Origin of the sequence: Marinobacter sp. MA (assembly GCF_048298425.1) — a bacterium.
Taxonomy (GTDB): Bacteria; Pseudomonadota; Gammaproteobacteria; order Pseudomonadales; family Oleiphilaceae; genus Marinobacter; species Marinobacter salsuginis.
Genome location: NZ_CP103058.1, coordinates 571,107 through 628,189 on the forward strand (window position 1 = coordinate 571,107; position 57,083 = coordinate 628,189).

Genomic DNA, 57,083 nt, shown 5'->3' on the forward strand with positions numbered 1-57,083 from the left:
AGGCCGGTAAAGGTGGCAATGGCACCGGTGCCGGCACCGCTGTCACGGAGCGCGGCGTATTCGGCGGCTACATCAAAATCCTCAGACTGGACCGAAATCATCTCAACCTCCGGTTACCGGCGGGAAGAAGGCCAGTTCATCACCGGGTTTGACCTCAGAGCCCGGCTTCGCCATGGCCTGGTTGATCGCAATCATCACCGGCTGGTCGCCCTGTAACTGGCTCCAGGCCCCGCCCTGATTCGCCAGCGCTGCCAGCACATCGCCGGCTGTCAGGCCCGGCCTGGCTTCGATGGCCAACTGTTCAGTTTTCAGTTCCTCGCGCAGGCGGGCAAAAAAACGCACCGTAATCGTGTTATCACTCATGCTCAGCTCAACAGTTCCGCAAACGAATAGTAGGTTAGCAGGTCGCCGGGGTTCACCGTGGTGTTTTCGGGCACTACGGCCAGACCATCTGCCCAGCAGGTAGAGCTCAGGATACCGGAGCTCTGATTGGGGAAGGCGGCAACCACAGGCTCCGATCCCCGGATTTCTTTCCGGGCCCGGACAAACTCCCGGCGCACCGACGGCGACGAGACGGAAAAGTCTGCCGGTATCCGCTCGCCCGAGAGAGGTTTGGGGCTGCGGCCCTGGCGTTTCCGTATGTAGGGCATGCCCACCATCAGGAAAGTGACCAGCACAGATCCGGGATTGCCGGGCAACCCAAGTACGGGCGTGCCGCCGATCGCACCAAAAGCCACGGGTTTGCCGGGCTTGATCGCCATCTTCCAGAGTGACAGGCCGCCGGATTCCTCCAGCACCGCGCGCACATGGTCTTCTTCACCAACGGACACGCCCCCACTGGTGATGATCAGATCGGCCGACTCCGCCGCACGCAGCAGCGTTTCCCGGGTCGCCTCGCGTTTGTCTTTCAGGGTCTCGCACAACACCACCTCGCAGCCGGCCTCGGCAAGCAGTCCCATCAGGGTGAAGCGGTTACTGTTGTAGATCTGTCCCGGCCCGAGGGGCGTTCCGGGGTCTACAAGCTCGTCGCCGGTGGACAGAATGGCGACTCTCAGCCGCGCCAGAACATCGACCCGGCCAACGCCCATGGAGGCCAGCAGACCCATCTCATTGGGGCGCACCTTTGTACCTTTTGCCAGCGCAAGGTCTCCTCGTGCCAGATCCTGGCCTCGGCGACGTATATTCTGGCCCTCTTCCACCTCCGCCTGCACAACGATGCCGGCATCGGTCACCTCGACCCGTTCCTGCATCACCACCGAGTCTGCCCCTTCGGGAATCTCCGAACCGGTGAAAATTCGCGCGGCGGTGCCGGGTGCAAGGGCGGTTGGCGCTGCACCAGCCGGAATCCGTGCCGACACGGGTACGGGTTGGTCGCCACTCAGGTCCTGCTTGCGCAAGGCGTAGCCGTCCACGGCACTGTTGTCCGCCGGCGGAACGTCCGCTGGAACATAGTGGTTTTCTGCAAGTACCCGGCCCAGGGCATCGGCCAGGGCGACGGTTTCAGTTTGCGCAACCACCGGCGCTTTCGACAACAGGTGTTCCAGGGCATCTTCCAGGGGCGTGAGGTTTGGGTTGGCCATCAAATCTGAGCTCCGGTCGGTATGTCTTCTCGCCTCAGCGCTTGGCGCGCTGTCCAATCACTTCGTTGAGTCGCTCCATGGGCTTCTCGGGTTTGCGCGACACGAGCCCGGAAAAATTGCACGGTGTGTGACGGCTGTCCAGTTGACTGAGAAGAATGCCTTCCCAGCCGGTGCGGCAGGCACCGGTCGAGCCGGGCAGGCAGAAAATAACCGTATGATTAGCCATTCCCGCCATCGCCCGCGATTGCACGGTAGAAGATCCGATCTCGGCGGCAGAGAGACGACGGAATTCCTCGCCAAAGCCTTCGACGGTTTTGTCCAGCAATGGCCTGACGGCCTCCGGCGTACTGTCCCGTTCAAGCAGGCCGGTGCCACCGGTAATGATCACCACATGCACCTGGGAATCGGCGATCCAGTTCGATATCAATGCCCGCACCAGATACACATCGTCAGGCAGGATTCGGCGCGCCACCAGGTTGTGGCCGGTCTCGACCACGCTGTCCTCCAGAAACTGCCCGGAGGTGTCCTGTTCAGGCCCACGAGTATCGGACACGGTCAGCAGGGCAATGTTAAGGGGTTTCATCTCGGTGCTGGGTACACTGCTCATGGAAGGGCTCCAGATTCATTGAAAAGTGGTTATACGCCAGTATCGCCATCACAGCCTTTCAATGGAAGGGAGTAACCCATCAGGGGGAGGCGCCAAAGGCCTGTTGTGGCCGGTTTGGCGTGAAATTGCCGTTAATTTGTGCAGTGCACTTGACATTCGCCAGTCAGGTGGCCGATGATCGCTCTTGCCCGGCGAACGGTTGTTCCCACTCTCTGGCTAAAGTACCTTATTCCGGACTCCATCTACACCGGTTGCTCCAACTGGCCAGCACCAAGTTCAGCGTTTTACTACGATCAATACGTTCAGGGGCACCCCTGTCATTCCAATATTCGTTTACTTCCATTCCTGAAAATCCAACAAACTATGAATCTTACTGAACTCAAGCAGAAATCCGTGCCCGAATTGCTCGATATTGCGCAAGAGATGGGCCTCGATAACCTGGCTCGTTCGCGCAAACAGGATGTGATCTTCACCATTCTGAAGAAGCACGCAAAAAGCGGCGAAGACATCTACGGCGACGGCGTACTGGAAATTCTGCAGGACGGCTTCGGCTTCCTCCGTTCCGCCGATGCCTCCTACCTGGCAGGACCTGACGACATCTACGTGTCTCCGAGCCAGATCCGCCGTTTCAACCTGCGCACAGGCGATACGGTTGCCGGCAAGATTCGCCCGCCCAAAGACGGCGAGCGCTATTTTGCCTTGCTGAAGGTCAGCGAGATCAATTTCGACAAGCCGGACAACGCCCGCAGCAAGATTCTCTTCGAGAACCTCACGCCGCTGTTTCCGGACGAGCGCCTGAAGCTCGAGGCCGGTAATGGCAGCACCGAGGACCTCTCCTCCCGAGTACTGGATCTGGTGGCGCCGATCGGTAAAGGCCAGCGCGGCCTGATCGTGTCTCCGCCCAAGGCCGGTAAGACGCTGCTGATGCAGAGCATCGCCCAGTCCATCACACGCAACAACCCCGAGTGCCACGTGATGGTGCTGCTGATTGATGAGCGGCCCGAGGAAGTGACCGAGATGCAGCGCACCGTGCGCGGCGAAGTCATCGCCTCCACCTTCGACGAGCCGCCGGCCCGTCACGTTCAGGTGGCCGAAATGGTGATTGAAAAAGCCAAGCGTCTGGTCGAGCACAAGAAAGACGTGGTCATCCTGCTGGATTCCATCACCCGCCTGGCTCGTGCCTACAACACGGTAATCCCGTCATCTGGCAAGGTCCTGACCGGTGGTGTTGACGCCCACGCCCTGGAAAAGCCCAAGCGCTTCTTCGGTGCGGCCCGTAACGTAGAGGAAGGCGGAAGTCTGACTATTCTCGCCACGGCGCTGGTCAACACCGGTTCCAAGATGGACGAGGTGATCTACGAGGAGTTCAAGGGCACCGGCAACATGGAGATCCACCTGGATCGCAAGATTGCCGAGAAGCGGACTTATCCGGCTATCAACATCCGCAGCTCCGGCACCCGCCGCGAGGATTTGCTTATGAGCGAGGCGGATATCCAGCGGGTCTGGATCCTGCGCAAGCTCCTGCACTCCATGGACGACGACACCGCGGCCATCGAGTTCCTGCTGGACAAGCTCAAGGACACCAAGACCAACGACGAGTTCTTCCAGTCCATGAAGCGTCGTTGATGTCTCCCCTGTCAGAGCGCCTTGCGAATAACTGGTGATCTGCTGAACGAGATGGGGACCTGCTTTCCCAGACTGTGTCTTGCCATGGATGGCAAGACCAAGCCCCCAGGGATGGGTTCACGGCGTGTCTGGGAAAGCAGGTCCCCACCTTGTTCTAACTCCGAAAAAGCAGTCCAGCGAACAAAGACCTCCGTAGTACTGGCATATCTGAACGGAGTACCTGATGAAATACAACGACCTGCGAGACTTCATTGACCAGTTGGAGAAGCTGGGCGAGCTGAAACGGATCAGCGTTGAGGTCGATCCCCACCTGGAAATGACCGAAATCTGCGACCGCACCCTGCGGGCAGGTGGTCCTGCGTTGTTGTTTGAGAATCCCAAGGGCTATGACATGCCGGTGCTGGCCAACCTGTTCGGAACACCGAAACGGGTGGCGCTGGGCATGGGGCAGGATAACGTCACAGCACTTCGGGATATCGGTAAGCTGCTGGCGTTTCTCAAGGAACCGGATCCTCCCAAGGGTTTCCGCGATGCCATCGAAAAATTGCCGCTGTTCCGGCAGGTGATGCGCATGAGTCCGAAGGTGCTGCGGTCTGCGCCCTGTCAGGACGTGGTGATCGAGAAAGACCAGGTGGACCTGTACCAGATTCCGGTTCAGCACTGTTGGCCCGGCGATGCCGGCCCCCTTGTGACCTGGCCACTGGTGATTACCCGTGGGCCCCATAAAGAACGCCAGAATCTGGGCATCTATCGGCAGCAGGTCATCGGCCGCAACCGTCTGATCATGCGCTGGCTGAGCCATCGCGGCGGCGCCCTGGATTTCCAGGAATTCCAGAAGGCCAATCCGGGGCAGCCCTATCCGGTTGCCGTGGCCCTCGGGGCCGACCCGGCGACCATTCTGGGCGCGGTAACTCCGGTGCCCGATACTCTGTCAGAGTATGCGTTTGCCGGGCTGCTTCGCGGCAGCCGGACTGAACTGGTGAAGGCAGGACTGAGCGATCTGCAGGTGCCAGCCAGCGCGGAGATTGTGCTGGAAGGTTTCATCTATCCGGACGACATGGCGCCGGAAGGGCCGTTTGGCGATCACACCGGTTATTACAACGAAGTGGACCACTTCCCGGTATTCACCGTAGAACGGGTCACCCATCGCAGGGATCCGATCTATCACAGCACCTATACCGGTCGCCCGCCGGATGAGCCGGCAATTCTCGGGGTGGCTCTGAACGAGGTGTTTATTCCGATTCTGCAGAAGCAGTTCCCGGAAATCGTGGATTTTTACCTGCCACCGGAGGGCTGTTCCTACCGTCTTGCAGTGGTGACCATGAAGAAACAGTACCCCGGCCATGCCAAACGGGTGATGATGGGCGTATGGTCGTTCCTGAGGCAGTTCATGTACACCAAGTTTGTGATTGTCACAGATGACGATGTGGATGCCCGTAACTGGGAAGACGTGATTTGGGCGATTACCACCCGGATGGATCCCACCCGTGATACCACCCTGGTGGACAACACGCCCATCGATTACCTGGATTTTGCCTCGCCGGTCTCCGGCCTGGGTTCCAAGATGGGGATGGATGCCACCAACAAGTGGCCCGGTGAGACAACCCGTGAATGGGGTGAGCCCATCACCATGACGGATGACGTCAAAAAGCGCGTCGATGAGTTGTGGGATACCCTGGGCATTGAAAGTCCGGCATCCCGCCCCGACTGATATGGGCAGTGAACACAGGGCAGTGCGGATTTTGCCCTCTGGTATCGCTTTCACCGCAGCACCGGAGGCAGATTTGCTCAGCGCTGCCGCGCAGGCTGGCATTGCAGTGCCGGCGGCCTGCCGCAATGGGGTATGTGAAATCTGCGAGGCCCGATTGCTGGCCGGCAGCGTACTGAATACCCGAAACCAACAGATTATAGAGGTCGGCGAGCGCTTGATGATGTGCCGAAGCGTCGCGCTCACGGACCTGGAACTGGAGATATCCGCCGTTATGGCAGCTGGAAACAATCAGCCTGGCAAGTTTCAGGCAAAGGTCGTGGACGTACGTTCCATCAGTCACGATGTCTATCGCGTTGAGCTGCAGCTCCCGCGGCGTCGGGAACTGTCGTTTCACGCCGGGCAGTATCTGTCGGTCAATCTACCGGATGCCGACCCCTGCTACTTTTCCATCGCCAGCAGCCCATCGGCCCAGAACATCGAATTGCACATTCAGGCGACCCCGGAGTGGGTGTCGGCACAGAAAGTCATTGATGCCCTGACGTCAGGCGGTGAAGTGACGGTGGAACTCCCCCACGGCAAGGCATGCCTGGCTTCGGCGCCAACGAAACCTTTGCTGCTGGTGGCCGCGGGTACCGGTTTTGCCCAGATGAAAAGCCTGGTGGATTACCTGCGGGAAACGTCCTACGATCAGCCGGTCAAGCTCTACTGGGGAGTGCGCCGGCACGAGGATATGTACCTTCGCGCCCTGGCACAGCAGTGGCAGGAGGAGTGGCCCCGTTTCACGTTCCTGCCGGTGGTAGGGGACGATGAAGACAACGATTGGGCAGGCCATCACGACCAGCTGGTTCGGGCTGTTCTGGCTTCCGGAATGGACTGGAACAATGTGGAAGTGCATGCCAGCGGTTCGCCCACCATGGTGTACACCCTGATGGATGCGCTGGTGGAGGCGGGTCTGCCTGAAGAGGCGTTCTTCTCTGACGTGCTGGAATACGCGCCAAGGACCTGAATCAGGCCCTTGGCATCGGCAGTTCCGGCAATCCGTTATCCTTGGCCAGTCCCTGCATAAGCAGTTTGACGCTGGCCTCTTCCTCGCCCATGTGGGCATTCAGGCGGCTCAGCTCAGCCAGAGCCTCCCGGCTGCGCTTCAGCCGCAGGCTGGTTTCGAAATATTCCCGGGCCTTGCCCCAGAGTTCGTTGCGCAGGCTCAGCCGGCCCAGGGCCAGCAGAAGCTCGGGGTTGTTCGGCCGGTCTTTCAGCCATTGTTCCGCCAGCAACAGCTGTTCATCCGGCTTCTGGCCTTTCACCCGCCCGTACAGGTTGATCAGCTCGTCACTCCAGTGGTTGCGCAGCACCTTGCGCAACAGCGTTTCGGTCTGAACCTCGTCGCCAAGGCCGGCCAGCAGGCGGGCATAATCCCGAATAGTGTATTCGTCGCGGCGCAGGAAGCCCGGTAGTTCGTCCCAGAGGCGGGTTAGCGGTTCCAGCGACGCATCGGGGTCCTGTTGCTGCTGGCGCCGACAATCCTCGGCGGCACGCTCCAGCAGGTTGTGCCATACCTGACGTTCAAGGTCATTGAGTTCGGCTTCCGACAGCACGCTGCGTTTGCGCAGCTCGGGCAGTAGCCGGGACAGTTCGCGCCAGTCCTCCAGGCGCAAATAGGTGTTTTTCAGCAGCTTGAGCACAAACGGGTGATGGGGTGACTGTTTACGCAGGCGAACCAGCGTGGCCAGGGCCTGCTCCAGCCGGTTGCCGGCCAGCTGCAGTTGGGCCTGGGTAATGCCAACCGCCATGTCGGAGCCGGGGGTGCTGTCGAAGGCTTTGCGCAATAATTCATCCACCGCCTCGTGATCACCGGATTCGAACGATGCCTGGGCCGCGGCCAGATAATTGATCAGGGGCGTATCGGCATGGCTGGCGGAGGATGTCAGCAGTTTCCGGGCTCTGGGCCAGTTGCCTTCGGCCAATGCCAGAAGCCCCTGGGTGGTCCGCCGCCGGGCGCGGCGTTCGTTGCCTCGGGCAATCCAGCCAGCTACCAGACCGGTACTGGTTCTGAGTCGGCGGATAAGGTTGATCGTCAGCACGGTCAGCACGATGAGGGCCACGATCAGGCCCAACCCCACCCAGAAGTTGGTCTCAATCAGGTAATGGCCCAGGCTGATTCGGATGTAGCCCAGATCGTATTGCAACCCAAGGGACAGGCCGGTGCCGATCAACAGCGCCAGCAGGATGATGAGTAACAGGCGAATCATGAATCGTCGCCTCCATTGCCACCGCCGGTATTATCCTCGCCATCTCCGTTGTTGGCGTTCAGGCGTCCGGCCAGCCGTTCCTTGAGGAGGTCCAGGGACTGACTGATGTCGGGCAGCTCGGGGTCCACGTTTTTCTGGGCCAGCTCGGCCAGGGTGTCACTCAGGGCTGCTACCCGGGGATTGCTGGCGTTGTACCAGTCATCAATGGTGGTCCGGGCTTTGGTCAGCGCCCGCTCATACAGGGGCTGATTGCCCCGCAGGACCGCCATCTCGGCCTCTTCCAGCATCAGCTGCAGGTTGAGGCGGGCATAGGCGCTCTGGTCCGGCGACAACAGGGGTTTTACCGGCTCGTCCATGCGACGCACAACCACCACTTGCATCAGGGTGGCTTTCACCTTATTCCAGGCCTGGAGAAGAGCACCCGGCTCGCCGCCGGCGTCAGCTTCCTGTTCCGCGCCGGCGTTGACAATAAAGCCGGGGGCGTTTTCGCTGATCAGGGCCTGGTCGGTGAGCTGGTGAATGCTGTCGATGGCGGCTTCCAGTTTCAGGTAAAGACCGGTCCGATCCACGCCGGTAAGGCCCTTGAGCGCCAGGATTTCACGGGCGAGCTGCTGGCGCACCGGGTAAACACCGATGTCATCGGATTCCGCCAGTACTTCATCGGCCGCTTCCAGGGCCGACATGGCGCCGCGAATGTCTTTTTCGATCATCAACCGTTGATTGGCAATGCGCAGCAGGTATTCCGCCTCTGCCAGTAGCCAGTCTGTGCGTGTGCGGTTGCCGGCTTCCAGCAGTTCACGGGCGTTGTGGTCGATCTGGCGCTGCTGGGTGGCAATCAGCTCCCGCTGGCTTGCCAGTTTCTCTTCCAGGGACTGCAGACGCTGGCTCTGCTGGCTGCCGCGGTCGCCATATCGGTCTTCAAGCTGGGCGGTGTCCTGTTGCAGGCTCTGAAGTTTCTGCATCACGGCCTGGTGATTGTTCCACTGCTGCCAGCTCCAGAGGGCCAGGGCGACAGCGATAATCAGCGCAATGATGGCGACGAGCCCTATTGGCCACAGTTTCTGGCGGGCGGGTGGTTCCTTGGAAACGGTTGCGGGCAGTTGATTCGTAGTGTCTGTCACGGGCGTCCTTACTTGGCTTTTCCGGAGCCACCGTCCCGGCCGGCAAGTTGCGCTGCAACCGTGGCCACGATGTCGTTATCGGCAAGGCTTCCTGGTATACACGGATTTGTGAATCCCGCGGCCCGGGCCTGTTCGGCAACCCGATCTGCGGGAACAATCAATAACCTATCGTATAGATTATGGCTGCTATTCGCACATAGTGCGATGAGATTGTTCAAGGTTTCTCCGGACAGGGCGACGATGGCCTCCGGGGCAAAGGTGTCGAGAGTGGCCCGGATCTGCTCCGGCGAGTGATCCGGGTAAAAGCGGCGATACAAAGGCAGGAGGGTGACCCGGGCGCCCCGGGATTCGAGTGTTTCCCGGATCAGTTCCCGGCCGGTTTCACCGCGGGCGAGCAAAACCCGTTCGCCTTCGAGGTTTTGCAGTGACGGAAGTGCCAGGAGCGCCTCGCTGGTCCAGCCCTCTGGCGGTCTGCGCGGACTGAGGCCGTGCTCGGCAAGCACCGATGCGGTGCCAGCGCCAACGCCATACCAGCGGATGCCCATGGGCAGCTGGGGCCACCAGGTGTCAACCTCCTCAAGCAGAAGGCGGGCGGCAAACGGGCTCACGGCGATCACATGGGAGAATTCATCCAGACTCAGGATAAGCGTCCGCCGCTCGGGTGTTTCCGGCAGAGGTTCCCGGTCAATCAGGGGCAGAATCTGTACGTCGGCCCCGGCGGAACGAAATCGGCTGGCCAGGCGCGAGGCCTCGGGTTCAGGCCGGCAGATCAGTATCCGCCGGCCGATCAGGTCAGGCTCAGGTTGGTGTGTGGCCATAGATTTCAGCCAGCACCTTGTCCGCTCCGAGAGCCAGGAGGTCCTCGGCCAGTTCCCGGCCCAGGCGCTCGCCTTCGGCCCTTGGTGCGCGGCCCTCGACCCGGAAGATCTGGGTGCCATCAACGGCGCCCACCAGGCCCCGCAGCCAGATCGTGTCATCATCCTCAAGCAGCGCATAGGCGGCGATTGGAACCTGGCAGCCGCCCTCAAGGCGACGGTTCAGGGCCCGCTCGGCAGTGACACGATCCCAGGTGTCTTTGTGCTTCAGGGGTTCAAGCATGGCCAGGAGTTCCTGATCATCCACCCGGCATTCGATCCCGAGCGCCCCCTGGCCAACCGCCGGCAGCGAGACGGTGTCCGGCAGGCAATACCGGATGCGCTCGTGAAAGCCCAGACGCTTCAGGCCGGAGCTGGCCAGCACAATGGCTTCGTATTCGCCGGCATCAAGCTTGGCCAGCCGGGTATTGACGTTGCCGCGCAACACGCGGATTTTCAGATCCGGGCGATAGGCTCTGAGTTGGGCCTCACGACGCAGGCTCGCCGTACCGACCACGGCACCCTCGGGCAGGGCATCAACGTTGTCGTAGTGGTTGCTGACGAAAGCGTCGGTCGGGTCTTCGCGCTCACAGATCGCCACCAGTCCCAGGCCTTCCGGAAACTCCATGGGCACGTCTTTCATGGAGTGCACAGCCAGATCGGCGCGGCCGTCGAGCATGGCTTCTTCCAGTTCCTTGACGAACAGGCCCTTGCCGCCGATTTTGGCCAGTGGCACGTCCAGTATCTTGTCACCCTGGGTCTTGATCTTGACCAGTTCCACGGTGATGTTGTCGTGCAGCCTTTCCAGCTCGGCCTTGATGAATTCCGCCTGCCACAGCGCCAGTGCGCTGCTGCGGGTTGCAATGCGAAGGGTACGTTTGGACATGACACTCACTGTCGGTTCGAAAAAAATGTTCGCCAAGGTTACCTTGTGGCGGCAGAAAAGTCCCGTGGCGACTAACTCTGGGGAGCGCTACGGATTCAACCTGGCTGGTGCTCCTGAAGCCATTGGCGCACGTTGCTTGTATGGCGGCGGCTCACCGGCAGCTCGCCCTGACCATCCCTGAGCACGACCAGGTTATGGCCATCCGGTGTACGTTTCAGTGCCTGGATAAACCGGACACCCACCAGCGTGTTCCGATGGATTCGCAGCAGGATGCTCGGGTAACTGTTTTCCAGCTCCTTCAGGGTATAGTCGCATACGGTTTCACCCCGAGTATGGTGGATGGTGACGTACTTCTGATCCGCCTCGCAGTAGAGGATTTCCGACAGATCGATCAGCTCGGTGCCCCGGTGGGTGCGCACCGCCAGCTGCTCCTGGTTCAGTGCCGCCTGTCCGTTCAGGGCCTGCAGCTGTACCCGGTTGACCCTGCCGGCCCGGGCCAGGGCATCTGCCAAGGCCTCCTTGCGAACCGGTTTGAGCAGGTAGGCGATGGCCTGCACGTCAAACGCCTGGATGGCGTAATGGTCGTAGGCCGTGCAGAAAATCAGGGCAGGCGGATTGGCCAACTGGCTCAGGCGGCTGGCAGCCTCCATACCGTCCATGCCGGGCATTCGGATGTCCAGCAACAGTATATCCGGCTCAAGTTCCGCCACCTGTTTCAGAGAACTGTCACCGTCGGCAGCTTCGCCACAGACCCGATAACCCGGGAGCGCCTCCACCAACCGGCGGATGCGCTCCCGGGCCAGGGGTTCGTCATCGGCGATCAGGACACTGCGGGTATCAGGCATGACTGGTCTCAATTTCCTAGTTCATGAACTCATGTTTTTGGGGCTTTTTGTTCGCCGGCCTTTTGCCGGGGCAATCTCAGGGTAACGGTATACACGTCGTTCTGGTGGCTGTGTTTTAACACCGCCGGTTCGCCAAACAGCGCCCGGAGCCGGGACTGTATGTTGGCCAGCGCCATTCGGTTGCCCTCGTGTTGCCGGTTATTCTGGTCCGGCTTGGGATTCTGTACCAGCAAATAGACAAACTCGCCTTTGGCCTGGGCTTCAATTCGCACGGTGCCACCTTCCGGCCGGGGCTGGATGCCGTGGTAGATGGCGTTTTCCACCAGCGGCTGCAGCGTGAGCGGGGGAATGGCCTGTTGTTCGAGGCCCTTCTCAATCTGCCACTCCAGCCTCAGGCGGTCGCCCAGACGTAGCGCCTCAATGGCCAGGTAACGCTGGCACAGGGCCAGCTCCCTCGACAATGGAATCAGTTGGTCACCGGTGCGAAGGCTGGCGCGAAACAGTTCCGACAGATCCAGGACCGCCTCTTCCGCCCGTTCCGGGTTGGTGGCAATCAGGCTCGCAATGGTATTCATGCTGTTGAACAGGAAGTGGGGCTGAATGCGGGCCTGAAGCGATGCCAGATGCGCCTGCATTTCCGCTTCACGCTGCTGTTGCCACTGGTGCTGCAGGTAAAAATAACGCAGCACCATGAGCACGATCAGCAGTGCCAGCAGCATTTTTTTGGCCACTCCCTGCCACACGGCCACGCCATCCTGAGGGTGCAGTACGCTGTCGGCAAACAGGCTGAACGCCAGCACATCCAGCAAAACAATGGCAACAATGGTGGTTGTCGCCCCAGAGACGGACATCCGCGCAAGCCGTGCGCGCAGGAGGCAGATCAGGGCAGCACTGGTGAGGGTGGTCCACTGCACGAACAGCGACAACAGCCCGAAGTAATTCCAGTCAATCCAGCCCCGCTCCGCCTGCACGATGGCGAGCACCAGAACCAGCAGTTCACTGGTGACCAGCAACAGGAACACGGCCCTCACCCGGCACAGGTCCGGAACGAAGAACTCGCTCGCAGTCATGTCTTTGTCCCCGTTACGGGGTGTCTCCTTTACCCGGGTCAGAATGGTATACTCCCGCCACGTTCAATGTACCCAGTTCCCGCCAGATGATGCCGGGCTGTCAGCAGGAAAGATAGACCATGACGGATCAGAAAAAGTCTGACCAGACCACAAGCTCTGAAAAACCCTGGGGCGGACGCTTCAGTGAACCCACCGATGCCTTTGTTGAAAAATTTACCGCATCCGTGGGATTTGACCAGCGCCTGTACCATCACGACATCACCGGCTCCATTGCCCATGCCACCATGCTGGCCGAGGTTGGCGTGCTCACCAATGAGGAGCGGGACCAGATCATCGAGGGCCTGAACGGGGTCAAGGCAGATATCGAGGCCGGCAATTTCCAGTGGTCCGTGAGTCTGGAAGACGTGCACATGAACATCGAGGCACGCCTGACCGACCGTATTGGCATCACCGGCAAGAAACTCCACACCGGTCGCAGCCGTAACGACCAGGTGGCCACCGACATCCGTCTGTACCTGCGGGACGAAATCGATGTCATCGCCGAGGAACTGAAGCGCTTGCAAGCAGGCCTGCTGGACCTGGCCGAGCGCGAGGCGGATACCATCATGCCCGGCTTCACCCATCTGCAGACTGCCCAGCCGGTGACCTTCGGGCATCACCTGCTGGCCTGGTACGAGATGCTGGTGCGGGATGCCGAGCGCTTGCAGGACTGTCGCAAGCGGGTGAACGTAATGCCCCTGGGCGCGGCTGCGCTGGCTGGCACCACCTATCCCATTGATCGGGCAATGACTGCCCGGCTGCTTGGCTTTGACCGGCCCACCGAGAACAGCCTGGACTCCGTCAGCGACCGGGATTTCGCCATCGAGTTCTGTAGCTTTGCGGCGCTGCTGATGACGCATCTGTCACGGTTCAGCGAGGAATTGGTGCTTTGGACCTCTGCCCAGTTTGACTTCATTGACCTGCCGGACCGGTTCTGCACCGGCTCGTCCATCATGCCCCAGAAAAAGAACCCGGATGTGCCGGAACTGGTCCGGGGCAAGACCGGTCGGGTCAACGGCCATCTGATCAGTCTGTTGACGCTGATGAAGAGCCAGCCGCTTGCCTACAACAAGGACAATCAGGAAGACAAGGAACCGCTGTTCGACACCGTGGATACCGTGAAGGGCTGCCTGAAGGCCTATGCCGACATGATTCCGGCGATTCGCTCCAAGGCGGATAACATGCGGGTAGCGGCCAAGCGAGGCTTCTCCACCGCCACTGATCTGGCGGATTACCTGGTGAAGAAAGGCGTACCCTTCCGGGATGCCCACGAAATTGTTGGCAAGTCCGTGGCGTTCGGGGTGGCTGAAGGTCGCGACCTGTCCGATATGACCCTGGAAGAGCTGCAGCAGTTCTCCGATCATATTGGCGCTGATGTCTTTGATGTGCTCACCCTGGAAGGCTCGGTCCAGGCCCGTGACCATCTGGGTGGCACTGCCCCGGACCAGGTGCGCGCGGCGGTTGGCCGGGCACGCGCTCAACTGGGCTGAAGCATTTCCCCGGGGCGGAACGGCTAGCCGCCGATTCGCCCCGTTGTCAGGTCCACTGCCGCGGGTGTGAGTTCGTCCAGCGGTTGTGGGCGGAACAGCCGGTACCCCTGACCGTAATGTATGCCCAGGGTCCGGACCTTGCGCAGGGCGTCGTCGCTCTCGATAAAAGTGGCCACGGTGATCTTGCCGGCGGCCTCGGCAATCCGGTGCAGGGCTTCCAGCATCACCTGTTGCACCGGGTCCTCCTCCAGCTGCTGAACCATTCTCCGATCCAGTTTGATGATATCCACCGGCAATCTGGCGGCCAGGCTGTAGCTCTCGACGGAAGCCCCTGCGCCGTCCAGGGCGACACGGAAACCGGCCCGATGCAATGCGTCGCACAGGACGGCCACGTCATCGGGGTACTGGGTGGCGTGGGCTTCCCTGATTTCCAGGCAGAAACAGCCGGGGTCGAACGCTGAATCACTGAGCGCATCGGCCATAAAATCCGCGAAGGTATCGTCCAGAACGCTGGCCAGGGACAGGTTGAAGCCGCAGTACTTCAAGCGTGGTTCCAGCAACGGCTGATTGCCCAGCCAAGTCAGGGTTTGTCGGATCACCTGGCGATCCAGCCGTTTGGCCAGGTCAAAGCGTTCCGCGATCGGCAGGAAGTCGTCGGGCTTCAATGATGCTTCATTCTGTGCGGTCGTCGGAATCCGGCAAAGGATCTCAATATGGTCGCCCCAGGTGGGGCTGGCCACCGGCCGCATTGCCTGGTATTCGAGAATCAGGTTGTGATTATCAAGCGCGTCGCGGATCTGCTCGACCCGTTTGCTGGCGGTGGATTCGTCGGTCTGGTGGGCAATGGCCCTGGCGGCGTGCACCCGGTTTCGCCCGGATGTCTTGGCGGTATGGCACAGATCGGCGGCCTGGCTCAGAAGCTGCTCCGGGTCTCCGGGAAGGTCGCTGTCCAGAATCAGAAGACCGCCTGAAGCGGTGGTCTGGAGCTTGTGCCCCTGCCAGTCGAAAACAAAATCGCCGATCAGATTGAGGGTTTCCTGGGCAATCTTGCGGGCCCGGGCTTCCGGACAATTCTCGATCAGAAGTGCGAAGGTGTCGCCGGCAAGTCGAGCCAAGGCATCGCGCTGGCGCACCCGTACGCCCAGGTTTCCGGCCAGTTCCCGGAGATAGCGGTCACAGGTTCCGCTGCCGGCCAGATCGTTGAAACGCTCGAACTCGTCAAGATCCAGGTAGAGCAGACTGTCGCAGGATTCCCGATGGGTCTTCTGCTCCAGGGTTCTCAGCAATCGGGCGATGAATGCCTTGCGGTTCATCAGGCCGGTAACCGGATCGTGGCGTATCCGGTATTCCTCGCTGGAGGCATGATTCAGCTTCGGATCTATGCGACGGGCCACGTGCACGGCGCCGGTGACGTCGCCCTGGTCGTTGGTCAGGCGCTGGTAGTGGAATTCATGCACCGGCAACTCACGGGATTGCTGGGCCATGGGCATCTCAACCACAAAGCTGTCGCGTTCGAAGGCCCGGTGCCAGAGCCGCTCCATCAGCCTTCGTTCGTTCGGGAATTCGTTCAGAAGGTCGCTCAGATTATCGCCCACTTCGGGGTGCCGGCCGAAGGTCTCGTAAAACTGTCTGGCCCAGGGGCTATTGAAATGGAGCAGGTTGAACGAAGCATCGACGGCGACAACCAGATCCGGGGTGGCGCTGGTGGTGGCTGCAAGCATGGTGCTCGCATGCTGGCGGGCTTTGTCGAGCTGCATGTCGGCGGTCCGGTCCACCAGGGTGCCGCCGAGCCGTGGAATCCTGCCACCCTGCTTCAGTGCCCGACAACTGAGCGTCACCCGCCGCTGGTTCTGCCGCGAGGTGACGATATCAAGATCGAGGGAAAACGCCTCTCCCGTGCGGAGGCAGCGACGGAACATGGCTCGCACCCGGGGCTGTCCGGTCTGGCAGTAGAACAGCGCCTGCTCGGGGGTGATCTCGGCGCCAGGTCTCAGTTCCAGAAGCTGGAACATACCCTCGGTCCAGGTCATTTCATTGCTTCGTGTGTCCAGTTCCCAGATCCCGAAACCGGCACTGCTCTCGGCGGCCCGCAACAGCCGGGAATCCCTGTTGGAGCTGTCGCACAGGGTTATCGTGGCGCTGGCTGCCTTGTCGGAGTCTCGCATGTCCAGCCGCAGGGTCAGACTGGCGGTATAGAAAAAGCCCTCCTTGTGCCGGAAGGTCACCAGAACATTCTGGCCTCTCTCGATTCGATGACGGTTTGCAGGTGCGAAGGGGTCGTCCTGGCGTGACGCCAGTATGCGGTGCACCGGCTGCCCCTCCAGTTCGCTGGCGTCATAGCCGAGCACCGCCTCGGCCTGATGGTCGGCGGACAGCACTTTGCCTTCATCGTCGATGCGTAAAACAGTCTGGCGCTCAGACGCCGGGGACTGTTCCGATCGGTAGCGGCGGATGATGAATTCTTTCACAGCGGATGAGCCTCGCGCGTTCTCCAGCTTTTATTTTTCTAAAGGTTTTGCCACGATGCCGACATCATACTCATACTGATGCTGAAAAGAACCTCTCTGCGGAGCCGCCTTGACCGCCCACGTTGCCCCGATTTCCCTCGACTTTGAGGAGGGAATAGATCGCAAGACCCTCCGTCGTCTGAGGGACCGGTTTCTACTGGTCAATCAGCAGCGCTGGAATCGCGCCCATTCGGCGTTGTCCTATCGCCAGCAGATGGTGCTGGAAATTCTGCCCCTGGCGTTTCATCTCAACCATCCCGCGTTGCCCGGTTATCTGGACAGCGATTGCCCTTATGGTTTCAGTAATTACAAACCTTCGCCGGCCACGATCAATGCGGCGCGGCGGCTGGCCCGAACCTTTTCGCTGAAGGATGAGGGCAAGCGCAAGCCGGATCTGGACGCCGTATTCCTGATGGGTAGCCCGGGAACCCTGGGCCACTCCGTGGCCAGTGATCTCGATGTCTGGCTCTGCCACCGCAGCGATTTGCCTGAGCGGGGCATCCGCTGTCTCGAACGCAAGGCCACCCAACTGACCCGCTGGGCGGAATCGTTTGGTGTGGAGCTTCATGTTTTCGTTTTCTGTGCCTCGGACTGGCGGGCCGGCCGACAGCGGGCGGAAGTAACCGGCGAAAACTGTGGCAGTGCCCAGCATTTCCTGCTTCTGGATGAGTTCTACCGGACCAGCATCCATCTGGCCGGCGCGTGGCCCATGTGGTGGCTGATTCCCCCGGAACAGGAGCAAAACTACGACGACTGCATGCGCAAGCTGGTCGATTTCCGGTTTGTGCGCGCCGAGGATTACATCGATTTTGGCCCGGTACCGGGGATCCCCGAGGCAGAATTTCTTGGTGCCGGTGTCTGGCAGCTGTACAAGGGAATTGACGCGCCCTGGAAGTCGATCCTCAAGCTGCTTCTGATCGAATGCTATGCGCGCACCACCGGCGAGGTCTTGTTGTCCGCCGAGTTCAAGCGGGCCGTGTTCCGGGGAGAGACCGATGCCGACAGCCTCGACCCTTACGTCATGCTTTACAGCCGCCTGGAAGGCTGGCTTGCCGGGCCAGAAGTGGCCTCGAGACTGGACCTGATCCGTCGGAGCCTGTACCTGAAAGCCGGTTTGCCGCTGACCCGGTCGGAGGCTTCAGGGGAGCAGTGGCGCGCTCGCCTGTTGCGTCAGCTAGTGACAGATTGGGGCTGGTCCGAGAGTACGCTTTCAGAGCTGGACGAGCGTCAGCGCTGGCGGGCGGAGGATGTCACCACCTTGCGCCGAACCATTGTCAACGAATTGACTCATAGTTACCGATTGCTGTCGAAAATGGCCAGGGAACATGGCCAGCGGGCTGCTATCAGTGCTAACGATATCAACCTGCTGGGCCGCAAACTCTATGCGGCATTTCAGCGTAAAGCCGGCAAGATTGAGCAGATCAACCCCGGACTGGCTCCTTCACTGGCCGAGGAAAACCTGGCGTTCCATCATCAATCGGAGCAGGGTGGCGATTCCAATGGCTGGCTCCTGTATCGGGATCTGGAAGATCCGGCCGATGCGTTCTGGCAACCCGTCATTCGTCGCTCGGGTAATCTGGCGGAACTGATGGTCTGGTGCTACTGCAATGGTCTGCTGACAAGATCGACACGACTGAATGTACGTTCGGGCACCAGCATTGCCTCGGTCAGCGAATTGCGGGAAATGCTGGACGCGCTGTCCGCGTTCCTGCCCTTTCCGGTTCCGCCGGCCGAGCGGGAGGCGCTGTCCCGGGGTGTTCGCCCCCTTAGAAACCTGCTGCTGGTCAACGTGGGTGTCGATCCCCAGGCGCACCTCACGGAAAAGGGGCTCCACAAGCTCAGCTCACGGCATGATTCTCTTGGTTTCAGTGGCGGTCGGGAGAACCTGGTGATCAGCATCGACCAGATCACCTTCAACAGCTGGCACGAGGTGAGTCTGCAACACTACGCGGCCGGCGATACCCTGATCCAGTGCCTGAAGAATATCCTCGCCTCGGTGGCAGCAAATCCGGCTGAACTGCCCGGCGTTCAGGTGCACTGCCACAACCGGGGCCACGGTTCTGCAATTGCCCGCCGGGTTCAGGAACTGTTTGCCGATGTGCTCAGACCTTTCTTCGCCGGCGGTGCCGGCCCGCATCCGCTGCGCTATGTGATCGAGATGGATCGACGCTGCTTCCTGCTCCAGTTCAATGGCCTGGAGCCGGGATTCGTGGCCCTGGAGAGTTTTGAAGCGCTGATGGAGCACCTGGCAATGCCCCAGGAACGCTACCTGCCGGTGGTGTTCGATCGTTATGCGCTGCAGGAGGAGCCGGCCCTGCGGGCGGTTTGCCTGGCCAGCGAACCGGATAATATCCAGGTGTTCTACCGGATTATGGGCGAACGGGCGCGGCTCTGGGTGGTTGATGAGCTGGGTTCGGTGTTCAGCTGGGAGCAGGCGGTGACCAGCCGCCGGCACCTTCTGGTACCGGTTCTGCGGTTTCTGGATAACCTGATTGAGCGGAGGCTGCTGCGCCACACCGACTCGGCCGGAGTAGTTGCAGGCGTTCAGTGTTACGAAATTATCCGGCGTGACGGGACCTGGCGCGCCGAATACCGTCCCGAATCGGATTCGGGCGTACCCCTGCCCGGGTTTGAGGTTCAGGCCGTGGGTATCCATGAGGGGGACAGTCGGCTGCGATTCGACATCTTTTGCGGTGACCAGGAATTCAGCGTACAGGAGTATGGTGACCAACTGATTCCGGCGGTGGCCCACTACATCCGGTCCCTGCGCCAGAGTGACGAGGGTTACCCGGTGTACCTGACCGACGTCCATCTGCCCCACGACCTCGACCCGCGTGTCTATCAGCAGGACATCCAGACCAGTCAGTACCTCTATTACCGGTCTGTACTGGAGGACTCTTTGAACCGGCACCTTGCAAACGCGCGCTGACCTCGCGGCCCGGGGCGGGTGTCAGGTATACTGCGTCCATAGTGAACTCAGGGGTAGGTAGCCGATATGCGAGCGTGGACTCTGCCGATCATGGTGCTGATACTGGCTCTGACTGTGAGCGGTTGCGGCCAGAAAGGTCCGTTGTACCGTGACAGTCAGGCCGCATCTGCGAATTCCGCGGCGGATTCCGCCCAGGAGCCGTCAGACAGGGAAGAAAACCGCGAGTAGCGCGCCGGCCTCCCGACCCCGTACAACGAATCAGGAAACTCATGGATCATTTCAACTACCGCGACGGCGAGCTCTACGCCGAGGATGTCCCTGTCTCTGCCATTGCCGATCGTTTTGGCACTCCGGCCTATGTTTACTCCCGCGCGACGCTCGAGCGGCACTATCGGGCCTACGACGATGCCCTTCGGGATCATCCGCATCTGGTGTGCTACGCGGTAAAAGCCAACAGCAATCTGGCCGTGCTGAATGTTCTGGCCCGGCTCGGTGCCGGCTTCGATATTGTTTCGGCCGGTGAGCTGGAGCGGGTGTTGAAAGCCGGTGGCGACCCATCACGGGTGGTCTTCTCCGGCGTCGGCAAGCAGGAGTGGGAAATGAAGCGGGCGCTCGAGGTGGGCGTACGCTGTTTCAATGTCGAATCCGACACCGAACTGGACCGGCTCAATGCCGTGGCGGGCGAGCTCGGCGTGAAGGCACCGGTTTCTCTGAGGGTGAACCCGGATGTTGATGCCGGTACCCATCCCTACATTTCCACGGGCCTGAAAGAGAACAAGTTCGGCATCGACATTGCCGAAGCCCCACAGGTGTATGCCCGTGCCGCCGGTATGCCGAATCTCGAAGTGAAGGGTGTTGACTGCCACATTGGTTCCCAGTTGACCAGTGTGTCACCGTTCCTGGACGCCCTTGACCGTGTGCTGGCCCTGATTGATTCCCTGGCGGAGCAGGGCATTCACATCCATCATCTGGATATGGGCGGTGGCCTGGGTGTTACCTATAATCAGGAGCAGCCGCCGCAGCCATCGGACTATGTGAAAGCGCTGGCCGAGCGCATGGGTGACCGGAAGCTGGAGCTGATTCTCGAGCCGGGCCGTTCCATTGCCGCCAATGCCGGCATTCTGTTGACCAGGGTCGAGTTCCTGAAGTGCACCGAGCATCGGAACTTTGCCATCATTGATGCCGCGATGAATGATCTGATTCGTCCGGCCCTGTACAGCGCCTGGCAGGCGATCATTCCGGTCAGGCCGCATCAGGAAGGCGAGGAAAAGGCCTGGGATCTGGTCGGCCCGGTGTGTGAAACCGGCGACTTCCTGGGCAAGGATCGTCATCTGCGCCTCCAGGCGGGGGATCTGCTGGCAGTTCGCTCTGCCGGTGCCTACGGCTTCGTCATGAGTTCCAATTACAACACGCGGAACCGGCCGCCGGAACTGATGGTCGATGGCGACCAGGTGCATGTGGTTCGTCGCCGTGAAACTCTCGAAGACCAGCTCGCACCCGAGAGCTGCCTTCCTGAATGAGCGGGGGCGAGGAGATGACACAGCAACGCCGGAATCAGGGCCCCACGCTTCGGTTCACCAAGATGCATGGGCTGGGCAACGATTTCATGGTGGTGGATGCCATCAGCCAGCCGTTCCGTCTGCGGCCGGAGATGATCCGGGAACTGGCCAACCGGAATTTCGGGATTGGCTTCGACCAGCTGCTGGTGGTGGAGCCGCCCGGTCTGCCGGATGTCGATTTCCGTTATCGCATTTTCAATGCGGACGGATCCGAGGTGGAGCAGTGCGGCAACGGGGCCCGGTGTTTCGCGCGATTCGTTCGCGACCAGCGCCTGACCAATAAAAAAGTCATCCGGGTTCAGACCGCGAAAGGCGTGATTGAGCTTCGCGTGGGGCGCGAAGGCATGGTCATGGTTAACATGGGTGTGCCCGAGTTCAATCCGCCGGCGATTCCGTTTGCCGCCGACCGCCGCAAGGACGTCTACACCGTGGATGTCGATGGCCAGACAGTGGAACTGAGCGCCCTGTCCATGGGTAATCCCCATGGCGTATTGCTGGTTGAGGATGTGGAACAGGCGCCGGTGGAAACGCTGGGGCCCAAGCTCGAGCGCCATCCCCGATTCCCGGCCAGGGCCAATATCGGGTTCTTGCAGATCCTCGACCGCACTCATGTTCGCCTCCGGGTATTTGAGCGCGGTTCCGGCGAGACCCTGGCCTGTGGCAGCGGCGCCTGTGCCGCGGTTGTTGCCGGCTGCTTGCGTGGTCTGTTGGACTCCCGCGTGGAGGTGGAGTTGAGGGGTGGCAAACTGGTCATCGAATGGCAGGGTGAGGGGTCCCCTGTTATGATGGAAGGGCCTGCAACCAGTGTATTTGAGGGGCAGTTGAGGCTGCCGGGTGAATCTGGTGGTCGCCGCCGCAGGAGCGGTCGCCCCCATAAACAAAGATCCTGACAGCCAGGAGTACTCCATGACAGAACAAACGGCCCGACAGAAGGCCGGTGAGCTCACGCGGGAAGAGGTGGCGGACTACCTGCGAGCCAACCCCGATTTCTTTATCGATCAGGACGAACTGCTGCGCAGTCTTACCCTGCCACACGACAGTGGTCGGGCGATTTCCCTTGTGGAGCGCCAGGTGCATCTGTTTCGGGAGCAACGGGACACTCTGCGCAGGGAGCTGGTGGAGCTGGTGTCCATCGCCCGCCACAATGACCGGTTGTTCGAGAAGAGCAAGCGCTTACTGATGCAGGTGATTGAGGCGCGGACCCTCAACGACATGGCCTCGGCCATTGACGACAGCATCCGCGGCGATTTCGGCCTCGACGCTGCCTCCGTACTGTTGTTCACCGATGTCGAACTGCCCGAGGCCTCCCAGGGTGCATTGCATGTGGTGAGTCCCTCCGTGGCCCGTGAGCGACTGGGTAGCCTGCTGGAAGGCGAGAGGGCCGTATGCGGCCAGTTCCGTGAGAGCGAGCGGGAGTTTCTGTTCCCGGACCGGGAAGAACCGATTGCCTCCGTGGCGCTGGTACCGCTCAGACATGATGAGCTGGTAGGTGTGTTTGCGGTCGGCAGCTGCCAGCCGGGCTATTTTGACCAGAGCATGGGATCGCTGTTTCTGAGTTACATCAGTGATACCCTCAGCCGCCTCCTGCCCCCCATGGTGCAGCGGCACACCATGGCTGCGCCGGTCACCGATATGGCGACGGAGTCCCGCTAGGGTGTCAGCGGTTCCGGAGCGTCCTTCGGTGCCCCAGGAGCTTGTCGGGCCGCTGACGGAATTTATCCGGCATCTGGCTTCTGAAAAACGTCATTCCCCCAGAACCTGCGAAAGCTACCAGCGCGATCTGCAACGTCTGGCAAGCTGGCTGAGCCAGAGCGGGTTAACCGCCTGGCACCGGGTCACCAATCACGATCTGCGCCGCTATGTGGCAACGCTCAGCCGGGAGGGTCTGTCAGGCCGGAGCATTGCCCGGCACCTTTCCGCGACCCGACGTTTTTACCAGTTCCTGCTCAGGGAGAAACTTGCCTCGGATAATCCGGCGCTGGATATCCGTGCCCCCAAGAGTGGTCGGCGCTTGCCTCGAGTGGCAGACGTGGATCAACTGAATCATCTGCTTGACTGTCAACCGGACGACCCTCTGGAGGTCCGCGACCTGTGCATGTTCGAGCTGATGTACTCCTCTGGGCTGCGGTTGGCGGAGCTGGCAAGCCTGGACCTCGATACCGTCGATCTGCGCGGTGGAGAAGTCCGCGTGCTGGGTAAGGGCGGCAAGGAGCGGCTGCTGCCCGTGGGGCGCAAGGCAATTGCCGCCATTCAGGCCTGGCTGCAGCACAGAGCCGCGCTGGCCAGTGACGGTGAAGCCGCGTTGTTTGTCAGCCAGCGGGGCGAGAGGCTCAGCCACCGCAGTGTCCAGGCCCGCCTGAGCCGCTGGGGTATCAGCCGCGGCGCCGACCAGAAACTCCATCCCCACATGCTGCGACATTCCTTTGCCAGCCACATGCTTGAATCCAGTGGCGACCTGCGGGCCGTACAAGAGTTACTGGGGCACGCCGACATTGCCACAACCCAGGTCTATACTCATCTTGATTTTCAACATTTGGCACGGGTTTATGACCAGAGTCACCCCAGGGCGCGTCGCGATAAGTATCATGGCAAGACCAGTGACGAGAGTTCCTGAAACCGGCAACAGGCAGTTCAGGCGTTTTCAAACATCAACAGTACAGCAAGGATAGGCGGGAGCGCTTCATGGCATCGGATCAGTCCTGGAAGGATAAATACCTTCGGGAACTCGAGTCTGCAGAAAACCGGGAAAAGCAGTGGAAGGCCGAGCGTAATACCCTTGAGCGCATGTTGGTTCGAACCAGTCTGGCATCGGAAGGCCAAACGCCGGAATTGGACCGCCTGTTGGTGCGAATTCGCAAGGACCTGCGGAAGAACCGGGTGGATGTGGAAGCCTGGAAGGAATTGCAGGATCAGATTGACCGTCAGGTCGCCCTGCTCGATGAGCGTCAGACGGCCAACGACAGGAAGCCTTCCTTTTTCACCCGCAAGGCCCGGGAGCCAGAGCCACAGCAGCAACAACAACAGACGGTCCCCGAATCTCAGCCCGAGAGCCCTGAACAGGCTGAGTCAGTGCCGGGCAATGCCCGGGATATCGAGGACAATGCCCAGCGATTGCGCATTGCCCGCCGGGTAGGCCAGCTGTTGGGTCAGATGCTGACCCAGGTCTCTCTGGAGCCCGCAGCCGAGTCACGGGCTCGCGCTCTGCAGCAGTCTCTGCTGGCCAGTAATGATTGGGATGAGCTGCGGGAAGGCCTGAACCAGGTGGCAGAGCTGGTGATAGCTGCCGTCACCCGGAGCAAACGCGAATTCGAGGCCTTTCTCAAACGACTGGACGAGCGCCTGGAGGTGCTTCGGGAGCATTTTGCTGTCCAGTCCTCGGCCCAGTCCGGCCGCCTGGATGCCTCAGAACACCTGGATCGGGAAATCCGTGAGGAAATCGAGCGGGTAGGTCAGCGATTGCAGGAAAGTGATGATCTGCAGGATCTCAAACAGTCGGTCAGCCGTCACCTTGAATCCATCGGTCAGGCGGTCGGTCGCTTTCGAACCCAGGAGTCGGAGCGCGAGCGTGCTCTTTCCGAGCAGCTTGAGGCAATGCAAGAGAAAGTAGCCGCCATGGAAGCTCATTCCGAGCAGATGCAGGAGCAGGTCCGCAAGGAGCGAATGCGTGCCATGACCGATCTGCTTACCGAGTTGCCTAATCGTGAAGCCTGGCAGGAACGCCTCTCATTCGAATACAACCGCTGGCAACGTTACAGTCATCCTTTGACCGTGGGTGTGCTGGATATTGATCTGTTCAAGCGGATCAACGATTCCTATGGCCACAAGGCGGGGGACCGGGTACTGCAACTGGTTGCAAGGGAGTTCAGAGAGCGCCTGCGTACCACTGACTTTGTGGCCCGTTTTGGCGGCGAGGAATTCGTGGTGCTGTTTCCAGAGACCGAGCCGGCAGACGCCAGCGTAGTCGTCGATAAATTGCGGGAGCATGTCCGCAAGCTGCCGTTCCACTTCCGGGGCGAGCCGGTGAGCGTGACCTTCTCGGCGGGTCTGGCAGGGTTTATTGCCGGCGACACCGAAGAGTCGGTGTTTGACCGCGCTGACCGCGCCCTCTATCAGGCCAAGGACGCGGGCCGCGATCAGGTCATGATCGGCGATAGCACCGCCGGTCAGTGACGCATCATCGCGTCCAGTTCGTCGATCACCTCTGCCCAGTCGCTGTCCTCCTCGAGGCCTTCTTCCAGGAAGTGGGACTGGCTTTCGGACCAGATGGGCGCGTCCTGGATGGCAACTTCGCTGGGCAGGGGCGAGTATTTTGCAACGAAATCCTCGATGCTTTTGGCGTCAGACGCCAGGCCAAGTTGTTCGAACAGGGTGCTGAGGGTGTGTTTGCTGGTATCCATGGACATTCGTCTCCCGATGACCGTTTGGCTGAATGAAATCAATGGCGTTTGCAGGTATTGTTCCCTGAAATGTAGCGGAACCCCTAAGGATATCCAGTGAAGGTTACCCTTGCCTTTGTACTATGCTGCCTGTTGGCGCTGTTTCAATCCCCGGTACGGGCGGAACCGCCACAAGCATCGCCGGCCCCTGTGCTCGGCAAGCAGGAGCTGAACTGGCTGGAAGACCAGGAGCGTTTTCGGATCGGCCTGCGGAGTGACCAGGTGCCGCTGGTTTTCGATACCGGTAACGGTGTCCTGGCCGGGACCTACATTGATTACCTCGCCCGCCTGTCGGATAAGCTTGGCGTCACCATGGAGCCGGTTGTCCTGGAATCAGGGCGGGAAACCGGCCCTGTTCAGAGTGAGCTGGCAACCGATGCGGTTCTGACCACCCGGATGCCCGGAATGCCGGTGGTCCCCGGCCAACGCTTTACCGACCCGTTGATGTCCCTCACTTACGGCCTGTTCGTCAGTGCTGGCGATGCTGCCATTCGTACCCTGGCCGATCTGGAAGGCAGCCGGATTGCCGTGATCGCCGGTGACCCGAACCAGTACCCCATGCTCGACCCGGTTGAAGAGTTCACGCCGGTTCCGGTTGGCAATGTCAGCGAAGCCGTCGGGCGGATTCTTTCGGGGCAGGCTGACGCCTTTCTCGCGCCAGTGCCATTGGTTTCCGATTACTTGCAGTCGGCCATGGTGAACGGTATTGGTCTGTCGGTCCTGCTCGATAGCAGCCCGGTGGATGTGGTGTTGCAGGTGGATACTGATCGCGACCGACTTTATCAGGTGCTGAACAGGGCCATTGCTGCGATCAGTCACCATGAACACCGCACCATCCGCCAGTCATGGCTTCAGGCCGACCAGCCGGCGATGGAGCGAAGCGGGCTCGAGCTCTCTGAATCGGACATCGACTGGCTCAAGCGCCATCCTGATCTGAAAGTCGCTTTCCGCTCGGACTGGCCCCCGTTCGAATATACCCAGGATGGCCGGCCTACCGGCCTGGTTCCGGACCTGCTGACACGGCTCGAAAGCGAGCTGAATGTCCGGTTTACCCGTGCAGTGGCGGGGAGCCGCATGGAGGCTGAAGAACAGCTCCGATCAGGTGAAGTGGATATACTCCCGGGATTGTCCCGAACACCGCGGACGGAAGACGCCTTTTTGTTCACCCGGGCCTACCTCACAGTGCCCATCGCTCTGGCCATCCGCGATGACGGACGCTTTATCGGGGACCTTCGCGAACTCCGTAGCGAACGGGTGGGTGTGGTGAACCGGCATGCAGCCCATGACTATCTGCTGATTAACCATCCAAACCTGGACCTGTATCCGATGGATAGTGTGGAGGAAGGTCTTCTGGCGCTGTCCAATGGCGATCTGGACGTCATGGTTACTCACATTCCGGCGGTCAGTTACACCGTTGCAAGGCTGGGGTTGTCGAATCTCAGAATCACGAGTATCACGCCCTACCAGTACGATTTGAGGCTGGCCGTGCGCAAGGACAGTCCGGAACTCCACCGGGTGCTGAACAAGGCGCTGGGCAGTCTCGAGGCCAGCGAAACAGAGTCCATCTACAATCGCTGGATCCACCTGGATATCGAGCAGGAAACGGATTACACCGTGGTTCGGCGGGTGGTGCTGATTGCCATTCTGGTGGTGCTGATTTTCCTGTATTGGAACCGGAAACTTTCACGGGAGGTGGATGAGCGTATCCGTTCCGAGAATGCTCTGCGCCGAAGCGAGGACGAACTGCGCGCCGCCAAACTGGAAGCCGAACGACTGGCCCGGGAAGCGGAGGCGGCCAGCCTGGCAAAGAGTGAGTTCCTGGCCAACATGTCCCACGAAATCCGCACGCCGATGAACGCGGTGATTGGCTACAGCGATCTGCTCAGCAACAGTGTTACCGACCCGCAGCAACGGAACTACCTGGATGCTATCCGGGCGGGAAGCCGGAGCTTGCTGATGCTGATCAATGACATTCTGGACCTGTCCCGGATCGAAGCAGGAAAGATGAGGCTCGACTATTCCGCGGTGTCGGTGCGTCGTCTCCTGGACGATGTTCGCCATATCTTCGATCTGCGGGCCCGCGAGCAGGGCATCACTCTGGAAGTGAGTGTCGACTCACGTATGCCCGCTGCCATGATGCTGGACGAGACCCGTCTTCGGCAGGTCCTGTTCAACCTGGTCGGCAATGCCATCAAGTTTACCCATGATGGTGGTGTGACGGTTCGAGCCACCGCGAAGCCGCTCAAAAAACGATCCGACAGCGTGGAGCAGAGCACAGAGGCCTCGGAACGCCAGTTCTACAAACTGGTGGTCACGGTCAGCGATACCGGTATTGGCATTCCACCGGACCAGGTTGACCGGATCTTTGATGCCTTTGAGCAGCAGGAGGGGCAGAATACCCGGCGCTATGGTGGTACCGGTCTCGGATTGGCCATCAGCCGGAAACTGGCCCGGATGATGGGCGGGGAGCTGGAGGTGGAGAGCGAACCGGGCACAGGGTCGGTCTTTACGGTAACGCTGCCACGGGTAGAGGCGACGGTGGAACAGGCTGAAGACGAGGGAGCGCCGAAGGAATCGGAACGACTGCTGGCCCAGACCCTCAGCATGCAGGAACGGGGTTGGCTCAGGGAACAGCTGGCGGCTGACTTCGGTGATGAGTGGGAGTTCGTCAGGGAAAGTGGCGATCCGGAACAGATGAAAGACTTTGCCCGACGGGTACTGGCCTGGGGCCAGCGGTTCCGCTCAAGGTCGGTGACGCGCTACGGGGAAAAGCTGCTGGCGGACGTTGAAGCGTTCAACCTGGATGCGGTCAACAGCGCCCTGGAAGCCTTCCCGAAACTGCTCGGTCGGGAAGAGTGAGCTACCGGGCGCCTCAGAGGCAGTCGAACTGCGAACGACGATCGAAAGCGACAGAGACCATGTCATAGCCGGAATCCGACAGCTGTCGGATCAGCTCGCGGTCCTTGAGCAGGGTCATGCAGACCTTGTGTACACTGGCCTGAAGTTGTTCCGATTCCATCTCATTCGACGCCAGTCGGAAATCGACAATCAGGTACTTCCGGTCAACCGCGGCGCTAGCAGGGATGTCCTGTCGTTCAACGCTCTCGTAACCGATATAAGTCGCCTGGGCTTCCGGGAACACCCGGCTCATGAGCACGTCGAGGTTTTCACCATGAGCGAGAGGTGCCGACAGCAACAGGGCTGCGACGACGAGGCGAAGCGAATGTTTTATAGTCATTGGAGGCCACTCCCTGGTGACAATCCGGTCAGTCTGTAACCAAGTGTAAAGTTTGGTTACTGATGATTATTGCAGAGTCTGTCGCATTTTGCGTGATATGTGACATAAATTTTTCAATTGTTTGCACTCTCGATACAGTGATGGAGGGGGGCTCGGGCTCCCTGTGCGCGACACGATCAACTATGATGTAAAAAAGAAGGACGTTAAGAGGAAAACGCATGTTTCAGCTTGTCTTTAAAGGGGAATGCGTTCCCGGAACGGATCTGGAAACCGCGCGCAATAACGCCCGCACGCTGTTCAAGGCCTCGCTTGAGCAGGTCGACCGTATGTTCAGTGGTCAGCCGGTGGTTATTCGTAACAAGCTGGAAGAGGTTCAGGCCGAAAAGTACCGTGCGGTTCTGAGGAAGCACGGCATGGTTGCTTACGTCCAGCCGATGGCTGACGCCCGCCCTGCCTCCAATACTGCACCCCAGCCCAGACCTGCGGCGCCGGCGGACCAGCCCCATCAGCAGCAGGAGTCTATAGCTCCTCCGGCGGAAGCAAAGCGCGGTGGAGTCCCCGAAACCGAACCCGGTGATCGCCTGCCGGTGGCGGGCGAAAAGGTGGATACCATTCTCTCCGGCTCCGGCCTGAGCCTGGATCCGGTCGGAGTCACCCTGGCAGAGAAGACCGAAGTGGAACCTCCCATGTTCCAGCATCTGGACGAGTGGAGTCTGGCGCCGCCCGGCAGTGACCTGGGCGTGGACCGTGATCTGCCCCCGCCGGTGGTACCCGATGTGTCCCATCTCTCGCTGGCGGACGACGATTCCCCCGAGCGGAAATGAGCCAGCTGTGAATCGGCGCAACCGTTGGGCAACGATTGCGCCCTGGCTACTGACCGCGATCCTGCTTCTTCTGGCACCATTGGCGCCGGCTGAGGAACGCCCCCGGGTGGGGCTGGTGCTCAGCGGCGGTGGCGCCAAGGGGATGGCCCATGTGGGCGTGCTCAGGGTGCTGGAGGAAATGCGGATTCCCGTTGACCTTGTGGTAGGCACCAGTGCCGGTTCTGCGGTGGGCGCCCTTTATGCCAGTGGTATGCCGGTCAGTGACATCGAGCAGCGCTTTATCGAGATGGACTGGCTTTCCAGCTTTCGAGACGACCCTGGTCGAGTCTACAAACCGGTTCGGCGAAAGCAGGATGACTGGCGGTTTCCGGTGGTACCGGGAATTGGTGTTCGCGCCGATGGCCTGCATGTCGGTGGTGGGCTGATCGCCGGCCAGAACCTTGGGTTCATCCTCAACGAGTTGACGCGCAACGCTGCCCTGGTTGAGGATTTTGACCGGCTTCCCATTCCATTCCGGGCCGTTGCCACGGACCTGGAAACCGGCGAGCAGGTAGTTATCGGTGAGGGCAACCTGTCCGAGGCCATTCGGGCCAGCATGAGCATTCCAGGCGTTTATGCGCCAGTGGAGCGTAATGGCCAGCTGCTGGTGGACGGTGGCGTCGCCAATAACCTGCCAGTCAGCGTTGCACGGGAAATGGGCGCTGACGTCATCATCGCCATAGATATTACCGACAGCCTGATGCAGACCGACGAACTGCGGGGCGCCTTTTCCGTGGTCGGTCAGCTCACAACCATCATGACCCGACGAAACACCGATCAGCAGCTGGATTTGCTGGCTGAAGGTGATGTTCTGATACGACCGGACCTGGAAGGTTACACCTCTGCCGATTTCTACGATGCGCCGGTATTGTTTGAGCTGGGTGCCAGCACCGCCAGGGAGCATGGGGTCGAATTGCGGCCATTATCCGTCTCCCGCAAGGCGTGGGCAGCCTGGCGAGATAGCATAGCGGCGCAGGATGCCGGCGTAGAGATTATTTCACGCATCGACATCGAAGACAGTCGTCGGCTGGCCCGCGACTTTCTCAAAGAGCGAATCCGACAGAGAACCGGCGAGCCCCTGAATACCGCGCAGCTGGAGGCCGATCTCAAACGAATCTATGGCCTCGGCTACTACGAAATCGTGTCGTACTCCACGTCCTCGTCGCCCGACGGTACGGTTCTGACCATCCGTGTCCAGGAGAAGAGCTGGGGGCCAAACTATCTGTCTTTCGGACTTAACTATGAGGATAACTTTGACGGGGAAACCCGTTTCAATCTGGCCTCGTCCCTTCGCATGACCGAGTTGAACGAGCTGGGTGGGGAGTGGCAGACCGGTGTTCAGCTCGGCACCGAACCCTGGCTCCGCACCCAGTGGTATCAGCCCCTGGATTACGGCTATGAACGATTCCTGGTGCTCGGTGGCGAATATTCCCGGGATACCTTCAGCCAGTTCGACGCCTCGGGCACGCGAATAGCGGAGGTGGACGTGACCTTCCGAAAAGCGGATCTGGCTCTGGGTATGGAAATCGGCGGCAATGCCGAGATCCGGCTGATCTATGCCCGGGGCTATGCCACGGTGGATGAGCAGATCGGCCAGCCGGTGGCCCCTGAGGGGTCCGTGCATCAGGGTGGAATGGCCCTGCAACTGGTTCATGATTCGCTGGACGATACCTTTTTCCCGCGGGCTGGTGGCTTCGCCGGCCTTCGGGGGCGTTTTGAGCGAGAGGGTCTGGGATCCGACCGGGAATTCGATTCGGTAACCGGTCTGGCGTTGGGTACCGAGAGTTGGAAGGGGCTGACGTTGACCGGGCTGGTGTATGCCCATGCGGTAACCAAGGGTACGCCAGGCATTGAAAACGCGGTTCGCCTGGGAGGTTTTCGCCGCTTGTCGGCGTACGCGCCCGGCGAAATTACCGGAGACAATGCCCTGATGGTCTCCGCCTATGCCAGCCAGACGTTTGGTGGGCCACTTCTGCCCTGGTTTGTGGGTGCCGGATTCGAGGCGGGCAATGCCTGGTCTTCGCTGGATGCTGCCAGCTGGGACAGCTCGGTTAAATCCTCCAGTGTGTTTGCCGGTGTGGATACCTTCCTAGGTCCGGTACAACTGGCCGCCGCCTACAACAACGAGGACAATTGGACGGCCTACCTCAATATCGGTTTCTCGTTCACCCAGCTGTTTTACTGAGGCCCATCACGCGGTCTTGTTGCCGGTCTTTTCGATGGCGGTGAGAACCTGCTGACACTGTTGCAGAGCGAAGCGGTGCAGTATTTCCGCCAGGCGGTCTTCATCCCGGTCCTTGATCGCGCTGATGGATTGCTCCATGTGCGACAGGTTGTCTTCAAGCACCTGGTTGCCTCCCTGTTGGAAGGCGACGAAGGCACAGCGCTTGGCCGACGGCCAGAGGTCATCAATGGCGGAGACAATAAAGTAGTTGTCGGCATAGGCCAGCGATGCCTTGGTGTATTCAATGCCCAGTTCCAGGAAGGCCATCAGATCGTTTTTATCGTAGCAGGCCTTCATCTGGTCATAGAGACTTTCCAGCCTGGCCATATCATCAGCCTGCCAGTTGCGAACCAGCTTGCGGCCGGTGTGGGTGAGATACAGTTCCAGGGTTTCGTAGAGGCTGCGAACGAAAAACTCGTCCAGGGGTGTCACGAACGCGCCCTTGCGCGGAACGTTCCGGACCAGGTGCCGCTTCTCCAGCAGCAACAGCCCCTCCCGGATGGATCCGTGGCTGACATCCATCTGCTTGGCCATGGCGCCCTCGTAGATCCGTTCTCCGGATCGGAGCTGGCCAAAGGCAATCAGGTTCTCAATGTGGCGGGCGACCTGTTCGGTCAGTGTTTCTCTGGGTTTGAAGGCATTCATGGTGATCTGTCGCTACTGCGTACTGGCTGAATCGTGTAGGCATAGTCGCACATCGGGTATTCCGGAGCCAGTGATCGGAAAGTCTAGAGCAACGGTGCCAGCAGGCGGACTGCACGGCAAGCCAGGCGGAACAGTATGGAGCGGTCCTTGTAATCCCTTTCGGTCATCAGCCGGGAGCTTTCCAGATCCTGTTCCAACATGGATTCGACGCTGCGAATGAAATGCGGTGCTGTGGTAATGGCGGTGATCTCGAAATTTAGTCGCATGGAGCGGTTATCCATATTGGCCGTTCCTACTGCTGCATAGCGATCATCCACCAGGATCACTTTCTGGTGCATGAAGCCCGGCTGGTAGCGATAGATGCCGATTCCGGTCTTGCAGGCCTGGACCAGGTAGGAGTAGGCGGCCAGACCGATCAGGCGGCTGTCTGATTTCTCCGGAATCAGGATCCTCACGTCTATGCCCCGAAGCGCCGCCAGTTGCAGCGCATTCATGATCTGGAAGTCCGGCACGAAGTAGGGCGAGGCGATCCAGAGCCGGGATCGGGCGTTGTTGATGCAGTTCAGGAAGAACAGGGTACAGGTTTCCCAGGTGTCGGCCGGGCCGGTTGGTAGCATCAGCACCTCGTCATTCCCGGGCCGATTGGCGACCGGCTCCCAGTCAAGGCTGGGAAAATCGTTGCTGGCCCAATTCCAGTCCTCCAACCACGCCAGCTGCAAGCCGGTAACGGCCGGACCTTCAATCCGGCAATGGGTGTCGCGCCAGGGCTCCTGATCCATGGCGGTGCCAAGGTACTCGTCTCCCAGGTTGATGCCGCCCACAAAGCCGACCTTACCGTCGCAGACCAGCAGCTTGCGGTGGTTCCGGAAATTGATCTGGAATCGTCGCCTGCGGATGTTACCGTCCCCGAACGAGGCAATCCGGGCGCCGGCGGCGGCGAGCTGCTTCAGGTATTTCCTCGGTAGCCAGACGCTGCCAATATCGTCATACAGGAACCAGACTTCCACACCCTGGGCCAGTTTGCGTTCAAGAATCGATTTGATTCGACGGCCAACCCGGTCTGACCGCACGATGTAGAATTCCAGCAGGATGTAGTGCTCGGCGTCTTCCATGGCTTCGAACAGGGCGTCGAAGGTGGCTTCGCCGTCCCGCAACAGCGTGCATCGATTGCCGTCGGTAAACGGTTGGCGTCCCAGCCGGCAGAGCACCTGGAGTTCGTCTGTGAAACGGTCGCTGGTAGGGACCGGGATGGAGGTGGTCTGTTGCTCGAACCGGTTCAGCAGGTTGGTCAGTGACCGGTCTCCGAGACGACGAGCCTTCACGTAGCCACCGAAACGATTACGTCCGAACAGGACGAACATGGGGACCGCAACGTAAGGGACTGCGATCAGGCCAATGATCCAGGCGATGGCACCCTGGGTAGTGCGATAGGTCAGCAGAATGCGATAGACGCAGGCGAATGCGCCCAGGTAAAGAATGCCAACGGCAATCGCAACCAGAGACAGGTCGTCCACTATCGCTCTCCTTTGCTGGTGTCCGGCTCCTGGTGTTCTGCCTCTGAGCTTGCCAGGTGTCTCGCACGGTACTCGGCCGGCGAGGTGCCGGTCCAGCGTTTGAACGCCCGGCTGAAGGCGCTGAGTTCAGAGAAACCGAGCAGGAAGGCAATCTCGCCGAGGGCATACTGATCCCCCGCCACATACCTGAGCGCCTTGTCTTGCCGGACCTGTTCCACCAGGCCCTGAAAGCTCAGACCCTCCTTTTTGAGTTTTCGGTACAGAGTCTGTCGGCTCATGTGGCACTGCCGGGCCAGCGTGTCGGCATCAATCTTTTCGGTTGCCATCTGCTTTGATATCAGCCGGTGAATCTTGCGGCCAAAGGAGCGACGGCTCTGCAGCCTGGCCAGCAGGGAATTGACCTGTTTCAGCACAGCTGAATAGACATACGGGTTACGGCGGGGAATCGGATGCCCCAGGTGCCGGCTGTTGAAGGCGAGTCTGGTGATGCCGCAGTCAAACCGGACTGGCCCGCCGAGAAGCTTTTCGTATTCGTGCGCGTACACGGGCGCCGGGTGGGCAATTTCCACCCATTCGGCCTGAATGCCCGGGTGGATGAAATGACGGGTGCGGGTGATAGACGCGGCGAGGGTGCGGTCCATATCCTGCCGGCAGTAATGTTCGGTCCTGTCTGGCTGCCAGCATAGGATGGCCTGGTCAGCGGTCTGCTCAAAGCTCAGGAATACCGACTCATTAATCAGCCGATGCAGGCGGACATATTGGGTAACAGCCTCACCCAGTGTGTCGCAGTTGAAGAATACATGCCCCACCAGTCCCATCCGTTCCGGATCCACAACCTTGCCGGCATGCAGTCCAACGCCAGGGTCGCCCGTAACATACTCTGCGTGCTCCCAGAGCCGGTAGTGGGCATCCGCGGGGACTCGACGGTCCGGGTCGGTAAGTTCCGACATCGTCAGCCCGGTCAGTTGTTCAACGTGTGGGGCATTGAACACGCCCTGTCGCTCAAGGTAATGAACCAGTGCCAGCGTGCTTGAGGCAGCGACCAGGGGAGTGCTGGTGGAATCCGGTTGGGCAGATGTCACGGTATACGGCCTGATAGTTAACGAGCTGTCATGAGGACTGATACAAAATGTCAAGTGTATGCAACCGCCTGTCAACGGTCACCCGTGGCTTGAACGATAACATCAGGGTATCAGGTTGAAGCAATGGAAAGGCAATCAGGAGGTGTTTTATGGAACAGGAAATCTTTGTACCCCATACCGAGCTTGAGCGGAAAAACGTCATCGAGCTTGCAGAGTACCTGAACAGCATCTTCTATTGCTGATTTCTCAGGCTTAACGTCTATGACCTTCATGCCGGGCTTTGCCCGGCTTTTTTTCGTCTTCGGAAAATGATCGTCAATACCGGTACTTGCTCGCAAGGCTGGCAGTGGTAATGTATCCGGTTTGAGAACGCAGACCAATCCGGAGACTGACTGCCCATGACTGTTGAGCTGAATCACCGTATTACCGGCGAAGGCCCGCCCCTGGTCCTGTTGCATGGGCTGTTCGGATCCCTCGACAATCTTGGTGGCATCGCCCGCCGTCTCGAAGATCAGTGGCAGATCCACGCGTTGGACGAGCGGAACCACGGCAGCTCACCGCACACCGACACCATGGATTATCCGGCCATGGCGGCAGATGTACTTGCCTATATGGATGCACAGGGGCTGGATAAGGTCAGTCTGCTGGGTCACTCCATGGGCGGCAAGGTGGCTATGCAGGTCGCCTTGCAGGCTCCTGAGCGTGTGGACAGGCTGATCGTGGCGGACATTGCCCCGGTTAACTACAAGCCACGGCATGATGCCATTCTGGAAGGGTTGACCAGCATGGATCTGACTGACGTACGTTCCCGACAGGATGCCGACAGACTGATGGCCGACTTCGTTGAAGAGCCGGGTGTGCATCAGTTTCTCCTGAAGAACCTCGAGCGGATTCCCCGGGAAGAGCAGCAGGAGGGTGGGCCGGTGTTTCGCTGGCGGCTGAACCTGCCGGTTATTGATGCGTGCTACGGGAATCTGGCCAGAGCGCCCGAGGGCGCTGGCCCCTTCGAGGGCCCTGTGCTGTTTCTCAAGGGAGCCGACTCCGCCTACATCCAGGAAAAACACAGGGATGATATTCAGCGACTGTTTCCGCGGGCGCAGTTGCGTATTATCCAGGGTACCGGCCACTGGCTTCACGCAGAAAAGGCCGACTCGTTTGCTGCCCTGTGCCGCCGTTTCCTCAGTGCCGAAGACTGACAGCGCTCGTGTCAGGTATTTTCCTGCCCACCGGCCGGTCTGCTAAGGTAACTCAAACGCTGACACACGGAATTGATAGAACAACAGGCGGGCAGAGTGTATGAAATGGATGGTGGGGTTGCTGGTTGTTTTCCTGCTATTGGGCAGCTTCCTGCTGACACCTTCGCCTGTTGACAGTAAAGCGTGGAGTCCGCCCTCACCGCCGCCCCTCACCGGACCCATTGCGCCGAACGAGAGATTGAGGTTGGCGGACCTGCTGGCCCGCGGCCAGGTGTACGGTCCCGAGGATACGGCCGTCAGTGAGGATGGTGTGCTCTACACCGGCACCCAGGATGGTTACATCGTGCGGGTGTTCCCGTATGGTCGGGTTGAAAACTGGTTGTCCACCGATGGCCGGCCGTTGGGCATGGTGTTTGATAAGCAGGGTAACCTGATTGTGGCGGATTCCTGGCGGGGGCTGCTTTCGATCACTCCTGAAGGAGAGATTACCGTATTGGCCCGGGAAGCAGAGGGTACGTTGTTCCGGTTTACCGATGATGTCGATATTGCCGATGACGGACGAATTTACTTCACCGACGCCAGCTCGAAATTCCGTCAGCCGGAATACCTGCTGGATCTGCTGGAAATGCGCCCCCACGGCCGTTTGCTGCGCTACTCCCCGAAAACCGGCAAGGCCGAAGTCCTCCTGGCCAACCTGCATTTTGCCAATGGCGTTGCGGTGTCTCCTGAAGGTGACTACGTGCTGGTTAACGAAACCTGGAAATATCGCATCCTGAGATACTGGATTCACGGACCCAAAGCCGGGCAGGCAGAGGTGTTTGCCGACAATCTGCCCGGTTTTCCCGATAACCTGGCGGTGGATGAGCAGGGCCGCTACTGGGTCGCATTTCCTACCCTGCGCAATCATAAAGTGGATGCCATGCACCCACGGCCCTGGCTCAAGGATCTGGTGGCGAAGCTGCCTGACAGCCTGAAGCCCACCCCGCAGGAATATGGTCTGGTGATCGCCTTCGACCGGGACGGCAAGGTTATTACCAGCCTCCATGACACCCGGGGAACCCATTTGCAGGAGATTACTTCGGTGAACCCCCACGATGGCAACCTGTACTTTGGTTCACTTCACAATGATCGTATTGGCCGGCTACCGTTGCAGGCCATTCCCGGTCTCGGAGAAAGCAACTGATGCAGCAGCACGACATTGCCTGGGATCTGCCCGCGCCTTTCACCATTGATATTACGGTGCGCGCTGAGGATACCGACAGGCTCGGACATGCCAATAACGTTGTCTATGTGCGCTGGCTTGAAGACGTCAGTTGGGCCCACATAGAGAGTCTGGGAATGACCTGGGCCCTGCATGAGAAAACCGGCAAGGCGATGGCCATCACCCGCACGGAGATCGATTACCTGGCCTCGGCCAATACCGGGGACCAACTGGTGTTGGGAACCTGGCTGACCGACTACGACGGTCGTTTCCGGTCTGCCCGGCAGTTCCAGCTGGTGCGTCCGTCGGATGGCAAAACCCTGGTCAGGGCGGTGTCCACTCACGCCTGTGTTGATATGAAAAGCCAGCGGCCCGCCCGCGCGCCGAAAGAATTTGCCGAGATCCTCGGCTCTGCTGTTGTGGCCGGAGGCAAGGGGCTCTAGGTCCCCCGAGCACTTTTGTGCTTTACTTCAGCTAGTCTTGTTCAAAGCCAATCCCGTTTAACCTGTTGTCCGGAGATCCCCATGGAAAATACTGCTGATCAGAATGCTGAAGCCACAATGCGCCATGTGATCTACGATCGATTTGGGGAGCGTGATGTCCTGCAGGTGGTAGAGGCTGACGTACCCGTTCCCGGAGACGAACAGGTGCTGGTCCGGGTGCACGGAGCCGGTCTCAATCCCATTGACTGGAAAACCCGGAAGGGGTTGGGGTTTGCGGCCAGGCAGATCGAGAATTCGTTGCCCTGGACACCAGGATACGACGTGGCCGGTGAGGTTGTCGGGGTTGGTGCCAACGTGACCACCCTTGCGCCCGGCGATCGGGTCATGGGGATGGTGGGATTTCCGGCCGGCGGTGGCGGTTATGCGCAGTACGCCCTGGCGGCGGCTGATGAGTTGGCTATCGTGCCGGAAGAGTTGGACCTGGTGTCTGCCGGTGCCTTGCCCCTCGCGGCGCTGACGGCTTGGCAGGCGCTGTTTGAAATGGCGAAACTGGAGTCCGGCCAGAAGATTCTGATCCACGCCGGCGCCGGTGGCGTTGGGCATTTTGCGGTTCAGTTTGCACTGGAGCGCGGTGCCCATGTCATCGCCACCGCTTCGGCCGGCAACCGGGATTTCCTGGCGGAACTCGGGGTGCACGAAGTGATTGACTACCGCACCACGGATATCGGCGAGGAATGCTATGGCCTGGACGTGGTGCTGGATCTGGTGGGCGGCGATACGGGTAAGCGCTCACTACACACCCTGGGTGAGCACGGAGTCCTTGTTACCATCCCCACCGTTACCGCCGATGACATCATCAGTGCGGCGGAGGAAATGGGATTACGCGCTCACGGAATGACGGTGCGTCCCGACATTTTTCACCTGGATGAGATTGCCGAGCTGATCGAGGACGGTGACGTCAAGGTGCACATCGAGAAGGCCTTTTCGCTTGAGGATGTTGCACAGGCCCACGAACTGCTTGAAGGTGGGCACGTGCGCGGCAAACTGGTGCTAGATTGTCGATGAAGGATTTTCCCCGGCCGGTGCATCCTCGCCGGCTGATGGCTGTTCGGCTTCTTTCTCCTTGCGTTCCTTCCTGGCCTGGGGTGGTACCAGGCTGATCAGGATCCAGTCGTTTTCCGGCTTCAGGTCTTTCATGCTGCAAACCGGAGCGACGTGCTCCTTGCTGTCGAAGGTGAACAGTACCAGGGCCTGGTTCTGGTACTTGTTCAGGAACTCCTCGTAACCAAACTCTTCACTCAGTTGCGTGGTCTTCACCGTGAAGCCCTGACTCACCAGACTGGCCAGCTTGGCGTAGCTGACGCCGTCGAACAGGCCCCGGGTCATCTGGATCTTTTCAGCCGTCTGGTGGCGCGCCTTCTGATCCTGATCACCCTCTGCCAGACTGAACACACACTTGTTTCCGAACCAGTCCAGGAAGTGGTAGGTGGCCAGGGAATTCATGTGCTTGTAGGGGGAGATGACCAGCAGCTTGCCGATGCCTGTCAGGTCCAGATGAGTTGATGCATGCTCAGACACGGGGTTGCCGAAGTAAACCTGCAGGTTTTCCATGCGGGCCTGGCGTACGTTCTCCCAGTTGGTATCGGCCAGGGTCACCGGCACCTCATACTTTTTCAGGGCCGTGCCAATCATCCGGGCCACCGGGTTTGCACCCAGAATCAGGAAGCCGTATTCCGCCGGTTCCGCGACTCTCAGCAGGCGGGCTATCGGCCGGGCTGTCAGGCTTTGCAGGGTGACGGTGGCGATGATCAGCATGAAGACCAGGGGTACCAGAGCACCGGCGCTTTCATAGCCAAGCTTTTGCAACTGGAATGCGAACAGCGCCGACACCGCCGCGGCAACAATGCCCCGGGGGGCAATCCAGCTAAGGAAGAGCTTTTCGCGCCAGTTCAGGCTTGTACCGATGGCAGACAGGAAAATGCTCAGCGGACGGGCTACCAGCATCAGCAGGGCCAGCACGGCCACCAGGCCCCAGCCCAGCTCGGCAATGGCGGCAAACTCAACCCGTGCTGCCAGGATGATGAACAGGGCGGATATCAGCAGAACGCTCAGGGATTCCTTGAACTCCAGAATGCTCTCGATGGGCACCTGCTTCATGTTTGCCATCCAGATGCCCATTACAGTGACCGTCAACAGGCCTGACTCATGGGCCAATTCGTTGGAGATGGCGTAAACGCCGAGCATAAAGGTGAGGGTGCCGGCGTTATGCAGATACTGGGGAATCCAGTGCTTGCGCAACACGATGCCATTGAGATACCCGGCAATGGCACCAATCAGGAAACCCACCGCCAGGGTCTTGCCGAAGATATAGAGCGAGTGGCCAAACACGTTGCCCTGTCCCCAGGAGACAATCCCTTCGAACACCAGAACCGCCAGCAGAGCCCCGACGGGGTCAATGATGATCCCTTCCCAGCGAAGGATGTTGGCCAGTTTCGAATCCGGCCGAACCGAGCGCAGCAGCGGTGCGATTACGGTGGGCCCGGTAACGATGGAAATGGCGCCAAATAGCAGGGCAACAGCCCAGGAAACGTCCAGAAGCCAGCGTGCAGCCAGGGTGCCGATGATGCAGGTGACAATCGAGCCCACAGGAATCAGGTTGCGGACCATCTTGCCGTGGCCGCGTATTTCTTCGTAACGCAGGGTCAGGCTGCCCTCGAACAGGATGATGGCAACCGCCAGGGAAATAACCGGGAACAGCAGGTCGCCAAAAACCACTTCCGGGGCCAAAAAGCCCAGGACAGGCCCGGCGGCAATGCCACCTGCCAGCAGGAACAGGATCGCCGGCATGCGGACGCGCCAGGCAAGCCACTGGCAGAAAAGTGAGAGAACGCCAATGCTGGCAAGAAGCAGGACAGTACTGACTGGCATATTGGTTTCAGTTCCGTTGATCTATTGGTTGGCGCGTCTGGCGATCCGATTCAGAAGTCGGGAGGCCGCAAAAAAACCGAAGCTGGCGGTTACCGGACTGGCGGCGCCAAAGCCTGAGGCGCAATCCAGCCGTACCGGGCCGTCGGTGGCCGGTTTCTGAAGGCAGACTTCGCCGTCACCGGCAGGATACGTCAGCTGCTCCAGGGAGTATACGGCCTCAATACCAAAGCGACGCTTCGGGTTCCGGGAAAAACCGTATTCCCGGCGCAGCAGGTTGCGTACTTTGGCCAAAAGTGGGTCTTGGGTGGTTTTGCTCAGATCCGCCACCTGAATCTGGGTTGGGTCGATCTGCCCGCCAGCGCCGCCGGCACAGACCAGCGGAATCTTCCGGCGCTGGCAGTGGGCAATCAGGGCAGCCTTGGCCTTGACGCTGTCGATGGCGTCGACCACCCCGGTCATGTCCCCGGTGATCAGCTCGCTGACATTCTTGGTGGTCAGGAAGCCGAAATGCACCTGAATGTTTGCCGCCGGGTTGATCGCCCGCAACCGGTCTGCCATGGCATCGGTCTTGGTGCGCCCGTATTGGCCTTCAAGGGCATGGAGCTGGCGGTTGGTGTTGGATACACAGACATCGTCCATGTCGATCAGCGTGATTGTGCCAATGCCGCTTCTGGCCAGGGCTTCCGCGGCCCACGACCCGACACCACCAAGCCCGACCACGGTCACATGGCTGCTACGAAAGGCTTCCAGGGCACGGCGCCCATAGAGTCGTTCGATACCGCCAAAGCGGAAAGCGTAATCGTCGGCGTTCATGGTGTCCCCGTGTTGGTCCGTTCAAAAGCCGGACAAAATCAAAGAGCGCAATTGTAACCCAGTGACCGCACAGACAAAAAAGTGGCCATAAAAAAAGCCACGCAGGGCGTGGCTTTCAAAATACCCAGTCCGACGGGGAGCTGGGCAGGACTAGTTCAGAGACACTAATCAACCTGATTATTATCAAGTCTCGGAGTGTTGCGCTGAAGGTCACAAGCTGTCATTCATCGGTCATTTCCGGCCAGAGCGTCTGGTCTCTGGCCGGAATCGGGATCACGCTGCCCAGTGATCGTCCGAGAACGCCATCAGGCTGTCCTTGCCACTCTGGATATCACCCAGCAGCCAGTCCACTTCCGGCAGCAGCTTTTCAAAGTAGAAGCGTGCAGACACTACCTTGCTTTCCAGCAGCGGCTTGTTGCCCTCGCCCGCGGCAAGCTGTTCGTTGGCCACGTTGGCCATCCGGGACCAGAGGTAGCCGATCACGGTCAGTGCCATAAGGCGCAGATACGGCGTGGCGGCAGCGCCCGCCTGCTCCGGATCCTTCGGTGCATTGGTGGCCAGCCACATGGTGGCGGTTTCCAGCGCTTTCATGGCGTTTTTCAGTTCTTCCCGGTGCGGCGCCTCCGGATTGTCCTTGAGGTATCCGCTCAGGGTTCCGAACAGGGTGCGCACCAGTTGACCGCCTTTCAGGCTCAGCTTACGGCCCACGAGGTCCATGGCCTGAATGCCGTTGGTGCCCTCGTAGATCCTGGCAATCCGGCCATCCCGTACCAGCTGTTCCAGCGGCCAGTCGGTGGTGAAGCCGGAACCACCCAGTACCTGTAGACCGGTGTTGGCGTTGTTGAAGCCCTCGTCCGTAAGGAAGGATTTCACGACCGGTGTAAGCAATTGAACCAGGTCATCGGCGGATTCCCGGACGGTTTCGTCTGGATGGGCAACCGACAGATCCAGCTGGTGTCCTGCGAACAGGGCCAGGGCGCGCATGCCCTCGTTAAGAACTTTCTGCCGCATCAGCATACGGCGCACATCCGGGTGTACGATGATCGGGTCAGCGGGGCCGTCCGGGTTCTTCGGGCCGCTCAATGAACGGCTCTGCAAACGCTCACGGGCAAAGCCAAGACTTTCCTGGTAAGCCATTTCCGCCAGGCCGAGACCCTGCATGCCCACCATCAGGCGTGCTTCGTTCATCATGGTGAACATGGCACGCATTCCGTCGTTCGGCTCGCCGACGAGCCAGCCCTTGGCGCCTTCAAAGTTCATGACGCAGGTGGCGGAGCCCTTGATACCCATCTTGTGCTCAAGGCCGCCGCAGAACGCCGGGTTGCGCTCACCGGATTCGGGCAGGAACTTGGGCACCACAAACAGCGAAATGCCTTTGGTGGTATCAGGTGCCCCAGGTAGTTTGGCCAGCACCAGATGCACGATGTTGTCCACCAGGTCGTGCTCGCCACCGGTAATCCAGATCTTGGTACCTTCTATGGCGTAGCTGCCGTCATCGTTCGGCGTCGCCCGGGTGCGAATCAGACCCAGATCAGTGCCGCACTGGGGTTCGGTCAGGCACATGGTGCCGGTCCACTCGCCGGAGATCAGTTTTTCCAGGTAGACCTTTTTCAGTTCGTCGGAGCCGTGCGCATGCAGGGCACTGATGGCGCCGTGGGTCAGGCCGGGGTACATGCCCAGCGAAAGATTGGTGGAACAGACCATCTCGTCCACCACAAACTTCAGGGTGTGGGGCAGGCCTTGGCCGCCGTATTCAAGTGGCGCGTCCAGCGCGGTCCAGCCGCCCTCAACGAATTTTTTGTAGGCGTCCTTGAAGCAGTCCGGAGTTGTCACTGAGCGGGTTTCCGGGTCGTAGGTGCAGCCCTCCCGGTCGCCTGCCTGGTTGGTGGGCTGGATGACTTCCGCAGCGAGTTTGCCGGCCTCGTCAATAACCGCAGAAATCAGATCCGGAGTGGCATCGGCGTATTTTTCCAGCTCATGCAGCCGGTCTGCGCCCAATACATCAAACAACAGAAAGCGAAGGTCATTCGCCGGAGCCTGGTATTGCATGGATACTCTCCTACGTGCGCTTTTTAATGGGGTTCTGCGCGGAATGGCAGGACCCCGAAGATGATTTGAACACTGGTTTCATACGGTTGTTTTAATTTGCTGGTTCACCGTTTTGCAGTCTGGATGACAGAATTTTCGTATGTCCTCCGGAACGCAGGAGGTTTTTCATGAAACGAGTAGTGATAGCCGGGGTTTCCGGCGCCATTGGGGGCGCTCTGGCCGCGCAATTGATCGAACGGGATTCGCAGATCCGTGTGATCGGCTTGTGTCGTGAGCCGGAGAGGGCGCCGGAGGTTTTGCGGGCCCATGAGCGAAGTACAGTGTTGCCATGGGATGCGCAGGATGCGGAATCGCCAGCGGCTGTTGCAAAGGCACTGGACTCGTTGCTGGACCGAAAGGAAGGTATTGATGGTTTCATCTATGCCGCCGGCTTGCTCCACGGGCCGGAGATGTTCCCGGAGAAGCGGCTTGAGGATCTGGACGCCGGGAGCATGGCGCGAGCGTTTGCCGTGAACGCAACCGGGTTCGGGTTACTCTCTCAGGCACTGTTGCCGTGGCTCCGTCATCGGGAATTCAAGCGGGTGGTGGCGATTTCCGCGAAAGTCGGATCGATTACCGATAACGGATTCGGAGGCTGGTACGCCTATCGCAGCTCGAAGGCGGCACTGAACATGCTGGTGCGAAACCTGTCCATCGAGTTGCCCCGACGGTGCAAACCGCTCGCCTGCGTGTCCCTGCATCCGGGCACCACCGAATCGGCTTTAAGCGAACCGTTCAGTCAATCCCTTGCAAAGCTGAAAGTGCATACTCCTGACGAAACGGCCGCCAACCTGCTGGCGGTACTCGACAGCGTTGAGGAGAACGATAACGGGCGGTTTCTTAGTTGGGATGGTTCGGAATTGCCCTGGTAATCGGGGGTACTGATGGTTCAGCCAAGAAAAAAGGGGCGATGATCAATCGCCCCTTTTTTTTTTACGTTCTGTAAAAGTCGGTGCAGCATCACCGGATGAACGGGTTAAGCATCCGCGTAAACGTGCCGGTAAGCTTGACCGGGGCACTGAGCACAGACAGGGTAATACAGTCTTCACAACCAACCGCAACCGGCTTGTGCTCGTCTTCGTCGGTCAATACCACGAAGTCCCACTGATTGAACACACCTTTCTGGTCAGCAAATGCGCCCTGCAGAACGATGGTTGTTTCCTCGCCACGATGGGTATGTGCCGGAGCTTTCCCGCCTGCAGCGAGTTTTTGGAGAACAACCTGCTCTTTCTGCCCGGGGAACCGGTCCGTAATGTCCAGCACACTCACATCCCCAAGCTGACGTTTCCACGGCAAACTGTTGAGGTCTTCGCCAAGAAGCTTCTGAAGCGCGCTTACCCTTGGGACGGCAGGCGCTGCAGGCTCAACTGACGGCTCACTGTCGATCTTTGAAAGGATGTTGTCGAACATGCTCTCAGAGACAGTGACCTTCGGTTGCTGTTCCATCATCACAGCACCCAGACTGTCCAGCGTGTCCACACGGCTGCGGCAGTGGGAACACTTGTCCAGGTGGAGCTTGATGCACAGAGCATGGGGCTCGCTCAGGTTACCTGCGCTGTACTCCATCAGGCTCAGGCTGTCGGGGTGGTGCCGTGTCATACGTTCTGGTCCTGCAGTATCACTTTCAGTTTGTTCAATGCCAGCCGCACCCGGCTTTTGACGGTGCCGAGCGGGATGTCCAGCTCGTCCGCCACCATCTGGTGCGACTTGTTTTCCATATACACCTTGGCGATCACCGTGATCTGTTCTTCCGGCAGGTGACTCAGGGATTCCCTGATGCGCCTCTCCGACATAAGACGGTGCAATGACGTGACCGGCTCGTTCTCGTTTTCACCAGGAATCTGCCAAAGGTCTTCTGTCTCAACCGGCATTTCGGCACTGGTGCGCTGCATCTTTCTCAACATGTCGATGCGCTGGTTACGAGCGATGGTGAAAATCCAGGTGGAAGCAGCGGCCTTGCGCCAATCGTAGAGGCAAGAACGCCTCCAGATGGATACAAATACCTCTTGAACGAGCTCTTCCGCGTGGCTTGCCAGGCCGTTGGCCATGGCGTAGTACTTGATTTGCGGGCCAAAATGCTCGAACAGCGCGTGATATGCTTCGCGATCCTGGTTCTTACCCACTTTCTGCAGCATCTGGCTCCAGGGGTCTTTTCGGCCCTCAGAGCTGGCTGGCTTTTGATCCAGTGTGGTCACCGGACGCTCCTTGACAGTCGCATGATTTGAGCTTGTTTTGGTAATCATTCTATGCACTCGTCCCGGGTTTGTCAGTGCCAATGTTTACGGATTGGTTTGCCCGGTGGATCAGCCAGTTTGAAAAAAATACGAAATCTGGCGCCAGCGACGGTCACCGGTCGTCTCATCGGTGATTGCCGGAACCCGTAGCGCGGTCTAGTCTGGACAAGACACCGATACCGGAAGACCATCTCCCATGAATGCACCCGGCATTACCGGAAACCTGCCCGTTATCCGGGCTCACTATGCGGACATTCTCTGCCAGTTGGCGGAGGACCGTGGGCTGCAACGGTCCCGGTTATTGGCGGCCTCCGGAATCCGGCCTTCCATGCTTGGTCACCCGGAGAATTTCATTACCGTTGATCAGTTCAGCGCCCTGTGTCGTGAAAGTCTGGTCCAAAGCCGCGATCCGGCCCTCGGGCTTGAATACGGCAAACGACTGAAATTCACCACCCACGGCTCCCTTGCCCAGGCCGCCATCAGTTGCGACACCCTCGAGCAGGCGCTGACGGTGTTGATCAAATATTTCCAGATCCGTTTTGTTTACATGAAGCTCTCTTTCTTCGTGGAGGGCCGCGAGGCGGTGATACAGCTGGATCTTGCCCACAGCATCGAAGACCTGTACCGGTTCAATGTTGATGTGGTGATGGCGTCGTTGATGGACGTTAATCTTTTGCTGTTCGGACACCGGCTTCTGGATGGCGGGCGCTGCCTTCTGGATTTCCCAGAGCCTGAAAATGCAGCCGCCTATCGCCAACTGTTCGGCAGTCATATCTCCTTCGCCAGCGGCGTGAATCAGCTTCGGTTCAAGCGGGTTTTTCTTGATTCGCCCATGTCTCTTTCGAACCCGGTGACCCGTCGGATTGCCGAGGCCCAGTGTGAAGAGGAAATGCGGTTCATAGAGGGCGCTACGTCGGTCTCGGACCGGGTAATACGCCTTCTCGAAACCGGGCGGAGCCAGCGTTTACCGGCGCTGGAGGAAGTGGCCGAGCACCTGAAGATGTCCACAAGGACGCTGCGCCGGCAGCTGGCAGCCGAAGGGGTTCGGTTCCAACAGCTGCAGGACTCGCTCCGACATCGCCGTGCCCTGGACCTGCTGCGGCGTAATGAATTGACGATCGACGAGATTGCCGAGGCTCTCGGCTACAGTGATCCCTCCAACTTTGGCCGGGCCTTTCGCAAGTGGGAGGGCGTTGCCCCGAGCGCCTGGCGCCGGGGACGCCAGAAACTCTGACTCTGGTTATTCTTCCAGATAGGTGTAGCCATCCAGACCGGCGGCGAGCTCTGTCATCAGTGCTGACTGGGTCTCAGGTGCCATGCCAGAGGTAGCGAACTTGCGTCGATACGCCTCCATCAACGTATCCGGCTCGAAGTTCACATAGCGCAATACCTTGGCCACGGTATCGCCGTTGATCGGGGCGCTGATCTCGTAGCCACTATCTGCCGTCATGCGCACATCCACAGAATGGGTGTCGCCAAACAGGTTGTGCATGTCTCCCAGAATCTCCTGATAGGCGCCGGTCATGAAAAAGCCCATAAGCAGCGGCTCTCCGGCCTTTTCCTCGGGCAGGGGCAGGGTGGTCTCGGTGCCCTGGCCATCCACGTAACGGTCGATGCGTCCGTCAGAATCGCAGGTGATGTCCTGGATGACTGCCCGTCGGTTCAGGGGACGGTCGAGGCCATTGATTGGCATAACCGGGAAGATCTGGTCGATGCCCCAGACGTCGGGCAGTGACTGGAACAGGGAGAAGTTCACGAACAACTTCTCCGCCAGTTTCTCGTTGAGCTCGTCGATGATTTCCCGGTGGGCGCGATTGCTGCTGTCCAGTTGATCCCGCAGCAGTCGGCAACAGCGGGTGTACAGCGTTTCGGCATCTGCCCGTTCCTGTAGCGAGAGCAACCCGTGGGCAAACTGGGCATGAACATCGGCCATGGCGTGCAGCACGTCGTGGTAGATCTCTGCCAGCGAGCGCGGCGTGTTGGCATCCTGCAGGCTTTCAAGATCGCGCCAGAGGTCATGCAACGGAGCCGACGCCGCATCGTCCGGCTGCTCCGGCGACCGGTTTTCCGGCGCTTCGCGATCAATCACGTTGGTCACCAGCACTGAATGGTGGGCGGTCAGGGCGCGCCCCGATTCGCTGATCAGGTCCGGATGGGGAATGCCGTGGCGATCGCACTCGGCCTGGAGTACGTGCACGACATTGTAGGCGTACTCATACACGCTGTAGTTCATGGAGCAGCTGCTGCGGGAGCGAGTGCCCTCGTAGTCTACTCCCAGGCCACCGCCGATATCCACGGTGCCCACGGGAGCGCCCATCTGACGCAACTCGCTGTAAAAGCGGGCGCACTCTCTGAGCCCGGTCTGGATGTCCCGAATGTTGGCGATCTGGGAGCCAAGGTGGAAATGCAGCAACTGCAGGGTATGGAGGGCCCCTGCGTCACGCAGTGTGTTGACAACATCCAGCACCTGGCTGGCAGACAGGCCGAATTTGGACTTCTCACCACCCGTGTTCTGCCAGTTGCCTTTGCCGATGGTCGCAAGTCGCGCGCGCACCCCGATCAGCGGCGATACGCCGAGGCGCTCCGCTTCCTCCAGGATCAGTGGCAGTTCCGACTTTTTCTCAACGACGATGAACACCCGGTGGCCCAGGGTCTGGCCAATCAGGGCCAGGCGAATATACTCCCGATCCTTGTAGCCGTTGCAGACGATCACCGATCCTGGTTGCTGTGACATCGCCAACACCGCCATCAGTTCCGGTTTGCTGCCCGCTTCGAGGCCGATCTGGCCTTTCGAGGCGGCCGGCTCGGTGGCCAGCAGCTCCTCGACCACGCGTCGCTGCTGGTTAACCTTGATCGGATAAACCGCCGTGTAGCGTCCCTGGTAGGCGTGCTCTCCTGCGACCTTGTTAAAGGCATTACACAGTTTGTTGACCCGGTCGTGCAGGATATCAACGAAGCGAACCAGCACCGGCAGTTGAACGCCGGAGTCGGTGAGAGCCCGGGTCAACTCCGGCAGGTTGATTCGGGCGTCGCTGTGGCCGCGATCCGGGCGGATCAATACCTCGCCCTGATCATTGACACCGATATAGCCATCGCTCCAGTGGGCAATGTTGTAGACCTTGTGGGCCGGGGTGGCGCTGGCTTCGTTCATGCTTGCTATCCTGTCAGGAAACACTGGCCGCCATTGTATGGATTCCCACTCCGGGCTAAAAGCACCCGGTGTGGAAAAAACGTGGCCATTCACCGCGATTATCGCTTTAGCTCACGAGGGGGCACCCCTACAATACGCCCTTTCAATTCAGCCCATGGCCCACAGCGGGAGGCAAGACATGACAGCACTCAACGACGGCTGGTTTACTGAGGTATTCCAGGACCAGGGGACGGCGTTTTCCCTGCAGGTGAAAAGGAAGCTTCATGAGGAGCAGACACCGTTCCAGAAACTGGAAATCTACGAGACCGAGACCTTCGGTAACCTGATGGTTCTGGATGGCTGCGTGATGCTGACCACCCGCGATAATTTCCTGTACCACGAGATGATGACCCATCCGGCCCTGTTCACTCATCGGGATCCCAGAAAGGTGGTCATTGTCGGCGGCGGTGACTGCGGCACCCTCAAAGAGGTGCTCAAACATCCGGGCGTCGAAGAAGCCTGGCAGGTGGAAATCGACGAGCGTGTCACCCGTATGTCAGAGAAGTATTTCCCGGAGCTGTGCGAAGCGAACAGTGATCCGCGCGCCAATTTCTTCTTCGGGGATGGCATCCAGTGGATGCGGGACATTGAGCCGAACAGTGTCGACCTGATCATCATCGACAGCACCGATCCGGTCGGTCCCGCCGAAGGCCTGTTTGCCCTGGATTTCTACCGGGATGCCATGCTGGCGCTGCGTGAAGGTGGCATCATTGTCCAGCAGAGCGAATCACCGCTCTTGCACACCGACAACATCATCAAAGGCATTCACGAGGACATGCGCAAGGCAGGATTCGAGCACGTGCAGACCTTGCCATTCCCGCAGCCGGTCTATCCGACCGGCTGGTGGAGTTGCACCATGGCCAGCAAGGAGAACCCGGTCAAATACTTCCGTGAGGAAGATGCCAACAATCGGCCATTCGTCACCCGCTATTACAATGCCGGCGTGCATCGGGGTGCGTTGGCAATGCCTCAGTTCATGGTGGACGCACTGGAAGATGAGGTTCGACCGGAAGAAGGCTGAGTAAGGTCTGCAAACAAAAAAAGGGGCGCCAGATGGCGCCCCTTTTTTCGTCCTTCGTGTCAGGGTTTACTGCTTGCCGCTGACAAACTCCGGATAGGCTTCCATACCGCACTCGGACAGATCCACACCTTCGTACTCGTCTTCTTCGCTGACCCGAATGCCCATGACGGCTTTCAGGATGCTCCAGACGATCAGGCTGGTAACGAATACCCAGACGAAGATGGTGAGCATCCCGACCAGCTGACCCATGAAGGTAGCGTCTGCGTCGGACAGGAGAACCGCGAAGATACCCCAGATACCAACCACGCCGTGCACAGAGATGGCACCGACCGGGTCGTCAATGCGCAGCTTGTCCATGGTCACGATGGAGAACACAACCAGGGTGCCGCCGATGGCGCCAATGATGGTGGCGAGCAGGGGAGACGGGTCCGCCGGCTCGGCAGTGATGGCAACCAGACCAGCCAGGGCGCCGTTCAGGGCCATGGTCAGGTCAGCCTTGCCGAACATCAGGCGAGCTACGATCAGGGCAGCAATCAGGCCACCGGCTGCAGCCGCGTTGGTGTTCAGGAACACGTTGGCAACTTCGTTGGCAACACCGATACCACCCAGCTTCAGGGTAGAGCCACCGTTGAACCCGAACCAGCCCATCCACAGGATGAAGGTACCAAGCGTTGCCAGGGGCAGGTTGGCACCCGGGAAGGCGCGGATCTCGCCTTTGGCGCCGTACTTGCCTTTACGGGCACCGAGGAGGATAACGCCAGCCAGGGCTGCAGCTGCGCCGGCCATGTGAACGATACCGGAACCGGCGTAGTCGCTGTAACTCAGCTCGTACATGCCGAATACCGCGTCGCCGTTCCAGGTCCAGGAACCCTGCATCGGGTAGATGAAACCACACATAACAACCGCGAAAGCGAGGAAAGCCCAGAGCTTCATGCGCTCGGCCACGGCACCGGAAACGATGGACATGGCGGTCGCAACGAAGACAACCTGGAAGAAGAAGTCGGAAGCGCCACTGTACTCACCCATGTCGCTGAAGCCAGCTTCGGTAGAGGCTGCAATGACACTGGCAATGGCTGCGTCGTCCATCTCGGCCACAGTTGTGACGCCGCTCAGGAAGATGCCACCGTCGTACATGATGTCGTAGCCGACAATCAGGTACATGGTACAGGCGACCGCAAACAGGGCCACGTTCTTGGTCAGGATTTCGGTGGTGTTCTTGGCACGCACCAGACCAGCTTCCAGCATGGCAAAGCCGGCGGCCATCCACATGACCAGGGCACCGCAAATCAGGAAGTAAAAGGTATCCAGCGCATACTGGAGTTCAAAAATGTGATTTAGATTGCTTTCCATATGAAGCCCTCCGCACGAGGCTTTTCAGGTTATAAAAATTTTTTGCGTTGGCTGTTCGAATTATCAGAGCTGGTTCAGACCGCTTCTTCGCCGGTTTCGCCAGTCCGGATCCGGATGGCTTGAGCCAGTTCAGTCACAAAGATCTTGCCGTCGCCGATCTTGCCGGTGTTGGCTGCCTTGGTGATGGACTCGATGACCTGGTCCAGCAGGTTGTCGCCAATGGCAACTTCCACCTTCACTTTGGGCAGGAAGTCCACTACATATTCCGCGCCACGATAGAGTTCTGTGTGGCCTTTTTGCCGACCGAAGCCTTTGACTTCAGTGACGGTTACGCCTTGTACGCCAATCTCGGATAGTGCCTCACGGACATCATCCAACTTGAAAGGCTTGATGATCGCTGTCACAAGTTTCATTGCTTTCTCCTTGGTAAAGCCGTCCCAACAGTGAGGGCCCGTCGGCCGATTGTTGAGTTCGGGATGCTGCCACCTCGCACACCAATTGTGCGGATTGCGTACGAGAGCTTTAGCATCGGGTATGCCAACGCAAAAAATTACAATAAAAACAATTATATATGATATCCGCGTACCAGAATGGCGCAAAGTTGTGCACCAAAATAGAGCGGGTAGCTGACCAGTGAGCCAAATTGGAGCGGGCTCTCTGGCCGGGCAGCCCCCATTATAGGGTCCGCAACCTACAGTATGGCAGGGGCTGCGATGTGATACACTCCCGCAGACCGGCAACAGGCCCTGTCTTTTAGTCGAAGCCGGACATTTCAGTGATTCGTGAGGTGATGTGTGAAAGGTCCACAGGATATTTTTGCTCAGCTGCAGGGCCAGTTTGGCCAGTTCGTACCCGACATGGCCCGCGCTGCACGGGAAGATTTTGAAACCCAGGCCCGGGCGACTGTGATGGCCGTACTGTCCCGCCTTGAGCTGGTGACACGAGAGGAATTCGATGCCCAGCAGGCCGTCTTGCTGAAGACCCGTGAAAAGGTGGATGCGCTCGAGAAGCGGGTGGCCGAACTGGAAAACTCCCTGCCAAAACAGTAAACCACGGACACGCTCGGCAGGACGCCGGGCGAGCAGTTCCGCTCATTACCATGGAAGGTTGTCATGCTTGCTATCGTTCATTCCCGCGCCTCAATTGGCGTGTCAGCGCCGGCCGTTACGGTCGAGGTCCATCTTTCCGGCGGTCTGCCGGCGCTCTCGATCGTGGGCCTGCCGGAAACCGGTGTCCGAGAAAGCAAGGAGCGCGTTCGGAGCGCTCTCCTGAACGCCGGCTTCGAGTTTCCTGCCCGCAGAATCACCATTAATCTTGCGCCTGCCGATCTTCCCAAGGAGGGAGGTCGGTTCGATTTGCCCATCGCTCTGGGCATTCTGGCAGCCTCGGGACAGATCCCGGTGGAGAGTCTTTCCGATTGCGAATTTCTGGGCGAATTGTCCCTTGATGGTGCATTGAGGCCGCTCAAGGGTGTATTGCCGGCTGTGCTGGCGGCCCGGCAAGATCAGCGGAGTTTGCTCGTTCCGCATGGCAATGCCGAGGAGGCGGCCCTGGCCAGCCAGGGTGACGTTCTGGCGGCCGGCCACCTGCTGGCGGTGTGCGAGCATTTGAGTGGCCGCGCCCGCCTGGTGCCAGTGCCGCGATCCTCGCTGGAACAGGCGCCGGCCACTCAGGGTGAGGTGCCGGATCTGTCGGATGTGCGTGGCCAGCGGGTACCCCGGAGGGCTCTGGAGGTCGCGGCGGCTGGCAACCACAATCTTCTGTTCTTCGGTCCACCGGGAACCGGCAAGAGTATGCTCGCCAGTCGGTTGCCCGGCATTCTTCCGGGGCTGGAGGATGCAGCGGCCATGGAAGTGGCCAGCGTCCATTCGGTGGCCGGGCTTCCGATTCGTTCCGGGGGTTGGCGGGAGCCGCCGTTCCGATCGCCTCACCACACCGCATCGGCCGTCGCTCTGGTGGGCGGTGGAAGCAGCCCGAGGCCCGGTGAAATCTCCCTCGCGCATCGGGGCGTACTGTTTCTCGACGAGTTGCCAGAATTCGAGCGTCGAGTGCTCGAGGTGTTGCGGGAACCGATGGAAACCGGCGAGATTTCGATCAGTCGCGCGGCGCGGCAGGTGAATTTTCCGGCCCGATTTCAGGTGGTGGGTGCAATGAATCCTTGTCCCTGTGGTTATAGCGGTCATCCCACCATTGAGTGTCAGTGTACGCCACAACAGGTCGCGCGGTACCGGTCGAAAATCTCCGGGCCGCTTCTGGACAGGTTCGATCTCCACGTTGAAGTGCCTGTGCAGGGTGGGGACGTACTGATGCGGCAGGGCGGCGACGGCGAAACCAGTGCCACCGTCCGGGAGCGTGTACTGGCTGCGAGGGCCCGGCAAGCAGAGCGGGGTTGCCTGAATGCCGCACTGTCCGGGCGTGATCTGCAGTCCGCATGCCGACTTGATCGCACCGGTGAACGACTGCTCACCGGTGCGATGGAAAAGCTGGGCCTCTCTGCTCGGGCGTTGCACCGCATATTGCGGGTTGCCAGAACGCTTGCGGATCTGGAGGGCTGTGAAGAGCTAGGCCAGAGCCATCTGGTTGAAGCGCTGGGTTACCGGCAACTGGACCGACAACAGGGCCGCAACTCGGTGGTATCCGCCTGAGCGACGACACTCTGGTAAACTGTTGGCAAATACCGTTAAACAGACCCGCTGCCTGCGGTTAAGGATTGCAGATGACAGACCAGAAAGAACCGCAAGATCCCAAAGATTCCGCCGATTCCCCGGTCACGACCCGTCGCGGTGTGCGTAGCTTCGTTCTGCGGCAGGGCCGCATGACGGAAGGCCAGAAAAAGGCGTTTGAACGGAGTTGGCCGAAGTACGGCCTGACCCGCGAGAACGGAATGATCGACCCTCGTGAGCTTTTTGGCCGAGACAACATGCTTAACCTGGAAATCGGTTTTGGCATGGGACGGTCCCTGGCAGAGATGGCCGAAGCGGCTCCCGAGCAGGATTTTATCGGGGTTGAAGTTCATCAGCCCGGTGTCGGCGCGCTGCTCAAAGAGATCGAGGATCGGGGCCTTGAAAATGTCCGGATATACAGTATCGATGCCAACGATGTCATTGATCTTTGCCTGCCGGACGCCTGTCTTGATCGCGTGATGGTGTTCTTCCCGGACCCCTGGCACAAGAAAAAGCATCACAAGCGTCGCCTGATTCAGCACGAGTTCGTCCAGCGGGTCCGTCACAAGCTGAGGGTCGGTGGCATCCTGCACCTGGCGACTGATTGGGAAAACTACGCCGAGCACATGCTTGAGGTAATGAATGAGTCCGAGGGCTTTGCCAATACTCAGGAGTCCGGCGGCTATTCGCCTCGCCCCGACGACCGTCCCATTACCAAGTTTGAAAAGCGGGGTGAAACCCTGGGCCACGGTGTCTGGGACTTGCTGTTCTACCGGACGAACTGATTGCCGGCGAACAGGGATCAGTGATGCGCCAGTGGATGGCGCCGGGCCGCCCGGATAATGACCAGACCGGCAATGCCGAGCGTCAACGCTGTAAACTTGATCAACGCGCACAGGGTTGCGGACAGGCTCAGTTCGTCAGTGGGTGGATTGAAGTTGTTCAGCAACAGAATGTTTTCTGTGCCATCGCTGAGGCCGGCGGTAACGAACAGGGCTCGTATCCATCTTGCAACCATCCGCTCCCTGACTCCCGGACGATCTCGAGTGAAATGCCGGGTAAGATGGATCAGGGCCAGCATGTAGGCGGGGATAAATAAGAAGTCCAGCCACAGTGAAACTCTCGCCCAGGCAACCCCTTCGCCTCCCCAGCTGCGAAAAATTGCATGGGCCTGATCAGCGGTGCCGGCCAGTTGGTAGCTGACGATTCCCTGGGGCGCCGAGGCAGTCTGAAGTGGCTGGTTGACCATAAGCAGGGCAAACAGCAGCACGGCGGCCACAAGCAAGCTGGCTTTCAGGCTTTTGGGATAGGCGGCCACTCCGTGTGCAGGGTCCATCAGAGAAAACGCTCCAGCAGGCTGTTCAGGTATCGCTGGCCCAGGTCCGTTGCCTGCAACCGATCGCTTACCAGCAGCTTTTCATTTCGCAGTTGTTCAAGTTTTACCCCAACTGTAGTCAGGGGTAAACCCGTCCGGCCTGAAAAAAGGCTTTCATCCACTCCTTCTTTCAGCCTCAGGGCATTCATCATGAATTCTAGAGGCAGATCTTCCCTGGCGATGAGATCGGTGCCGGCAGTGCGGCTGCCGATCCGGTTCAGATAGGCATCTGGCTGGCGCGTCTTCCAGTATCGCCGGATACTGCCGTCGGCGAGGCTTATCTTGCCATGGGCGCCGGCCCCCAGGGCCAGATAGTCCCCGAAGGTCCAGTAGTTCAGGTTATGGCGAGAGGCTTTTCCGCGAAGACTCCAGGCCGAGACTTCGTAATCCTGGTATCCCCGTTTGTGCAGCAGCTCAGCTCCCTGGCGATAGATGTCCCACAAGTGGTCGTTGTCTGGCAGGTCCGGAGGTCGGCTGTAAAACTCGGTATTGGGTTCCAGTGTCAGCTGGTACCAGGACAGGTGGGGCGGCTCATACTGCAGAGCAGTCTGGATGTCGTCCAGGGCCTGCTCCGGGGTCTGTCCCGGCAAACCATGCATCAGGTCGATGTTGAAATTGTCGAAGCCGGCCCGCCGTGCAGCGTCTATCGCCCGATGGGCGGCATCGGTGTCGTGAATGCGCCCGAGGTTTCTGAGATGGTCGGGGTTGAAGCTCTGGACTCCGATGGAGAGACGGTTTATCCCCGATTCTCGAAAAGCTTCGAAGCGGCCGGCTTCAAGCGTGCCCGGGTTGGCTTCCAGGGTGATTTCGGCATCCTCCTTGAAGGTAAGTCTTGCCCGTAGTTCCCGGAACAGGCGGTCGTAGAATTCGCCGCTCATCAGGGACGGGGTGCCACCGCCAATGAACACGGTTTCTATCGGTCGCTCGGCTGCAAAGGCCAGATCCTGGTCGAGATCTTCGAGCAGGGCCTCCAGATAGGCAGACTCGGGTATGGTCCCGGTAAAGGCATGGGAATTGAAATCGCAGTAGGGGCACTTTCGCACGCACCACGGCACGTGGATATAAAGGCTCAGGGGCGGCCTGACCGCAGTTGGCTGCTGATCTTCCCCAGGGTTGGTATTGCTCAACTGTCTCAGGCCTCGGCCTTGAGTTGATCCAGCAGAATCGTCAGGGCTCGTCCGCGGTGGCTGATGCTGCTTTTCTCGGATCGGGACAGTTCGGCTGCACTGCAGCCATGCTCCGGTGCGAGGAACACCGGGTCATAACCAAAGCCGCCGCTGCCTCGGGGTGATCTGAGGATCGAGCCCGGCCAGCTGCCATGGCAGATGATGGGCGTGGGGTCATCGGCGTGACGCAGGTATACCAGTACGCAATGAAACTGGGCGTTCCTCTGGTCGTCTGGCACGTCGGCCATGGCGTCCAGCAGGGCGTTTACGTTGTCCTGATCGGTCGCATCCGCGCCGGCAAAGCGGGCGGAACGCACCCCGGGACGACCTCCCAGAGCAT

Annotated in this window: 51 protein-coding genes (2 of these 51 cut by a window edge); 24 read left to right on the plus strand and 27 right to left on the minus strand. The window is 59.6% G+C overall.

The features are described from left to right. The 4 genes in view from NUW46_RS02580 to moaB are tightly spaced (at most 34 nt apart) and all read right to left on the minus strand, a layout consistent with a single transcriptional unit that may run on beyond the window. Positions 1-101, minus strand: partial view of a molybdenum cofactor biosynthesis protein MoaE gene (locus tag NUW46_RS02580; RefSeq protein WP_418141314.1) — the 5' end (the start) only. The gene continues 346 nt to the left of window position 1, outside the view; the window shows 101 of its 447 coding nt (coding positions 1-101); the start codon lies at positions 99-101; the stop codon falls past the left edge of the window. A 1-nt stretch (position 102) separates the two neighbouring features. After that, entirely contained in the window at positions 103-363 is a 261-nt protein-coding gene (locus NUW46_RS02585; protein ID WP_418141315.1) for a MoaD/ThiS family protein, read from the minus strand. 2 nt (positions 364-365) lie between these two features. Beyond that, complete coding sequence (glp, locus tag NUW46_RS02590; RefSeq protein WP_418141316.1) at positions 366-1,580, minus strand: gephyrin-like molybdotransferase Glp; 1,215 nt, start codon at positions 1,578-1,580, stop codon at positions 366-368. Between the two features lie 34 nt (positions 1,581-1,614). Further along, the gene (moaB, locus tag NUW46_RS02595; RefSeq protein WP_418141317.1) at positions 1,615-2,187 is read right to left on the minus strand and encodes a molybdenum cofactor biosynthesis protein B; all 573 of its coding nucleotides are present in this window, start codon (positions 2,185-2,187) and stop codon (positions 1,615-1,617) included. Between the two features lie 363 nt (positions 2,188-2,550). On the opposite strand from moaB, the gene rho reads away from it, so the two are divergent. From rho to NUW46_RS02610, 3 genes are all read left to right on the plus strand, one after another. Continuing rightward, positions 2,551-3,813, plus strand: coding sequence for a transcription termination factor Rho (gene rho, locus NUW46_RS02600; RefSeq protein ID WP_069184724.1), 1,263 nt, complete (start codon positions 2,551-2,553; stop codon positions 3,811-3,813). Between the two features lie 223 nt (positions 3,814-4,036). Next, on the plus strand, positions 4,037-5,524 hold the full coding sequence (ubiD, locus tag NUW46_RS02605; RefSeq protein ID WP_291905725.1) for a 4-hydroxy-3-polyprenylbenzoate decarboxylase: 1,488 nt from the start codon (positions 4,037-4,039) through the stop codon (positions 5,522-5,524). A gap of 1 nt (position 5,525) precedes the next feature. Next, positions 5,526-6,530 carry a 2Fe-2S iron-sulfur cluster-binding protein gene (locus NUW46_RS02610; RefSeq protein WP_418141318.1) on the plus strand — a complete coding sequence of 335 codons (1,005 nt, stop codon included), beginning with the start codon at positions 5,526-5,528 and terminating at the stop codon, positions 6,528-6,530. Between the two features lies 1 nt (position 6,531). Here NUW46_RS02610 and NUW46_RS02615 read toward each other — a convergent pair whose 3' ends face one another. The 6 genes from NUW46_RS02615 to NUW46_RS02640 form a co-directional block, all read right to left on the minus strand. Continuing rightward, a complete protein-coding gene (locus NUW46_RS02615; RefSeq protein WP_069184727.1) occupies positions 6,532-7,773 on the minus strand; it encodes a heme biosynthesis HemY N-terminal domain-containing protein in 1,242 nt (413 codons plus the stop codon). After that, positions 7,770-8,894: a uroporphyrinogen-III C-methyltransferase gene (locus tag NUW46_RS02620; protein WP_153637292.1), complete on the minus strand. Its 1,125-nt coding sequence runs from the start codon at positions 8,892-8,894 to the stop codon at positions 7,770-7,772. The genes NUW46_RS02615 and NUW46_RS02620 overlap by 4 nt, the downstream gene beginning before the upstream one ends. 8 nt (positions 8,895-8,902) lie before the next feature. Further along, a complete protein-coding gene (locus tag NUW46_RS02625) occupies positions 8,903-9,712 on the minus strand; it encodes a uroporphyrinogen-III synthase (RefSeq protein ID WP_418141319.1) in 810 nt (269 codons plus the stop codon). Further along, positions 9,693-10,634, minus strand: coding sequence for a hydroxymethylbilane synthase (gene hemC / locus NUW46_RS02630; RefSeq protein ID WP_153637291.1), 942 nt, complete (start codon positions 10,632-10,634; stop codon positions 9,693-9,695). The genes NUW46_RS02625 and hemC overlap by 20 nt, the downstream gene beginning before the upstream one ends. 95 nt (positions 10,635-10,729) lie before the next feature. Further along, complete coding sequence (locus NUW46_RS02635; protein WP_418141320.1) at positions 10,730-11,479, minus strand: LytR/AlgR family response regulator transcription factor; 750 nt, start codon at positions 11,477-11,479, stop codon at positions 10,730-10,732. Between the two features lie 29 nt (positions 11,480-11,508). Further along, positions 11,509-12,549, minus strand: coding sequence for a sensor histidine kinase (locus NUW46_RS02640; protein WP_069184731.1), 1,041 nt, complete (start codon positions 12,547-12,549; stop codon positions 11,509-11,511). Between the two features lie 119 nt (positions 12,550-12,668). On the opposite strand from NUW46_RS02640, the gene argH reads away from it, so the two are divergent. After that, the gene (argH, locus tag NUW46_RS02645) at positions 12,669-14,078 is read left to right on the plus strand and encodes an argininosuccinate lyase (protein ID WP_153634857.1); all 1,410 of its coding nucleotides are present in this window, start codon (positions 12,669-12,671) and stop codon (positions 14,076-14,078) included. 23 nt (positions 14,079-14,101) lie between these two features. Here argH and NUW46_RS02650 read toward each other — a convergent pair whose 3' ends face one another. Next, complete coding sequence (locus tag NUW46_RS02650) at positions 14,102-16,546, minus strand: EAL domain-containing protein (RefSeq protein WP_418141321.1); 2,445 nt, start codon at positions 16,544-16,546, stop codon at positions 14,102-14,104. 109 nt (positions 16,547-16,655) lie between these two features. On the opposite strand from NUW46_RS02650, the gene NUW46_RS02655 reads away from it, so the two are divergent. The 7 genes from NUW46_RS02655 to NUW46_RS02685 all read left to right on the plus strand — a co-directional run bounded on the left by NUW46_RS02655 (position 16,656) and on the right by NUW46_RS02685 (position 25,243). Next, the gene (locus NUW46_RS02655; protein WP_418141322.1) at positions 16,656-19,514 is read left to right on the plus strand and encodes a class I adenylate cyclase; all 2,859 of its coding nucleotides are present in this window, start codon (positions 16,656-16,658) and stop codon (positions 19,512-19,514) included. A 66-nt stretch (positions 19,515-19,580) separates the two neighbouring features. Further along, the gene (lptM, locus tag NUW46_RS02660) at positions 19,581-19,742 is read left to right on the plus strand and encodes an LPS translocon maturation chaperone LptM (protein WP_228744417.1); all 162 of its coding nucleotides are present in this window, start codon (positions 19,581-19,583) and stop codon (positions 19,740-19,742) included. Between the two features lie 41 nt (positions 19,743-19,783). Further along, entirely contained in the window at positions 19,784-21,034 is a 1,251-nt protein-coding gene (gene lysA, locus NUW46_RS02665; protein WP_222466036.1) for a diaminopimelate decarboxylase, read from the plus strand. A 14-nt stretch (positions 21,035-21,048) separates the two neighbouring features. After that, the gene (gene dapF / locus NUW46_RS02670) at positions 21,049-21,963 is read left to right on the plus strand and encodes a diaminopimelate epimerase (protein WP_209399054.1); all 915 of its coding nucleotides are present in this window, start codon (positions 21,049-21,051) and stop codon (positions 21,961-21,963) included. A gap of 16 nt (positions 21,964-21,979) precedes the next feature. Beyond that, positions 21,980-22,726 (plus strand): DUF484 family protein, encoded by a 747-nt coding sequence (locus tag NUW46_RS02675; RefSeq protein WP_069184736.1) that lies wholly within the window; start codon positions 21,980-21,982, stop codon positions 22,724-22,726. A 28-nt stretch (positions 22,727-22,754) separates the two neighbouring features. After that, entirely contained in the window at positions 22,755-23,687 is a 933-nt protein-coding gene (gene xerC / locus NUW46_RS02680; RefSeq protein ID WP_418142002.1) for a tyrosine recombinase XerC, read from the plus strand. 68 nt (positions 23,688-23,755) lie between these two features. After that, positions 23,756-25,243, plus strand: coding sequence for a diguanylate cyclase (locus NUW46_RS02685; protein WP_418141323.1), 1,488 nt, complete (start codon positions 23,756-23,758; stop codon positions 25,241-25,243). On the opposite strand, the gene NUW46_RS02690 is transcribed toward NUW46_RS02685, so the two are convergent. Then, positions 25,237-25,470, minus strand: coding sequence for a DUF2789 domain-containing protein (locus NUW46_RS02690; RefSeq protein WP_069184830.1), 234 nt, complete (start codon positions 25,468-25,470; stop codon positions 25,237-25,239). The genes NUW46_RS02685 and NUW46_RS02690 overlap by 7 nt on opposite strands. Positions 25,471-25,566: 96 nt before the next feature. Here NUW46_RS02690 and NUW46_RS02695 point away from each other — a divergent pair, with 96 nt between their 5' ends. After that, positions 25,567-28,368 (plus strand): ATP-binding protein, encoded by a 2,802-nt coding sequence (locus NUW46_RS02695; protein WP_418141324.1) that lies wholly within the window; start codon positions 25,567-25,569, stop codon positions 28,366-28,368. 13 nt (positions 28,369-28,381) lie between these two features. Here NUW46_RS02695 and NUW46_RS02700 read toward each other — a convergent pair whose 3' ends face one another. Next, complete coding sequence (locus tag NUW46_RS02700; RefSeq protein WP_136630840.1) at positions 28,382-28,747, minus strand: hypothetical protein; 366 nt, start codon at positions 28,745-28,747, stop codon at positions 28,382-28,384. 218 nt (positions 28,748-28,965) lie between these two features. On the opposite strand from NUW46_RS02700, the gene NUW46_RS02705 reads away from it, so the two are divergent. Both NUW46_RS02705 and NUW46_RS02710 read left to right on the plus strand, forming a co-directional pair. Next, positions 28,966-29,571, plus strand: a complete 606-nt coding sequence (locus tag NUW46_RS02705; protein ID WP_418141325.1) for a hypothetical protein — start codon at positions 28,966-28,968, stop codon at positions 29,569-29,571. Between the two features lie 142 nt (positions 29,572-29,713). Beyond that, on the plus strand, positions 29,714-31,795 hold the full coding sequence (locus tag NUW46_RS02710; RefSeq protein ID WP_370686241.1) for a patatin-like phospholipase family protein: 2,082 nt from the start codon (positions 29,714-29,716) through the stop codon (positions 31,793-31,795). Between the two features lie 6 nt (positions 31,796-31,801). Here NUW46_RS02710 and NUW46_RS02715 read toward each other — a convergent pair whose 3' ends face one another. The 3 genes from NUW46_RS02715 to NUW46_RS02725 form a co-directional block, all read right to left on the minus strand. Then, on the minus strand, positions 31,802-32,479 hold the full coding sequence (locus NUW46_RS02715) for a GntR family transcriptional regulator (RefSeq protein WP_069184741.1): 678 nt from the start codon (positions 32,477-32,479) through the stop codon (positions 31,802-31,804). An 83-nt stretch (positions 32,480-32,562) separates the two neighbouring features. Further along, positions 32,563-33,993 (minus strand): cardiolipin synthase, encoded by a 1,431-nt coding sequence (gene cls / locus NUW46_RS02720; protein WP_418141326.1) that lies wholly within the window; start codon positions 33,991-33,993, stop codon positions 32,563-32,565. Beyond that, entirely contained in the window at positions 33,993-35,075 is a 1,083-nt protein-coding gene (locus tag NUW46_RS02725; protein ID WP_418141327.1) for an AraC family transcriptional regulator, read from the minus strand. Before NUW46_RS02725 ends, cls begins: the two co-directional genes overlap by 1 nt. A gap of 398 nt (positions 35,076-35,473) precedes the next feature. Here NUW46_RS02725 and NUW46_RS02730 point away from each other — a divergent pair, with 398 nt between their 5' ends. The 4 genes from NUW46_RS02730 (at position 35,474) to NUW46_RS02745 (ending at position 38,980) form a co-directional block, all read left to right on the plus strand. Next, positions 35,474-36,271 carry an alpha/beta fold hydrolase gene (locus tag NUW46_RS02730; RefSeq protein ID WP_418141328.1) on the plus strand — a complete coding sequence of 266 codons (798 nt, stop codon included), beginning with the start codon at positions 35,474-35,476 and terminating at the stop codon, positions 36,269-36,271. Between the two features lie 100 nt (positions 36,272-36,371). Then, entirely contained in the window at positions 36,372-37,454 is a 1,083-nt protein-coding gene (locus tag NUW46_RS02735) for an SMP-30/gluconolactonase/LRE family protein (RefSeq protein WP_418141329.1), read from the plus strand. After that, a complete protein-coding gene (locus NUW46_RS02740; protein WP_069184746.1) occupies positions 37,454-37,915 on the plus strand; it encodes an acyl-CoA thioesterase in 462 nt (153 codons plus the stop codon). Before NUW46_RS02735 ends, NUW46_RS02740 begins: the two co-directional genes overlap by 1 nt. A gap of 81 nt (positions 37,916-37,996) precedes the next feature. Further along, positions 37,997-38,980, plus strand: a complete 984-nt coding sequence (locus NUW46_RS02745; RefSeq protein WP_069184747.1) for an NADP-dependent oxidoreductase — start codon at positions 37,997-37,999, stop codon at positions 38,978-38,980. Here the strand turns inward: NUW46_RS02745 and NUW46_RS02750 are convergent. From NUW46_RS02750 to NUW46_RS02760, 3 genes are all read right to left on the minus strand, one after another. Continuing rightward, the gene (locus NUW46_RS02750) at positions 38,966-40,843 is read right to left on the minus strand and encodes a cation:proton antiporter (protein ID WP_069184748.1); all 1,878 of its coding nucleotides are present in this window, start codon (positions 40,841-40,843) and stop codon (positions 38,966-38,968) included. The genes NUW46_RS02745 and NUW46_RS02750 overlap by 15 nt on opposite strands. A gap of 21 nt (positions 40,844-40,864) precedes the next feature. Beyond that, positions 40,865-41,656 carry a tRNA cyclic N6-threonylcarbamoyladenosine(37) synthase TcdA gene (gene tcdA / locus NUW46_RS02755; RefSeq protein WP_069184749.1) on the minus strand — a complete coding sequence of 264 codons (792 nt, stop codon included), beginning with the start codon at positions 41,654-41,656 and terminating at the stop codon, positions 40,865-40,867. A gap of 273 nt (positions 41,657-41,929) precedes the next feature. Next, positions 41,930-43,705: an acyl-CoA dehydrogenase C-terminal domain-containing protein gene (locus tag NUW46_RS02760; protein ID WP_069184750.1), complete on the minus strand. Its 1,776-nt coding sequence runs from the start codon at positions 43,703-43,705 to the stop codon at positions 41,930-41,932. A 167-nt stretch (positions 43,706-43,872) separates the two neighbouring features. On the opposite strand from NUW46_RS02760, the gene NUW46_RS02765 reads away from it, so the two are divergent. Then, entirely contained in the window at positions 43,873-44,616 is a 744-nt protein-coding gene (locus NUW46_RS02765) for an SDR family oxidoreductase (protein WP_305965706.1), read from the plus strand. An 88-nt stretch (positions 44,617-44,704) separates the two neighbouring features. On the opposite strand, the gene NUW46_RS02770 is transcribed toward NUW46_RS02765, so the two are convergent. Together NUW46_RS02770 and NUW46_RS02775 are read right to left on the minus strand one after the other, a co-directional pair. Continuing rightward, positions 44,705-45,343, minus strand: coding sequence for a ChrR family anti-sigma-E factor (locus tag NUW46_RS02770; RefSeq protein WP_069184752.1), 639 nt, complete (start codon positions 45,341-45,343; stop codon positions 44,705-44,707). Next, positions 45,340-45,939, minus strand: coding sequence for a sigma-70 family RNA polymerase sigma factor (locus tag NUW46_RS02775; RefSeq protein ID WP_064228420.1), 600 nt, complete (start codon positions 45,937-45,939; stop codon positions 45,340-45,342). The genes NUW46_RS02770 and NUW46_RS02775 overlap by 4 nt, the downstream gene beginning before the upstream one ends. A 235-nt stretch (positions 45,940-46,174) precedes the next feature. Here NUW46_RS02775 and NUW46_RS02780 point away from each other — a divergent pair, with 235 nt between their 5' ends. Next, positions 46,175-47,212, plus strand: coding sequence for an AraC family transcriptional regulator (locus NUW46_RS02780; RefSeq protein ID WP_418141330.1), 1,038 nt, complete (start codon positions 46,175-46,177; stop codon positions 47,210-47,212). A gap of 6 nt (positions 47,213-47,218) precedes the next feature. On the opposite strand, the gene speA is transcribed toward NUW46_RS02780, so the two are convergent. Continuing rightward, complete coding sequence (gene speA, locus NUW46_RS02785; RefSeq protein WP_418141331.1) at positions 47,219-49,129, minus strand: biosynthetic arginine decarboxylase; 1,911 nt, start codon at positions 49,127-49,129, stop codon at positions 47,219-47,221. A 178-nt stretch (positions 49,130-49,307) separates the two neighbouring features. Here speA and speE point away from each other — a divergent pair, with 178 nt between their 5' ends. Beyond that, on the plus strand, positions 49,308-50,189 hold the full coding sequence (gene speE / locus NUW46_RS02790; protein WP_153634876.1) for a polyamine aminopropyltransferase: 882 nt from the start codon (positions 49,308-49,310) through the stop codon (positions 50,187-50,189). 66 nt (positions 50,190-50,255) lie between these two features. Here the strand turns inward: speE and NUW46_RS02795 are convergent, their stop codons facing one another. Both NUW46_RS02795 and glnK read right to left on the minus strand, forming a co-directional pair. Next, positions 50,256-51,539 (minus strand): ammonium transporter, encoded by a 1,284-nt coding sequence (locus tag NUW46_RS02795; RefSeq protein WP_418141332.1) that lies wholly within the window; start codon positions 51,537-51,539, stop codon positions 50,256-50,258. Positions 51,540-51,613: 74 nt separating this feature from the next. Continuing rightward, positions 51,614-51,952: a P-II family nitrogen regulator gene (gene glnK, locus NUW46_RS02800; RefSeq protein ID WP_008173268.1), complete on the minus strand. Its 339-nt coding sequence runs from the start codon at positions 51,950-51,952 to the stop codon at positions 51,614-51,616. A gap of 381 nt (positions 51,953-52,333) precedes the next feature. On the opposite strand from glnK, the gene NUW46_RS02805 reads away from it, so the two are divergent. The 3 genes from NUW46_RS02805 to trmB all read left to right on the plus strand — a co-directional run bounded on the left by NUW46_RS02805 (position 52,334) and on the right by trmB (position 54,987). After that, complete coding sequence (locus NUW46_RS02805; RefSeq protein ID WP_069184757.1) at positions 52,334-52,588, plus strand: accessory factor UbiK family protein; 255 nt, start codon at positions 52,334-52,336, stop codon at positions 52,586-52,588. 63 nt (positions 52,589-52,651) lie between these two features. Continuing rightward, positions 52,652-54,184, plus strand: a complete 1,533-nt coding sequence (locus NUW46_RS02810) for a YifB family Mg chelatase-like AAA ATPase (protein ID WP_418141333.1) — start codon at positions 52,652-52,654, stop codon at positions 54,182-54,184. A gap of 71 nt (positions 54,185-54,255) precedes the next feature. Then, entirely contained in the window at positions 54,256-54,987 is a 732-nt protein-coding gene (trmB, locus tag NUW46_RS02815) for a tRNA (guanosine(46)-N7)-methyltransferase TrmB (RefSeq protein WP_418141334.1), read from the plus strand. A 17-nt stretch (positions 54,988-55,004) separates the two neighbouring features. Here trmB and NUW46_RS02820 read toward each other — a convergent pair whose 3' ends face one another. The 3 genes in view from NUW46_RS02820 to rdgB are tightly spaced (at most 5 nt apart) and all read right to left on the minus strand, a layout consistent with a single transcriptional unit that may run on beyond the window. Continuing rightward, positions 55,005-55,538, minus strand: coding sequence for a hypothetical protein (locus tag NUW46_RS02820; protein WP_305967253.1), 534 nt, complete (start codon positions 55,536-55,538; stop codon positions 55,005-55,007). Next, positions 55,538-56,704 carry a radical SAM family heme chaperone HemW gene (gene hemW, locus NUW46_RS02825; RefSeq protein WP_418141335.1) on the minus strand — a complete coding sequence of 389 codons (1,167 nt, stop codon included), beginning with the start codon at positions 56,702-56,704 and terminating at the stop codon, positions 55,538-55,540. Before hemW ends, NUW46_RS02820 begins: the two co-directional genes overlap by 1 nt. A 5-nt stretch (positions 56,705-56,709) precedes the next feature. Further along, positions 56,710-57,083 carry the 3' portion of an RdgB/HAM1 family non-canonical purine NTP pyrophosphatase gene (gene rdgB / locus NUW46_RS02830; protein WP_418141336.1) on the minus strand. The gene runs 226 nt beyond the window's last position, so 374 of the gene's 600 nt are visible here — the last part of the coding sequence; the start codon falls outside the window, past its right edge; the stop codon is at positions 56,710-56,712.

Bases quoted from the DNA above. Each gene is read 5' to 3' on its own strand.
- NUW46_RS02780 (WP_418141330.1), top strand. From the start codon at position 46,175: ATGAATGCACCCGGCATTACCGGAAACCTGCCCGTTATCCGGGCTCAC.
- NUW46_RS02735 (WP_418141329.1), top strand. From the start codon at position 36,372: ATGAAATGGATGGTGGGGTTGCTGGTTGTTTTCCTGCTATTGGGCAGC.
- NUW46_RS02820 (WP_305967253.1), bottom strand. From the start codon at position 55,538: ATGGACCCTGCACACGGAGTGGCCGCCTATCCCAAAAGCCTGAAAGCC.
- lptM (WP_228744417.1), top strand. From the start codon at position 19,581: ATGCGAGCGTGGACTCTGCCGATCATGGTGCTGATACTGGCTCTGACT.
- NUW46_RS02765 (WP_305965706.1), top strand. From the start codon at position 43,873: ATGAAACGAGTAGTGATAGCCGGGGTTTCCGGCGCCATTGGGGGCGCT.
- hemC (WP_153637291.1), bottom strand. From the start codon at position 10,634: ATGTCCAAACGTACCCTTCGCATTGCAACCCGCAGCAGCGCACTGGCG.
- lysA (WP_222466036.1), top strand. From the start codon at position 19,784: ATGGATCATTTCAACTACCGCGACGGCGAGCTCTACGCCGAGGATGTC.
- NUW46_RS02770 (WP_069184752.1), bottom strand. From the start codon at position 45,343: ATGACACGGCACCACCCCGACAGCCTGAGCCTGATGGAGTACAGCGCA.
- NUW46_RS02625 (WP_418141319.1), bottom strand. From the start codon at position 9,712: ATGGCCACACACCAACCTGAGCCTGACCTGATCGGCCGGCGGATACTG.
- speE (WP_153634876.1), top strand. From the start codon at position 49,308: ATGACAGCACTCAACGACGGCTGGTTTACTGAGGTATTCCAGGACCAG.
- NUW46_RS02685 (WP_418141323.1), top strand. From the start codon at position 23,756: ATGGCATCGGATCAGTCCTGGAAGGATAAATACCTTCGGGAACTCGAG.
- glnK (WP_008173268.1), bottom strand. From the start codon at position 51,952: ATGAAACTTGTGACAGCGATCATCAAGCCTTTCAAGTTGGATGATGTC.
- NUW46_RS02690 (WP_069184830.1), bottom strand. From the start codon at position 25,470: ATGGATACCAGCAAACACACCCTCAGCACCCTGTTCGAACAACTTGGC.
- NUW46_RS02585 (WP_418141315.1), bottom strand. From the start codon at position 363: ATGAGTGATAACACGATTACGGTGCGTTTTTTTGCCCGCCTGCGCGAG.
- NUW46_RS02730 (WP_418141328.1), top strand. From the start codon at position 35,474: ATGACTGTTGAGCTGAATCACCGTATTACCGGCGAAGGCCCGCCCCTG.
- NUW46_RS02710 (WP_370686241.1), top strand. From the start codon at position 29,714: ATGGCCCATGTGGGCGTGCTCAGGGTGCTGGAGGAAATGCGGATTCCC.
- glp (WP_418141316.1), bottom strand. From the start codon at position 1,580: ATGGCCAACCCAAACCTCACGCCCCTGGAAGATGCCCTGGAACACCTG.
- NUW46_RS02705 (WP_418141325.1), top strand. From the start codon at position 28,966: ATGTTTCAGCTTGTCTTTAAAGGGGAATGCGTTCCCGGAACGGATCTG.
- NUW46_RS02750 (WP_069184748.1), bottom strand. From the start codon at position 40,843: ATGCCAGTCAGTACTGTCCTGCTTCTTGCCAGCATTGGCGTTCTCTCA.
- NUW46_RS02635 (WP_418141320.1), bottom strand. From the start codon at position 11,479: ATGCCTGATACCCGCAGTGTCCTGATCGCCGATGACGAACCCCTGGCC.
- tcdA (WP_069184749.1), bottom strand. From the start codon at position 41,656: ATGAACGCCGACGATTACGCTTTCCGCTTTGGCGGTATCGAACGACTC.
- ubiD (WP_291905725.1), top strand. From the start codon at position 4,037: ATGAAATACAACGACCTGCGAGACTTCATTGACCAGTTGGAGAAGCTG.
- NUW46_RS02675 (WP_069184736.1), top strand. From the start codon at position 21,980: ATGACAGAACAAACGGCCCGACAGAAGGCCGGTGAGCTCACGCGGGAA.
- NUW46_RS02640 (WP_069184731.1), bottom strand. From the start codon at position 12,549: ATGACTGCGAGCGAGTTCTTCGTTCCGGACCTGTGCCGGGTGAGGGCC.
- argH (WP_153634857.1), top strand. From the start codon at position 12,669: ATGACGGATCAGAAAAAGTCTGACCAGACCACAAGCTCTGAAAAACCC.
- NUW46_RS02610 (WP_418141318.1), top strand. From the start codon at position 5,526: ATGGGCAGTGAACACAGGGCAGTGCGGATTTTGCCCTCTGGTATCGCT.
- NUW46_RS02760 (WP_069184750.1), bottom strand. From the start codon at position 43,705: ATGCAATACCAGGCTCCGGCGAATGACCTTCGCTTTCTGTTGTTTGAT.
- moaB (WP_418141317.1), bottom strand. From the start codon at position 2,187: ATGAGCAGTGTACCCAGCACCGAGATGAAACCCCTTAACATTGCCCTG.
- NUW46_RS02795 (WP_418141332.1), bottom strand. From the start codon at position 51,539: ATGGAAAGCAATCTAAATCACATTTTTGAACTCCAGTATGCGCTGGAT.
- NUW46_RS02615 (WP_069184727.1), bottom strand. From the start codon at position 7,773: ATGATTCGCCTGTTACTCATCATCCTGCTGGCGCTGTTGATCGGCACC.
- NUW46_RS02715 (WP_069184741.1), bottom strand. From the start codon at position 32,479: ATGAATGCCTTCAAACCCAGAGAAACACTGACCGAACAGGTCGCCCGC.
- NUW46_RS02810 (WP_418141333.1), top strand. From the start codon at position 52,652: ATGCTTGCTATCGTTCATTCCCGCGCCTCAATTGGCGTGTCAGCGCCG.
- NUW46_RS02740 (WP_069184746.1), top strand. From the start codon at position 37,454: ATGCAGCAGCACGACATTGCCTGGGATCTGCCCGCGCCTTTCACCATT.
- dapF (WP_209399054.1), top strand. From the start codon at position 21,049: ATGACACAGCAACGCCGGAATCAGGGCCCCACGCTTCGGTTCACCAAG.
- speA (WP_418141331.1), bottom strand. From the start codon at position 49,129: ATGAACGAAGCCAGCGCCACCCCGGCCCACAAGGTCTACAACATTGCC.
- rho (WP_069184724.1), top strand. From the start codon at position 2,551: ATGAATCTTACTGAACTCAAGCAGAAATCCGTGCCCGAATTGCTCGAT.
- NUW46_RS02700 (WP_136630840.1), bottom strand. From the start codon at position 28,747: ATGACTATAAAACATTCGCTTCGCCTCGTCGTCGCAGCCCTGTTGCTG.
- trmB (WP_418141334.1), top strand. From the start codon at position 54,256: ATGACAGACCAGAAAGAACCGCAAGATCCCAAAGATTCCGCCGATTCC.
- NUW46_RS02745 (WP_069184747.1), top strand. From the start codon at position 37,997: ATGGAAAATACTGCTGATCAGAATGCTGAAGCCACAATGCGCCATGTG.